General features: G+C 51.9%; 44 protein-coding genes and 6 pseudogenes. 21 read left to right on the top strand and 29 right to left on the bottom strand.

From position 1 onward, the window contains the following. Nucleotides 1-72: hypothetical protein (locus BGK49_RS31770; RefSeq protein WP_252966805.1), on the top strand; the 72-nt coding region annotated here is incomplete at its 5' end. A 37-nt stretch (nucleotides 73-109) separates the two neighbouring features. Here BGK49_RS31770 and fadM read toward each other — a convergent pair. From fadM to bolA, 9 genes and pseudogenes are all read right to left on the bottom strand, one after another. Next, a pseudogene (gene fadM / locus BGK49_RS20070) lies at nucleotides 110-286 on the bottom strand (long-chain acyl-CoA thioesterase FadM); the annotation flags it as partial. A gap of 93 nt (nucleotides 287-379) precedes the next feature. Next, complete coding sequence (locus tag BGK49_RS20065) at nucleotides 380-751, bottom strand: helix-hairpin-helix domain-containing protein (RefSeq protein WP_000680312.1); 372 nt, start codon at nucleotides 749-751, stop codon at nucleotides 380-382. Nucleotides 752-902: 151 nt separating this feature from the next. Further along, entirely contained in the window at nucleotides 903-2,774 is a 1,872-nt protein-coding gene (gene ppiD, locus BGK49_RS20060) for a peptidylprolyl isomerase (protein WP_000969381.1), read from the bottom strand. A 191-nt stretch (nucleotides 2,775-2,965) separates the two neighbouring features. After that, the gene (hupB, locus tag BGK49_RS20055; protein WP_254892905.1) at nucleotides 2,966-3,256 is read right to left on the bottom strand and encodes a nucleoid-associated protein HU-beta; all 291 of its coding nucleotides are present in this window, start codon (nucleotides 3,254-3,256) and stop codon (nucleotides 2,966-2,968) included. Between the two features lie 190 nt (nucleotides 3,257-3,446). After that, nucleotides 3,447-5,800: pseudogene (gene lon / locus BGK49_RS20050) on the bottom strand (endopeptidase La). A gap of 187 nt (nucleotides 5,801-5,987) precedes the next feature. Then, nucleotides 5,988-7,262 carry an ATP-dependent protease ATP-binding subunit ClpX gene (gene clpX / locus BGK49_RS20045; RefSeq protein ID WP_000130306.1) on the bottom strand — a complete coding sequence of 425 codons (1,275 nt, stop codon included), beginning with the start codon at nucleotides 7,260-7,262 and terminating at the stop codon, nucleotides 5,988-5,990. Between the two features lie 125 nt (nucleotides 7,263-7,387). Next, complete coding sequence (clpP, locus tag BGK49_RS20040) at nucleotides 7,388-8,011, bottom strand: ATP-dependent Clp endopeptidase proteolytic subunit ClpP (RefSeq protein WP_000122253.1); 624 nt, start codon at nucleotides 8,009-8,011, stop codon at nucleotides 7,388-7,390. 245 nt (nucleotides 8,012-8,256) lie between these two features. Continuing rightward, nucleotides 8,257-9,555, bottom strand: coding sequence for a trigger factor (gene tig, locus BGK49_RS20035; RefSeq protein ID WP_001198392.1), 1,299 nt, complete (start codon nucleotides 9,553-9,555; stop codon nucleotides 8,257-8,259). Between the two features lie 343 nt (nucleotides 9,556-9,898). Then, nucleotides 9,899-10,216 carry a transcriptional regulator BolA gene (gene bolA / locus BGK49_RS20025; RefSeq protein WP_000973449.1) on the bottom strand — a complete coding sequence of 106 codons (318 nt, stop codon included), beginning with the start codon at nucleotides 10,214-10,216 and terminating at the stop codon, nucleotides 9,899-9,901. Between the two features lie 304 nt (nucleotides 10,217-10,520). Here bolA and BGK49_RS20020 point away from each other — a divergent pair, with 304 nt between their 5' ends. The 8 genes and pseudogenes from BGK49_RS20020 to BGK49_RS19985 all read left to right on the top strand — a co-directional run bounded on the left by BGK49_RS20020 (nucleotide 10,521) and on the right by BGK49_RS19985 (nucleotide 19,380). Beyond that, nucleotides 10,521-11,099, top strand: a complete 579-nt coding sequence (locus BGK49_RS20020; RefSeq protein ID WP_005030624.1) for a lipoprotein — start codon at nucleotides 10,521-10,523, stop codon at nucleotides 11,097-11,099. 43 nt (nucleotides 11,100-11,142) lie between these two features. Next, complete coding sequence (gene ampG, locus BGK49_RS20015) at nucleotides 11,143-12,618, top strand: muropeptide MFS transporter AmpG (protein ID WP_000098438.1); 1,476 nt, start codon at nucleotides 11,143-11,145, stop codon at nucleotides 12,616-12,618. A 460-nt stretch (nucleotides 12,619-13,078) separates the two neighbouring features. Beyond that, a pseudogene (gene cyoA / locus BGK49_RS20010) lies at nucleotides 13,079-14,026 on the top strand (cytochrome o ubiquinol oxidase subunit II). A gap of 21 nt (nucleotides 14,027-14,047) precedes the next feature. Then, on the top strand, nucleotides 14,048-16,039 hold the full coding sequence (gene cyoB, locus BGK49_RS20005) for a cytochrome o ubiquinol oxidase subunit I (protein ID WP_000467180.1): 1,992 nt from the start codon (nucleotides 14,048-14,050) through the stop codon (nucleotides 16,037-16,039). Beyond that, nucleotides 16,029-16,643, top strand: coding sequence for a cytochrome o ubiquinol oxidase subunit III (locus BGK49_RS20000; RefSeq protein ID WP_000179812.1), 615 nt, complete (start codon nucleotides 16,029-16,031; stop codon nucleotides 16,641-16,643). Before cyoB ends, BGK49_RS20000 begins: the two co-directional genes overlap by 11 nt. Further along, nucleotides 16,643-16,971: pseudogene (locus BGK49_RS19995) on the top strand (cytochrome o ubiquinol oxidase subunit IV). The gene BGK49_RS20000 and the pseudogene BGK49_RS19995 overlap by 1 nt, the downstream one beginning before the upstream one ends. A gap of 11 nt (nucleotides 16,972-16,982) precedes the next feature. Next, nucleotides 16,983-17,873, top strand: coding sequence for a heme o synthase (gene cyoE / locus BGK49_RS19990; protein ID WP_000971338.1), 891 nt, complete (start codon nucleotides 16,983-16,985; stop codon nucleotides 17,871-17,873). Between the two features lie 148 nt (nucleotides 17,874-18,021). Further along, nucleotides 18,022-19,380, top strand: coding sequence for an MFS transporter (locus BGK49_RS19985; protein WP_001000997.1), 1,359 nt, complete (start codon nucleotides 18,022-18,024; stop codon nucleotides 19,378-19,380). A 133-nt stretch (nucleotides 19,381-19,513) separates the two neighbouring features. Here BGK49_RS19985 and yajQ read toward each other — a convergent pair whose 3' ends face one another. Beyond that, nucleotides 19,514-20,005, bottom strand: coding sequence for a nucleotide binding protein YajQ (gene yajQ, locus BGK49_RS19980; RefSeq protein WP_001138904.1), 492 nt, complete (start codon nucleotides 20,003-20,005; stop codon nucleotides 19,514-19,516). A 167-nt stretch (nucleotides 20,006-20,172) separates the two neighbouring features. Between yajQ and panE the strand changes: the two genes are divergently transcribed. Next, nucleotides 20,173-21,084 (top strand): 2-dehydropantoate 2-reductase, encoded by a 912-nt coding sequence (panE, locus tag BGK49_RS19975; protein WP_000705861.1) that lies wholly within the window; start codon nucleotides 20,173-20,175, stop codon nucleotides 21,082-21,084. Beyond that, on the top strand, nucleotides 21,047-21,637 hold the full coding sequence (yajL, locus tag BGK49_RS19970) for a protein deglycase YajL (RefSeq protein ID WP_001276309.1): 591 nt from the start codon (nucleotides 21,047-21,049) through the stop codon (nucleotides 21,635-21,637). The genes panE and yajL overlap by 38 nt, the downstream gene beginning before the upstream one ends. A 53-nt stretch (nucleotides 21,638-21,690) precedes the next feature. Here the strand turns inward: yajL and thiI are convergent, their stop codons facing one another. Beyond that, nucleotides 21,691-23,139 carry a tRNA uracil 4-sulfurtransferase ThiI gene (gene thiI, locus BGK49_RS19965; RefSeq protein WP_000668685.1) on the bottom strand — a complete coding sequence of 483 codons (1,449 nt, stop codon included), beginning with the start codon at nucleotides 23,137-23,139 and terminating at the stop codon, nucleotides 21,691-21,693. Nucleotides 23,140-23,344: 205 nt separating this feature from the next. On the opposite strand from thiI, the gene xseB reads away from it, so the two are divergent. The 4 genes from xseB to yajO are packed head-to-tail and all read left to right on the top strand — an operon-like array spanning nucleotide 23,345 to nucleotide 27,390. After that, nucleotides 23,345-23,587 carry an exodeoxyribonuclease VII small subunit gene (gene xseB, locus BGK49_RS19960; protein WP_001124935.1) on the top strand — a complete coding sequence of 81 codons (243 nt, stop codon included), beginning with the start codon at nucleotides 23,345-23,347 and terminating at the stop codon, nucleotides 23,585-23,587. Next, nucleotides 23,587-24,486 (top strand): (2E,6E)-farnesyl diphosphate synthase, encoded by a 900-nt coding sequence (gene ispA / locus BGK49_RS19955; RefSeq protein WP_000347225.1) that lies wholly within the window; start codon nucleotides 23,587-23,589, stop codon nucleotides 24,484-24,486. The genes xseB and ispA overlap by 1 nt, the downstream gene beginning before the upstream one ends. Before the next feature lie 24 nt (nucleotides 24,487-24,510). Next, nucleotides 24,511-26,373, top strand: a complete 1,863-nt coding sequence (gene dxs / locus BGK49_RS19950) for a 1-deoxy-D-xylulose-5-phosphate synthase (RefSeq protein WP_000006809.1) — start codon at nucleotides 24,511-24,513, stop codon at nucleotides 26,371-26,373. A gap of 54 nt (nucleotides 26,374-26,427) precedes the next feature. Beyond that, on the top strand, nucleotides 26,428-27,390 hold the full coding sequence (gene yajO, locus BGK49_RS19945) for a 1-deoxyxylulose-5-phosphate synthase YajO (RefSeq protein WP_046891687.1): 963 nt from the start codon (nucleotides 26,428-26,430) through the stop codon (nucleotides 27,388-27,390). 53 nt (nucleotides 27,391-27,443) lie between these two features. On the opposite strand, the gene pgpA is transcribed toward yajO, so the two are convergent. The 6 genes from pgpA to nrdR form a co-directional block, all read right to left on the bottom strand. Further along, nucleotides 27,444-27,962, bottom strand: coding sequence for a phosphatidylglycerophosphatase A (gene pgpA / locus BGK49_RS19940; RefSeq protein ID WP_000154044.1), 519 nt, complete (start codon nucleotides 27,960-27,962; stop codon nucleotides 27,444-27,446). Further along, nucleotides 27,940-28,917, bottom strand: a complete 978-nt coding sequence (gene thiL, locus BGK49_RS19935) for a thiamine-phosphate kinase (RefSeq protein WP_000742101.1) — start codon at nucleotides 28,915-28,917, stop codon at nucleotides 27,940-27,942. Before thiL ends, pgpA begins: the two co-directional genes overlap by 23 nt. A gap of 77 nt (nucleotides 28,918-28,994) precedes the next feature. After that, nucleotides 28,995-29,414, bottom strand: coding sequence for a transcription antitermination factor NusB (gene nusB / locus BGK49_RS19930; RefSeq protein ID WP_000801125.1), 420 nt, complete (start codon nucleotides 29,412-29,414; stop codon nucleotides 28,995-28,997). 19 nt (nucleotides 29,415-29,433) lie between these two features. Beyond that, complete coding sequence (gene ribH / locus BGK49_RS19925; RefSeq protein ID WP_001021161.1) at nucleotides 29,434-29,904, bottom strand: 6,7-dimethyl-8-ribityllumazine synthase; 471 nt, start codon at nucleotides 29,902-29,904, stop codon at nucleotides 29,434-29,436. 88 nt (nucleotides 29,905-29,992) lie between these two features. Next, entirely contained in the window at nucleotides 29,993-31,096 is a 1,104-nt protein-coding gene (gene ribD, locus BGK49_RS19920) for a bifunctional diaminohydroxyphosphoribosylaminopyrimidine deaminase/5-amino-6-(5-phosphoribosylamino)uracil reductase RibD (RefSeq protein WP_001150462.1), read from the bottom strand. A 3-nt stretch (nucleotides 31,097-31,099) separates the two neighbouring features. Continuing rightward, nucleotides 31,100-31,549, bottom strand: coding sequence for a transcriptional regulator NrdR (gene nrdR / locus BGK49_RS19915; protein WP_000543535.1), 450 nt, complete (start codon nucleotides 31,547-31,549; stop codon nucleotides 31,100-31,102). A gap of 150 nt (nucleotides 31,550-31,699) precedes the next feature. On the opposite strand from nrdR, the gene BGK49_RS19910 reads away from it, so the two are divergent. Next, nucleotides 31,700-32,239 (top strand): SadB/YajI family lipoprotein, encoded by a 540-nt coding sequence (locus BGK49_RS19910; RefSeq protein ID WP_005004736.1) that lies wholly within the window; start codon nucleotides 31,700-31,702, stop codon nucleotides 32,237-32,239. A gap of 298 nt (nucleotides 32,240-32,537) precedes the next feature. Continuing rightward, entirely contained in the window at nucleotides 32,538-33,422 is an 885-nt protein-coding gene (gene tsx / locus BGK49_RS19905) for a nucleoside-specific channel-forming protein Tsx (RefSeq protein ID WP_005030662.1), read from the top strand. A gap of 176 nt (nucleotides 33,423-33,598) precedes the next feature. Here the strand turns inward: tsx and yajD are convergent, their stop codons facing one another. The 6 genes from yajD to queA form a co-directional block, all read right to left on the bottom strand. Beyond that, the gene (gene yajD / locus BGK49_RS19895; RefSeq protein WP_000974813.1) at nucleotides 33,599-33,946 is read right to left on the bottom strand and encodes an HNH nuclease YajD; all 348 of its coding nucleotides are present in this window, start codon (nucleotides 33,944-33,946) and stop codon (nucleotides 33,599-33,601) included. Between the two features lie 128 nt (nucleotides 33,947-34,074). After that, on the bottom strand, nucleotides 34,075-35,046 hold the full coding sequence (gene secF, locus BGK49_RS19890) for a protein translocase subunit SecF (RefSeq protein ID WP_000046637.1): 972 nt from the start codon (nucleotides 35,044-35,046) through the stop codon (nucleotides 34,075-34,077). A gap of 10 nt (nucleotides 35,047-35,056) precedes the next feature. Next, nucleotides 35,057-36,904 carry a protein translocase subunit SecD gene (gene secD, locus BGK49_RS19885; protein ID WP_000934825.1) on the bottom strand — a complete coding sequence of 616 codons (1,848 nt, stop codon included), beginning with the start codon at nucleotides 36,902-36,904 and terminating at the stop codon, nucleotides 35,057-35,059. 27 nt (nucleotides 36,905-36,931) lie between these two features. After that, nucleotides 36,932-37,264: a preprotein translocase subunit YajC gene (gene yajC, locus BGK49_RS19880; protein ID WP_000007629.1), complete on the bottom strand. Its 333-nt coding sequence runs from the start codon at nucleotides 37,262-37,264 to the stop codon at nucleotides 36,932-36,934. A gap of 22 nt (nucleotides 37,265-37,286) precedes the next feature. Next, complete coding sequence (gene tgt, locus BGK49_RS19875) at nucleotides 37,287-38,414, bottom strand: tRNA guanosine(34) transglycosylase Tgt (protein ID WP_000667313.1); 1,128 nt, start codon at nucleotides 38,412-38,414, stop codon at nucleotides 37,287-37,289. A 55-nt stretch (nucleotides 38,415-38,469) separates the two neighbouring features. Further along, on the bottom strand, nucleotides 38,470-39,540 hold the full coding sequence (gene queA, locus BGK49_RS19870; protein ID WP_001266492.1) for a tRNA preQ1(34) S-adenosylmethionine ribosyltransferase-isomerase QueA: 1,071 nt from the start codon (nucleotides 39,538-39,540) through the stop codon (nucleotides 38,470-38,472). A 92-nt stretch (nucleotides 39,541-39,632) separates the two neighbouring features. Here queA and acpH point away from each other — a divergent pair, with 92 nt between their 5' ends. Next, nucleotides 39,633-40,214: an ACP phosphodiesterase gene (gene acpH / locus BGK49_RS19865; protein ID WP_001009875.1), complete on the top strand. Its 582-nt coding sequence runs from the start codon at nucleotides 39,633-39,635 to the stop codon at nucleotides 40,212-40,214. A gap of 4 nt (nucleotides 40,215-40,218) precedes the next feature. On the opposite strand, the pseudogene malZ reads toward acpH, so the two are convergent. The 5 genes and pseudogenes from malZ to phoB all read right to left on the bottom strand — a co-directional run bounded on the left by malZ (nucleotide 40,219) and on the right by phoB (nucleotide 47,314). Further along, a pseudogene (gene malZ, locus BGK49_RS19860) lies at nucleotides 40,219-41,941 on the bottom strand (maltodextrin glucosidase). Between the two features lie 155 nt (nucleotides 41,942-42,096). After that, a complete protein-coding gene (proY, locus tag BGK49_RS19855) occupies nucleotides 42,097-43,470 on the bottom strand; it encodes a proline-specific permease ProY (protein WP_001295329.1) in 1,374 nt (457 codons plus the stop codon). Between the two features lie 75 nt (nucleotides 43,471-43,545). Further along, nucleotides 43,546-44,865: a branched-chain amino acid transporter carrier protein BrnQ gene (brnQ, locus tag BGK49_RS19850; RefSeq protein WP_000149651.1), complete on the bottom strand. Its 1,320-nt coding sequence runs from the start codon at nucleotides 44,863-44,865 to the stop codon at nucleotides 43,546-43,548. A 406-nt stretch (nucleotides 44,866-45,271) separates the two neighbouring features. Then, nucleotides 45,272-46,567, bottom strand: a complete 1,296-nt coding sequence (phoR, locus tag BGK49_RS19845; protein WP_024259572.1) for a phosphate regulon sensor histidine kinase PhoR — start codon at nucleotides 46,565-46,567, stop codon at nucleotides 45,272-45,274. Between the two features lie 57 nt (nucleotides 46,568-46,624). Further along, the gene (phoB, locus tag BGK49_RS19840; protein ID WP_000113933.1) at nucleotides 46,625-47,314 is read right to left on the bottom strand and encodes a phosphate response regulator transcription factor PhoB; all 690 of its coding nucleotides are present in this window, start codon (nucleotides 47,312-47,314) and stop codon (nucleotides 46,625-46,627) included. Nucleotides 47,315-47,503: 189 nt separating this feature from the next. Between phoB and sbcD the strand changes: the two genes are divergently transcribed. The 3 genes from sbcD (at nucleotide 47,504) to araJ (ending at nucleotide 53,156) form a co-directional block, all read left to right on the top strand. Continuing rightward, nucleotides 47,504-48,706, top strand: coding sequence for an exonuclease subunit SbcD (sbcD, locus tag BGK49_RS19835; RefSeq protein WP_001221304.1), 1,203 nt, complete (start codon nucleotides 47,504-47,506; stop codon nucleotides 48,704-48,706). Next, nucleotides 48,703-51,846, top strand: a complete 3,144-nt coding sequence (sbcC, locus tag BGK49_RS19830) for an exonuclease subunit SbcC (RefSeq protein WP_000698910.1) — start codon at nucleotides 48,703-48,705, stop codon at nucleotides 51,844-51,846. Before sbcD ends, sbcC begins: the two co-directional genes overlap by 4 nt. A gap of 125 nt (nucleotides 51,847-51,971) precedes the next feature. Further along, nucleotides 51,972-53,156: an MFS transporter AraJ gene (gene araJ, locus BGK49_RS19825; protein ID WP_001345723.1), complete on the top strand. Its 1,185-nt coding sequence runs from the start codon at nucleotides 51,972-51,974 to the stop codon at nucleotides 53,154-53,156. A 142-nt stretch (nucleotides 53,157-53,298) separates the two neighbouring features. Here araJ and BGK49_RS28285 read toward each other — a convergent pair. Then, nucleotides 53,299-53,454: pseudogene (locus BGK49_RS28285) on the bottom strand (ROK family protein); the annotation flags it as partial. Nucleotides 53,455-53,641 lie beyond the last annotated feature (187 nt).

Here is a 53,641-nt window from a genome sequence, read left to right as displayed (position 1 = left end):
GTCATAGCCGACTGGCCGATAAACCGGGTCGGCGAACTGCTCCCCTGGCGCGTAGCACTGCCGACTGAATAACACATCCCCGTCAATACGGTTCTTGCTGCACGCTTACGTTAATATTGATATTGACCACGACGAAGGCGATGTTATGGGCCGTCATCCACTGAAAACTGTCGCTATTTTCCAACCCATCCCAGCGGGCTTCTTCGAGAAATTCAAGGTAGCGGGCGTTGTTGACGTGCTGGTAAACGTCGAGATGATATCCACGAACTTTGATTTGTGTTTGCATAGCGCAATAACCTTACGTTGTTGTTATAAGTACAGAGGTCATAACTGGTATGACCTCTTCAGTCTGGCAAAAAATTGCCACTATGCAAATTAATTACAGGGTTAATACCGCCAGATTACGTTCCACCAGCGAATTGCCCATCCCCGGCACCTGCTTTAGATCCTCCACTGTTTTAAACGGACCGTACTCTTCGCGATAACTGACAATCGCCTGCGCTTTCTTCAGGCCAACGCCATTCATCGCGCGGGCTAGCTCTTCCGCGCTGGCATTATTAATGCTGACCCGGGTGCCTTCTTCGTCACTGGCTTTCGCCGGTACTGCTGCTTTACTTTGTGCTGCAGGAGCTTCCGCTTTGGTTTCTACCGCCGTCGGTTTCGCCACAGAAGCTGCCGCCAGCGCGCTATGAGACATTCCGGCACAGGCCAGGGACAGGGTAATGAGCAGTGCTTTAATTCCGTGTTTCATACTGTTTTCTCCTTGTTTGTTAACAGTGGAATCACCTTAACGGCAGTGAAAACAGTAAACAAATGGCAATGTTCAGAAATGGAAAAGGCCGCGAAAGCGACCTTTTTCTTGTTACAGCTGCAACGCATTTTTTTGCGAGGCGTCTTCAGGATTATTGCTGTTCCAGCGCATCGCCAATTTTGATTTTCGCCTCTTTACGCAGGTTACTCATCAGAGCTTCAAAGACGATTTGTGCGTTGTTCTGGGTGATACCCTGCACCATCGCTTTTTTCTGATCTTCCGGCATTGAACCTTGTTTCACTTCATCCAGCGCCAGCAGAACCACATTACCTTGCATATCGGTCGCCATACCGTAGCTCGGTTTGTCTTTCGCTGGCAGTGGCAGTGCAAACGCCGCCTGGCTAATCAGGTCACGACCGGAACGGCTTAAGGTTTTCGGCTCGCCAAATTTCAGACCGGCAGCCTGCATAGCTTCCGCACCTTTGCCGGCTTTCAAATCAACCAGCAGTTTCTCAGCATCCACTTTCGCCTGTTGTTCAGCTTTGTTGTGCTGAACCAGTGCCTTAACTTGTTCCTGAACATCTGCCAACGGTTTCACCGCTTCCGGTTTGTGCTCGCTGATGCGCAGCACGAATGCACGGTCGCCGTCTACGGTGATGATGTCAGAGTTGATGCCCGGCGCGCCGTTTTCACCTACCAGACCGCCGTTAAAGATAGCGTCGGCAACCGGCTTGAAGTTCAACTCTTCCGGCAGGTTATCTTTGCTGAACCAACCCGTCTGAGTGGCTTTAACGCCGGCAACTTGCTCTGCACCGGCCAGAGACTCGGTGTCGTTGCTTGCCGCATCGCTCACTTTCTGCTGCAGCGCATAGTACGCATCGAGGGCTTTTTCGTGTTTCACTTTCGCCGCAATGTCGTCACGTACTTCGTCTAACGATTTCACTTTCGCTGGCTGAATGTCGTCCAGACGTACAATCAGGAAACCGACCGAAGATTTGATGACACCAGACAGTTGGCCTTTTTCTTTCAGACCAGCATTTTTCAGTTCGTCGGGGATAGTGGCATCTTCTAACCAACCCATATCGCCGCCGTTACGGGCAGAGATAATATCGGCAGATTTTTCTTTGGCTAATGCAGCAAAATCACCGCCTTTATTCAGCTCATCAAGTACCGCTTTCGCTTCATCTTCAGTTTTGGTCTGGATGATGCTGTAGCGGGTACGCTGCGGCTGGGTGAATTGATCCTGATGCTGATCGTAGTAGCTCTGGATATCCGCATCGCTAACCGGTTGCTGCATCGTTGCGGCATCCAGCTTGATGTAACTCACGCGGAATTGTTCCGGCGTCATGAAATTGTTTTTGTTTTGTTCGTAGTAGCTGGCAATCTCCTGTTCGGTCACAGGCTGCTTCGCCGCCAGCGCGTTAACATCGATAGTCGCCTCACGCACCACGCGTTGTTGCGCGACCAGTGCCGCCAGCTCGTCGGTTTCACCTTTCAGCATAAAATCGGTACCGGCAACACCGTTAATCAGCTGTTGGGTAGTGAGCTGGTTACGCAGCGCCTGGGCGTACTGATCGGCGGTCATCCCCATCTGGTTGAGGATACCGTTATAGCGGCTGTTATCAAATTTGCCGTCAACCTGGAAGGCTGGGGTCGCGAAAATCGCCTGTTTAACCTGCTCATCACTGATACCCAGTTTCAGCTCACGAGCGTACTGATCCAACAGCGCCTCGTCGATCAGACGATTCAGCACCTGTTGACGCAGGGTTTTCATATAGCCTTCATTCGCTGCCAGCTCGGAGTATTGATCGCCCAGCTGTTGCTGCATGCGATTACGCTCGCTGTTAAAGGCGTTCTCGAACTGCCCACGGCTGATTTCCTGGTCATTCACTTTTGCGGCGTAGTTATTGCCTCCGCCAATCAGGTAACCACTCACGCCGGTCAATATGAACGACACGATAATGATACCGAAAATAATCTTGAGCACGAGACTGTTTGCAGCCGTGCGTAAGCTGTCCATCATGGTGTAACAACACTCCGCTGTAGATGACTGTGTACCTCACGCAACGTATCGATGCGCGCAAAGGCCTATTGTGACAAGAAACGGGGGCAATTGTCAGCCCACAAGACGCAGAAAGTCACCGAATACAAATAAAAAAGGCACATCAGTAGATGCGCCCTTGAACTTCGTCACATCCCCACCGGGGACAACGCTTAGTTTACCGCGTCTTTCAGTGCTTTACCTGCACGGAAGCTCGGTACTTTAGCAGCAGCGATGGTGATCTCTTTACCGGTCTGCGGGTTGCGGCCAGTACGGGCAGCACGCTCTTTAACGGCAAAAGTACCAAAACCTACCAGTGCTACATCATCCCCTTCTTTCAGAGATTCAGTTACGGAAGCAATAATAGCATCTAACGCACGGCCAGCCGCAGCTTTAGAGATATCAGCCCCTGCAGCAATCTTGTCGATCAATTGAGATTTATTCACTCTTCTCTTCCTCTTTATAATTTATATCGCACTTGAATCCTTCAAGGTACGAACGCGCAGCAGTTATATCAGGCCAGCCATCCCCTTACAACACCCCTTAATAAGGGCAAGCCCGATCCGCCATCTAACTTAGCGAGACAAAAAAAGGCTGGCAAGCCCGAATTAGCCTGCCAGCCCTGTTTTTATTAGTGCATTTTGCGCGAGGTCACTATTTTGCAGTCACAACCTGCATGCCAGACGGTTCATTTTGCAGCGCCAGAGTCAGAACTTCCTCAATGCGCTTCACAGGATGAATGTCCAGATCGGCAATTACGTTGTCAGGAATCTCTTCCAGATCGCGTTTATTTTCGAACGGAATTAGCACTGTTTTAATCCCGCCGCGATGCGCTGCCAGGAGTTTTTCTTTCAAACCACCGATCGGCAGTACCTGACCACGCAGAGTGATCTCACCGGTCATTGCCACATCGGCACGAACCGGGTTACCGGTCAGGCAAGAAACCAGCGCGGTGCACATAGCAATACCGGCACTCGGACCATCTTTCGGCGTCGCACCTTCCGGTACGTGGACGTGGATGTCACGTTTTTCGTAAAAATCAGGGTTGATCCCCAGTTTTTCCGCACGCGCACGAACCACCGTTAACGCCGCCTGAATAGACTCCTGCATCACTTCGCCGAGCGAACCGGTATAGGTCAGTTTGCCTTTACCCGGAACACATGCGGTTTCAATGGTCAGCAAGTCACCGCCCACTTCCGTCCACGCCAGACCGGTTACCTGACCGACACAGTTTTCGTTATCAGCGCGACCATAGTCGAAACGCTGAACACCGAGGTAGTCATGCAGGTTATCGCCGTTAATTTCGATATGTTTTAATGACTTATCGAGCAGTAACTGCTTAACCGCTTTGCGGCACAGTTTGGAGATTTCACGCTCCAGACCACGCACGCCCGCCTCACGGGTGTAGTAACGAATAATGCCGATAATGGCGCTATCGTCGACGGTCAGCTCACCTTTTTTCAGTGCATTACGTTCAATCTGCTTCGGCAGCAGGTGACGTTTGGCGATGTTCAGTTTTTCATCTTCGGTATAACCGGAGAGGCGAATCACTTCCATACGATCCAGCAGCGGTGCCGGAATGTTCATGGAGTTCGACGTCGCGACAAACATCACGTCGCTGAGATCGTAATCCACTTCCAGGTAGTGGTCGCTGAACGCTACGTTCTGCTCTGGATCCAGCACTTCAAGCAGTGCAGAGGCCGGATCGCCTCGCATGTCAGAAGACATTTTGTCGATCTCATCGAGCAGGAACAGCGGGTTTTTCACGCCCACTTTCGCCATTTTCTGGATCAGTTTACCCGGCATAGAACCGATGTAAGTACGGCGGTGACCACGGATTTCCGCTTCATCACGCACGCCGCCCAGCGCCATACGGACATATTTACGCCCGGTGGCTTTGGCAATGGACTGACCAAGAGAGGTTTTACCTACCCCCGGCGGCCCTACCAGGCAGAGGATCGGTCCCTTGATTTTGTTGACACGGCTTTGAACCGCAAGGTACTCAAGGATGCGATCTTTCACGCGCTCCAGACCATAATGGTCGGTATCAAGGATTTCCTGCGCCTGACGCAGTCTTTTTTGACCTTGCTGCGCGCATTCCACGGTACCTGTACCATCCAGTCGATATAACCACGCACTACGGTCGCTTCTGCCGACATCGGAGACATCATTTTCAGCTTCTGCAACTCTGCTTCCGCTTTCTCTTTTGCCTCTTTCGGCATCTTCGCCGCGTCGATTTTGCGCTTCAGGGCTTCGTTTTCGTCCGGCGCGTCGTCCATTTCACCGAGTTCTTTCTGAATAGCTTTCATTTGCTCGTTCAGATAGTACTCACGCTGGGATTTCTCCATCTGCTTTTTAACGCGGTTGCGAATGCGTTTCTCAACCTGCAGCAGATCGATTTCCGATTCCATCATTGCCATCAGATATTCCAGACGTTCGTTAACGTCGGACATCTCCAGAACGGACTGTTTGTCAGCCAGTTTCAGTGGCATATGTGCAGCAATGGTATCCGCCAGACGCGCCGGATCGTCGATGCTATTCAGCGACGTCAGCACTTCTGGTGGGATTTTTTTGTTCAGCTTGATGTAGCCTTCGAACTGGCTGATTGCAGTACGCACCAGCACTTCCTGTTCCCGCTCATCAATGGTCGGCGACTCCAGATACTCCGCCTTCGCAGAAAAGTGTTCGCCATTGTCAGAGAGCGCAGAAATACGCGCGCGCTGTAACCCCTCGACCAGCACTTTGACGGTGCCGTCAGGCAGTTTCAGCATCTGCAATATAGAGGCCACGGTCCCGACGGTGAAAAGATCGTTTACACCCGGCTCATCCGTTGAAGCTTCTTTCTGCGCGACCAGCATAATTTTTTTATCATGGTCCATCGCCGCTTCCAGACAACGGATAGATTTTTCCCGCCCGACAAATAAGGGGATGACCATGTGCGGATAAACCACCACATCGCGCAGCGGCAATACGGGGATTTCAATGCGTTCAGAACGCTCAGGATTCATAGAGCTCTCTCTTAGTTTAATTTCCGCCAGGTAATCAGATGACACGACTGTGCTTCACGCCATCTATTAACATGTACGTCAGTATATGGGGATGTTTCCCCCACATTCAACGCCGAGAATAGAGGAAAAATTAAAGGGGAGATAAAATCCCCCCTTTTTGGTTAACTAATTGTATGGGAATGGTTAATTATTCACCAGATGCCTGTTGCGCTTCCGGCTTACCATAAATCAGCAACGGTTTGCTTTGACCATTAATTACCGACTCGTCGATAACCACTTTTTCGACATCTTCCATGGACGGCAGATCGTACATGGTATCGAGCAGTGCGGCTTCTACGATGGAACGCAGGCCACGGGCACCGGTTTTACGCGCCATCGCTTTCTTAGCGATAGCATCCAGCGCCTCGTCACGGAATTCCAGATCCACGCCTTCCAGATTAAACAGCGCCTGATACTGCTTGGTCAGGGCGTTTTTCGGCTCTTTGAGGATCTGAATCAGAGCTTCTTCGCTCAGTTCATTCAACGTTGCGACAACCGGCAGACGACCAATAAACTCAGGGATAAGACCAAACTTGATCAGATCTTCCGGTTCAACCTGCGCCAGCAGCTCGCCTTCGCTTGCTTTGTCGGACTTCGCTTTTACCGTCGCGCCAAAACCAATGCCGGAACCGGTTTCTACACGGTGGGAAATCACTTTATCCAGACCGGCAAACGCACCGCCACAAATAAACAGGATCTTGGAGGTATCAACCTGCAAAAATTCCTGCTGCGGATGCTTACGCCCGCCCTGCGGTGGAACGGCAGCAACAGTACCTTCGATCAGTTTCAACAGTGCCTGCTGTACGCCTTCACCGGAAACGTCACGGGTAATAGACGGGTTGTCCGACTTACGAGAAATCTTGTCGATTTCATCGATGTAGACAATACCACGCTGTGCTTTCTGGACATCGTAGTCGCATTTCTGCAACAGCTTCTGAATGATGTTTTCAACGTCTTCACCCACATAACCGGCTTCGGTCAGTGTAGTCGCGTCGGCCATGGTGAACGGAACATCCAGCAGGCGCGCCAGCGTTTCAGCCAGCAGCGTTTTACCGGAACCGGTCGGACCGATCAGCAGAATGTTACTTTTGCCCAACTCGACACCATTGCTGGTATCGCCGTTGCGCAGACGTTTGTAATGGTTGTATACCGCGACCGCCAGCACTTTTTTCGCCTGTTCCTGGCCGATAACGTAATCGTCCAGGTGGTTGCGAATTTCATGCGGCGTCGGTAGCGCACTGCGTTCACGATGCGGTGCAACTTCTTTAATCTCTTCGCGAATGATGTCGTTACATAAATCAACACATTCGTCGCAGATATACACGGATGGACCGGCAATCAGCTTGCGCACTTCATGCTGGCTTTTGCCGCAAAAAGAGCAATACAGCAATTTGCCTGAGCCATCTTTGCGTTTATCTGTCATGGGTCAAAACCTCTTCTTTGTTCTTTGTGCCGCACACGACGACGCAAATGCCATTCTCAGGCGCAAGCCGCTTACAGCGTTGTGCCGCCCTGGATAAGTATAGCGGCACAGTTGCGCCTCTGGCATCAATTACGATGGGTCAGAATCGAATCGACCAGACCGTATTCCACCGCTTCAGGGGCGGAAAGGAAGCGATCGCGCTCGGTATCACGTTCAATCTGTTCTAATGATTGACCCGTATGAAGCGCCATAAGTTCATTCATGCGCCCTTTAACTTTCAGAATTTCACGGGCATGAATTTCGATATCGGTCGCCTGGCCCTGGTAGCCGCCCAACGGTTGGTGAATCATCACGCGCGAATTCGGCAGGCAAAAACGTTTACCTTTTGCCCCTGCGGTCAGCAAGAAAGCGCCCATCGAGGCCGCCTGGCCCATACAGATGGTGCTGACATCAGGCTTGATAAACTGCATGGTGTCATAGATAGACATCCCGGCAGTGATCACCCCGCCTGGGGAGTTAATGTACAGATAGATATCTTTTTCTGGGTTTTCCGCTTCCAGGAACAGCATCTGCGCCACAATCAGGTTAGCCATGTGGTCTTCAACCTGGCCAGTCAGAAAAATGACGCGTTCCTTAAGTAGACGAGAATAGATATCAAAAGAGCGCTCACCGCGTGAGGTCTGTTCAATGACCATCGGCACCAGCGCCATATGGGGTGCAAAGTTATCTCGTTCGCCGCTGTATGACATTTCCGTCTCCTGGATAAAATTGAAAAAACCTGCTGTACCGATTGTAACCTTATGGACGGATTATCAGCTAGTCCCTGTGTTATGGGTACGGCATCACCATATTTCAAGCATAACAATCTTTTGTTGTTACGCTAACACCGAAAGAGGCTTTTCGCACGGTTCCATGCAAAATTCATGACAAAAAAAAGCCCACCACCTGGCGGTGACGGGCCTTTGTGCGAATTTAGCGCGTTATGCTGCGTAAATTACGCCTGCTGGTTCATCAGCTCGTTGAAAGTGGTTTCTTTTTCAGTCACTTTCGCTTTCGCCAGTACAGCTTCAACAGCCTGTTCTTCCAGAGCAACATTGCGCATGTTGTCCATCAGTTCTTTGTTTTTGCTGTAGAACTCGATAACTTCTTTCGGATCTTCGTACGCAGAAGCCATCTCTTCGATCAGGCCTTTCACGCGCTCTTCGTCAGCTTTCAGCTCGTTGGTGCGGATAACTTCGCCCAGCAGCAGGCCAACAACTACGCGGCGTTTAGCCTGTTCTTCGAACAGTTCGCGCGGCAGTTCCAGAGCTTGTTTTTCGTTGCCACCGAAACGCTGTGCAGCCTGGCGACGCAGAACGTCGATTTCGCTGTCGATCAGCGCAGCCGGTACGTCGATGTCGTTAGCTTTTACCAGACCTTCGATCGCCTGAGACTTAACGCGGTTACGGATGGCGCTCTTCAGCTCGCGCTCCATGTTTTTACGCACTTCAGCGCGCAGACCTTCTACGGAACCATCTTCAACGCCGAAACGTTTGATGAATTCTGCAGTCAGTTCCGGCAGTTCACGCTCTTCAACTTTCTTCAGGTTGATAGCGAATTTCGCTGCTTTACCTTTCAGGTTTTCTGCGTGGTATTCTTCCGGGAAGGTCACGTCGATGGTGAACTCTTCGCCAGCTTTGTGGCCTTTGATACCGTCTTCAAAGCCCGGGATCATACGACCCTGGCCCATCGCCAGTACGAAATCAGACGCTTTACCGCCTTCGAACTCTTCGCTGTCTACAGAACCGGTGAAGTCGATGGTTACGCGGTCTTCTGCTTCAACAGCGCCGTCTTTTTCTTTCCAGGTCGCCTGCTGTTTACGCAGAGTATCCAGCATGCCGTCAACGTCAGCGTCGGTCACTTCAACGATCGGTTTTTCAACTTCGATCGCTTCCAGACCCTGCAGTTCAACTTCCGGATAAACTTCAAACTCTACAGAGTAAGTGAAGTCTTCACCCAGCTTGTATTCGCCCGGAACATAAGTCGGTGCGCCAGCCGGATTGATTTTTTCTTTAATGATGGCGTCAATGAAGTTACGGCTCATCAGGTCACCCAGAACGTCCTGGCGTACAGACGCGCCATAACGCTGAGCAACGATATTCATTGGCACTTTGCCTTTGCGGAAGCCGTCAATACGTACTTTTTTCGCAACGTTGACCAGCTCGCTTTTAACAGCGGTCTCGATGCTATCAGCAGCGATAGTAATCGTTACACGGCGGCCAAGGCCTTGAGTGGTTTCAACTGAAACTTGCATCTTGTTACCTCAAAAAATCACAGTGCTCGGTCAACTCTTACCCCGCAAGCACAGGTTGTTGGCTTCGCGGAACCGGGATGTTCTTATAATCAATCACATTCCCTGTTACCAGAATCATCCCGAAAGCATTCAAATAGGACACGGCATTATAGCGGCATCACTTTTATGAGTCGAGAACGGTTATTGCGCGCTGTCGCGTATTTTTTCACAATTCCCGGGCAATTTTCGTCTGAATGCTGGGCAAAAAGCGCAAAATCCAGACAAAACAAAACGGCCCGCAGGCCGTTTTTCATAAAATCTTTAGCAACATACTGAAAAAGCGCCGACAGTTGCAAATGCGTTTTTACACGATGCTTCCTGCTCCACGACAGGGAGGAGAGGCAAAGACGGTGTCCTGCAACCCTTCCCACTCCTTAATAGTGTAAGTATGCAGAGCCAGCGCATGAACGGTAGTAGAGAGTTCCTCCGCTAAAGTACTGTAAATCATTCGATGACGATTCAGAAAACGTTCACCCGTAAAACGATCGCTGACCAGCACAACTTTAAAATGGCTTTCAGAGCCGGCTGGGACATTGTGACGATAGCTTTCATCCACTACTTCGAGGAATACGGGTTGGAACGCCGCCCTTAATTTTTCTTCTATCCGCTCACGTATCATCATGAAATATCTCCTCCGACAACGCTGAGATGTCATCCATCCCTTTAAATACTAGCCGCTTTTACCGTTTCCATTGCAGCTTAACAACAAATATTTAGGTTTCGTCCTGGTTTTTCCGTCAAGCGTATGAAGTTTACTGATTTAAAGATTGAAACACAGGCCTCGCATCAGCGTTTCTTTTACCAGGGGTGATTATTTCGTCAACATGATGAATTTACATGCCTTACCCACTTCCCCTCGCCGTTGGCAATGTTATGATGGCGGGAATTTTTACCAAACACGCTTAAGAGTCTCTGAGAGCCCGAACATGTTCAAAAAAATCCTCTTCCCGTTAGTTGCTCTGTTTATGCTTGCAGGATGCGCAAAACCGCCAACAACTATTGAAGTTTCCCCGACGATTACACTGCCACAGCAGGATCCAAGCCTGATGGGCGTCACCGTAAGCATTAATGGTGCCGATCAGCGTACCGATCAGGCGCTGGCAAAAGTCACCCGCGATAATCAAATCGTTACCCTGACCGCCTCCCGCGATCTGCGTTTCCTGCTGCAAGAAGTGCTGGAAAAACAGATGACCGCGCGTGGTTACATGGTTGGTCCGAATGGCCCGGTTAATCTGCAAATCATCGTTAGCCAACTGTATGCTGACGTGTCCCAGGGCAACGTGCGCTACAACATCGCTACCAAAGCGGATATCGCCATCATCGCTACCGCGCAGAATGGCAACAAAATAACCAAAAACTATCGTGCCAGCTACAACGTTGAAGGTGCGTTCCAGGCCTCCAACAAAAATATCGCCGATGCGGTTAACAGTGTGCTGACCGATACCATCGCTGATATGTCTCAGGACACCAGCATTCACGAATTCATCAAGCAGAACGCGCGTTAATTTCTGCCCTCTGGCCCGGTGCAAACCGGGCCTGTAGACGCCCATGTCCAGTCAATATTTACGTATTTTTCAACAGCCGCGTTCAGCCATATTGCTGATCCTGGGTTTTGCTTCCGGGCTACCGCTCGCCCTGACATCCGGTACCTTACAGGCCTGGATGACGGTCGAGAATATTGATCTCAAAACCATTGGTTTCTTCTCTCTGGTAGGCCAGGCTTACGTTTTTAAATTCCTCTGGTCACCGCTGATGGACCGCTACACGCCCCCATTTTTTGGGCGGCGGCGCGGTTGGCTGCTCGCCACGCAAATCCTGTTATTAGTCGCCATTGCGGCGATGGGTTTTCTCGAACCTGGCACCCAACTCCGCTGGATGGCGGCACTGGCGGTGGTGATCGCTTTTTGCTCGGCCTCCCAGGATATTGTCTTCGATGCGTGGAAAACCGATGTGCTCCCGGCAGAAGAACGTGGTGCGGGCGCGGCAATCAGCGTGCTGGGTTACCGTTTAGGGATGCTGGTTTCCGGCGGCTTAGCCCTGTGGCTGGCAGATAAATGGCTGGGCTGGCAGGGCATGTACTGGTTGATGGCGGCGCTGTTGATCCCTTGTATTATCGCGACGTTGCTTGCACCAGAACCGACCGACACAATTCCTGTGCCAAAAACGCTGGAACAAGCGGTTGTTGCACCTCTGCGAGATTTCTTTGGTCGCAATAATGCCTGGCTTATTTTGCTTCTTATCGTGCTGTATAAGCTGGGCGACGCATTCGCCATGAGCCTGACAACCACGTTTTTGATTCGCGGCGTCGGGTTTGATGCGGGTGAAGTAGGCGTGGTTAACAAAACGCTTGGCTTACTGGCGACCATTGTGGGCGCATTGTACGGTGGGATTTTGATGCAGCGCCTGTCGCTGTTCCGGGCGCTGCTGATTTTCGGCATTTTACAAGGTGCGTCTAACGCTGGTTACTGGCTGCTGTCGATTACTGATAAGCATCTCTACAGCATGGGCGCAGCCGTCTTTTTCGAAAACCTCTGTGGCGGGATGGGCACATCAGCCTTTGTCGCGCTGTTAATGACGCTGTGTAATAAGTCATTTTCCGCTACTCAATTTGCCCTGCTCTCAGCGCTTTCCGCTGTAGGACGAGTTTATGTCGGCCCCGTGGCGGGTTGGTTTGTTGAAGCACACGGCTGGTCGACATTCTATCTATTCTCCGTCGCCGCTGCCGTACCGGGGCTTATTTTGCTGCTGGTTTGCCGCCAGACGCTTGAATATACACGAGTAAATGACAACTTTATCTCCCGTACCGAATATCCGGCAGGTTATGCCTTTGCCATGTGGACACTGGCGGCGGGCGTCAGCCTGTTGGCCGTGTGGTTACTGCTGTTGACGATGGACGCGCTGGATTTGACGCACTTCTCTTTCCTGCCTGCTCTGCTGGAAGTCGGGGTTTTAGTCGCCCTTTCTGGCGTCGTGCTTGGTGGTTTGCTGGATTATCTGGCTCTACGAAAAACGCATCTAACGTAATCTGTAAATATTATTTAGCTGTAGTAATCACTCGCCGTAATTATTACGGATAAATAAACATCAGTATCGCTTAATAATATTTGTTCTTTTGTGCGGCTTAGCGTTTGGAAATTATTGACGCAATTTATGAATTCTATTTTTTCTTACACGATTCAGCTAACGAGTCTTTATTTTCCCCCCACCCAATTGTCACCATAATGATAATTATTTGTTAAACAATTATTTTATTCCAGATTGGTTATACCAATTGCCCATCCAAACTCCTTCTGCACTCCCCTTTCGTTATAACGCCCTTTTGCAACAGCTTCTTAAAATCAACTTGATATGTTTTGCAACATATGTGACCTGACAGCCAAATCCAAGTAACAGTAATTTAATCATGTTTACAGTAATGTAACCTTCCCGTAAAATGCCCACACACTTTAAACGCCACCAGATCCCGTGGAATTGAGGTCGTTAAATGAGACTCAGGAAATACAATAAAAGTTTGGGATGGTTGTCATTATTTGCAGGCACTGTATTGCTCAGTGGCTGTAATTCTGCGCTGTTAGATCCCAAAGGACAGATTGGTCTGGAGCAACGTTCACTGATACTGACGGCATTTGGCCTGATGTTGATTGTCGTTATTCCCGCAATCTTGATGGCTGTTGGTTTCGCCTGGAAGTATCGTGCGAGCAATAAAGATGCTAAGTACAGCCCGAACTGGTCACACTCCAATAAAGTGGAAGCTGTGGTCTGGACGGTACCTATCTTAATCATCATCTTCCTTGCGGTACTGACCTAGAAAACCACTCACGCTCTTGAGCCTAGCAAGCCGCTGGCACACGACGAGAAGCCCATTACCATCGAAGTGGTTTCCATGGACTGGAAATGGTTCTTCATCTACCCGGAACAGGGCATTGCTACCGTGAATGAAATCGCTTTCCCGGCGAACACTCCGGTGTACTTCAAAGTGACCTCCAACTCCGTGATGAACTCCTTCTTCATTCCGCGTCTGGGTAGCCAGATTTATGCCATGGCTGGTATGCAGACTCGCCTGCATCTGATCGCCAACGAACCCGGTACTTATGACGGTATCTCCGCCAGCTACAGCGGCCCGGGCTTCTCAGGCATGAAGTTCAAAGCTATTGCAACACCGGATCGCGCCGAATTCGACCAGTGGGTCGCAAAAGCGAAGCAGTCGCCGAACACCATGTCTGACATGGCTGCGTTCGAAAAACTGGCCGCGCCTAGCGAATACAACCAGGTGGAATATTTCTCCAACGTGAAACCAGACTTGTTTGCTGATGTGATTAACAAGTTTATGGCTCACGGTAAGAGCATGGACATGACCCAGCCAGAAGGTGAGCACAGCGCACACGAAGGTATGGAAGGCATGGACATGAGCCACGCGGAATCCGCCCATTAAAGGGGTTGAGGAAGAATAAAGATGTTCGGAAAATTATCACTTGATGCAGTCCCGTTCCATGAACCTATCGTCATGGTTACGATCGCTGGCATTATTTTGGGAGGTCTGGCGCTCGTTGGCCTGATCACTTACTTCGGTAAGTGGACCTACCTGTGGAAAGAGTGGCTGACCTCCGTCGACCATAAACGCCTCGGTATCATGTATATCATCGTGGCGATTGTGATGTTGCTGCGTGGTTTTGCTGACGCCATTATGATGCGTAGCCAGCAGGCTCTTGCCTCGGCGGGCGAAGCGGGCTTCCTGCCACCTCACCACTACGATCAGATCTTCACCGCGCACGGCGTGATTATGATCTTCTTCGTGGCGATGCCTTTCGTTATCGGTCTGATGAACCTGGTGGTTCCGCTGCAGATCGGCGCGCGTGACGTTGCGTTCCCGTTCCTCAACAACTTAAGCTTCTGGTTTACTGTTGTTGGTGTGATTCTGGTTAACGTTTCTCTCGGCGTGGGCGAATTTGCGCAGACCGGCTGGCTGGCCTATCCACCGCTATCGGGAATAGAGTACAGTCCGGGAGTCGGTGTTGATTACTGGATATGGAGTCTCCAGCTATCCGGTATAGGTACGACGCTTACCGGTATCAACTTCTTCGTTACCATTCTGAAGATGCGCGCACCGGGCATGACCATGTTCAAGATGCCAGTATTTACCTGGGCATCACTGTGCGCGAACGTACTGATTATTGCTTCCTTCCCAATTCTGACGGTTACCGTCGCGTTGTTGACCCTGGATCGCTATCTGGGCACCCATTTCTTTACCAACGATATGGGTGGCAACATGATGATGTACATCAACCTGATTTGGGCCTGGGGCCACCCGGAAGTTTACATCCTGATCCTGCCTGTTTTCGGTGTGTTCTCCGAAATTGCGGCAACCTTCTCGCGTAAACGTCTGTTTGGTTATACCTCGCTGGTATGGGCAACCGTCTGTATCACCGTGCTGTCGTTCATCGTTTGGCTGCACCACTTCTTTACGATGGGTGCGGGCGCGAACGTAAACGCCTTCTTTGGTATCACCACAATGATTATCGCCATCCCGACCGGGGTGAAGATCTTCAACTGGCTGTTCACCATGTATCAGGGCCGTATCGTGTTCCATTCTGCGATGCTGTGGACCATCGGTTTTATCGTCACTTTCTCGGTGGGCGGGATGACTGGCGTGCTGCTGGCAGTACCGGGCGCGGACTTCGTTCTGCATAACAGCCTGTTCCTGATTGCGCACTTCCATAACGTTATCATCGGCGGCGTGGTCTTCGGCTGCTTCGCAGGGATGACCTACTGGTGGCCTAAAGCGTTCGGTTTCAAACTGAATGAAACCTGGGGTAAACGCGCGTTCTGGTTCTGGATCATCGGCTTCTTCGTTGCCTTTATGCCGCTGTATGCGCTGGGCTTCATGGGCATGACCCGTCGTTTGAGCCAGCAGATTGACCCGCAGTTCCACACCATGCTTATGATTGCAGCTAGCGGTGCAGTACTGATTGCGCTGGGTATTCTCTGCCTCGTTATTCAGATGTACGTTTCTATTCGCGACCGCGACCAGAACCGTGACCTGACTGGCGACCCGTGGGGTGGCCGTACGCTGGAGTGGGCAACCTCTTCCCCGCCTCCGTTCTATAACTTTGCCGTTGTGCCGCACGTTCACGAGCGTGATGCATTCTGGGAAATGAAAGAGAAAGGCGAAGCGTATAAAAAGCCTGACCACTATGAAGAAATTCATATGCCGAAAAACAGCGGTGCAGGTATCGTCATTGCAGCTTTCTCCACCATCTTCGGTTTCGCCATGATCTGGCATATCTGGTGGCTGGCGATTGTTGGCTTCGCAGGCATGATCATCACCTGGATCGTGAAAAGCTTCGACGAGGACGTGGATTACTACGTGCCGGTGGCAGAAATCGAAAAACTGGAAAACCAGCATTTCGATGAGATTACTAAGGCAGGGCTGAAAAATGGCAACTGATACTTTGACGCACGCGACTGCCCACGCGCACGAACACGGGCACCACGATGCAGGCGGAACCAAAATCTTCGGATTTTGGATCTACCTGATGAGCGACTGCATTCTGTTCTCAATCTTGTTTGCTACCTATGCCGTTCTGGTGAACGGCACCGCAGGCGGCCCGACAGGTAAGGACATTTTCGAACTGCCGTTCGTTCTGGTTGAAACTTTCTTGCTGTTGTTCAGCTCCATCACCTACGGCATGGCGGCTATCGCCATGTACAAAAACAACAAAAGCCAGGTTATCTCCTGGCTGGCGTTGACCTGTTTGTTTGGTGCCGGATTTATCGGGATGGAAATCTACGAATTCCATCACCTGATTGTTAACGGCATGGGTCCGGATCGCAGCGACTTCCTGTCAGCGTTCTTTGCGCTGGTCGGCACGCACGGTCTGCACGTCACTTCCGGTCTTATCTGGATGGCGGTGCTGATGGTACAAATCGCTCGTCGCGGCCTGACCAGCACTAACCGTACCCGCATCATGTGCCTGAGCCTGTTCTGGCACTTCCTGGATGTGGTTTGGATCTGTGTGTTCACTGTTGTTTATCTGATGGGGGCGATGTAATGAGTCATTCTACCGATCACAGCGGCGCGTCCCATGGCAGCGTAAAAACCTACATGACAGGCTTTATCCTGTCGATCATTCTGACGGTGATTCCGTTCTGGATGGTGATGACAGGGGCTGCCTCTCCGGCCGTAATTCTGGGAACAATCCTGGCAATGGCAGTGGTACAGGTTCTGGTGCATCTGGTGTGCTTCCTGCACATGAATACCAAATCAGATGAAGCTGGAACATGACGGCGTTTGTCTTCACCGTGCTAATCATCGCTATCCTGGTTGTAGGCTCCATCTGGATTATGTGGAACCTCAACTACAACATGATGATGCACTAAGAGCGGCGGTTATGATGTTTAAGCAATACCTGCAAGTAACGAAACCAGGCATCATCTTTGGCAACCTGATCTCGGTGATTGGGGGATTCCTGCTGGCCTCAAAGGGCAGCATTGATTATCCCCTGTTTATCTACACGCTGGTTGGGGTGTCACTGGTTGTGGCGTCGGGTTGTGTGTTTAACAACTACATCGACAGGGATATCGACAGAAAGATGGAAAGGACGAAGAATCGGGTGCTGGTTAAAGGCCTGATCTCTCCTGCTGTCTCGCTGGTGTACGCCACCTTGCTGGGTATTGCTGGCTTTATGCTGCTGTGGTTTGGCGCGAATCCGCTGGCCTGCTGGCTGGGGGTGATGGGCTTTGTGGTTTATGTCGGCGTCTATAGCCTGTACATGAAACGCCACTCAGTCTACGGCACATTGATTGGTTCGCTCTCCGGCGCTGCGCCGCCGGTGATTGGCTACTGTGCAGTAACCGGCGAGTTCGATAGCGGCGCAGCGATCCTGCTGGCTATCTTCAGCCTGTGGCAGATGCCTCACTCCTATGCCATCGCCATTTTCCGCTTTAAGGATTACCAGGCGGCAAACATTCCGGTATTGCCAGTGGTAAAAGGCATTTCGGTGGCGAAGAATCACATCACGCTGTATATCATCGCCTTTGCCGTTGCCACGCTGATGCTCTCTCTTGGCGGTTACGCTGGATATAAATATCTGGTGGTCGCCGCGGCGGTTAGCGTCTGGTGGTTAGGTATGGCTCTGCGCGGTTATAAAGTTGCTGATGACAGAATCTGGGCGCGCAAGCTGTTCGGCTTCTCTGTCATCGCCATCACTGCCCTCTCGGTGATGATGTCCGTTGATTTTATGGTACCGGACTCGCATACGCTGCTGGCTGCTGTGTGGTAACAAAACCTCTCTATTAAAAAGGTGCTACGGCACCTTTTTTCTTAGCATTAGAAACATATCCCTCTCGAAATATTTACTAAAAAATCCGCATGTTTACCCCATTCGTTTGCCGCTTTACACTAGTCGCGAATTTAAAACAGAGGTGGTAATGAACGATTATAAAATGACGCCAGGTGAGAGGCGCGCGACCTGGGGTTTAGGGACCGTATTCTCGTTGCGCATGCTGGGCATGTTTATGGTTCTGCCGGTTCTGACCACGTATGGCATGGCTCTGCAAGGTGCCAGCGAAGCATTAATCGGTATTGCCATTGGTATTTATGGTCTGACTCAGGCCGTTTTTCAGCTTCCGTTTGGCCTGCTTTCCGACCGTATTGGTCGCAAACCATTAATTGTCGGTGGGCTGGCGGTGTTTGCCGCCGGTAGCGTTATCGCTGCGCTCTCTGACTCCATCTGGGGAATTATTCTGGGCCGGGCGCTACAAGGCTCCGGTGCGATTGCCGCTGCCGTTATGGCGCTGCTTTCCGATCTCACGCGCGAACAAAACCGCACCAAAGCAATGGCGTTTATCGGCGTGAGCTTTGGCATTACCTTTGCCATTGCGATGGTGCTTGGCCCGATCATCACTCACAAACTTGGGCTGCACGCGCTGTTCTGGATGATCGCTATTCTGGCAACGACCGGCATTGCGTTGACCATTTGGGTTGTGCCCAACAGTAGCACTCACGTACTTAATCGTGAGTCCGGAATGGTGAAAGGCAGTTTCAGTAAAGTGCTGGCGGAACCGCGGCTGCTGAAACTCAACTTTGGCATTATGTGTCTGCATATTTTGCTGATGTCGACGTTTGTTGCCCTGCCCGGACAACTGGCTGATGCAGGGTTCCCGGCGGCTGAACACTGGAAGGTCTATCTGGCGACAATGCTAATCGCCTTTGGCTCGGTCGTGCCTTTCATTATCTACGCTGAAGTTAAGCGCAAAATGAAGCAAGTCTTTGTCTTCTGCGTCGGGTTGATCGTGGTTGCGGAAATTGTGTTGTGGAACGCGCAAACGCAGTTCTGGCAACTGGTGGTCGGCGTGCAGCTTTTCTTTGTAGCGTTTAATTTGATGGAAGCCCTTCTGCCTTCACTTATCAGTAAAGAGTCGCCAGCAGGTTACAAAGGTACAGCGATGGGTGTTTACTCCACCAGCCAGTTTCTTGGCGTGGCGATTGGCGGTTCACTGGGCGGCTGGATTGACGGCATGTTTGACGGTCAGGGCGTATTTCTCGCTGGCGCAATGCTGGCCGCAGTGTGGCTGGCAGTCGCCAGTACCATGAAAGAACCGGCGTATGTCAGCAGTTTGCGCATTGAAATCCCGGCGAACATTGCCGCAAACGAGGCGTTAAAAGTGCGTTTGCTAGAAACTGAAGGCATCAAAGAAGTGTTGATTGCAGAAGAAGAACATTCAGCTTATGTGAAAATCGACAGCAAAGTGACGAATCGCTTTGATGTTGAACAGGCAATTCGCTAGGCATAAAAGCGAGGCGAAATTGCCTGCTGCGCTACGCTCATCAGGCCTACTAAGCTCCTGATTTACAAGCCTTTGTAGGCCGAACCAGGCGTTCATGCCGCATCTGACATGAACAAAGCGCAGGTTGTCGCGATTAATCGCGGAAGTTTTTGAACTGGAACGGCTGACCCAGATCGCCACCGCGCACCATCGCCATGACAGCCTGCAAATCATCACGAGATTTGCCAGTCACGCGGATCTCATCGCCCTGAATTTGCGCCTGCACTTTCAGTTTGCTGTCTTTGATCATCTTGACGATTTTTTTCTGGGTCGCGCTCTCAATGCCCTGCTTCAGTTTCGCTTCCACAAACCAGGTTTTACCGCTATGAACGATATTTTCCGGTACATCCAGTGAACTGCCTTCAATGCCGCGCTTCAGCAGCTTGGCACGCAGAATATCCAGCAACTGATTGACCTGGAAATCGGACTCGCTCAACACTTTGATGGTTTTGCTGGCGTCGTTCAGCTCAAATGAGGCTTCAACGTTACGGAAGTCAAAACGGGACTCCACTTCGCGGCTCGCGTTATCGACCGCGTTACGTGCTTCCTGAAGATCAACTTCAGAGACAATATCGAAAGATGGCATCTTTTCCTCTCCCTTCATTTTTGATGCGAAGCATAATACCCGCAAAGTTAAATAACCGACAGTCCTGCACCAGGACGTATCCCTTAATTGTGCATAGTCGCAACAGCATGCACAATTAAGGGATAGCCTTATTGAACACCCGGTGTGGTTGCGGGTGAGGAGGAACAATGAAAATTACCGTATTGGGATGCGGTGCCTTAGGGCAATTATGGCTTACAGCACTTTGCAAACAGGGTCATGAAGTTCAGGGCTGGCTGCGCGTACCGCAACCTTATTGTAGTGTGAATCTGGTTGAGACAGATGGTTCGATATTTAACGAATCGCTGACCGCCAACGATCCCGATTTTCTCGCCACCAGCGATCTGCTCCTGGTGACGCTGAAAGCATGGCAGGTTTCCGATGCCGTCAAAAGCCTCGCGTCCACACTGCCTGTAACCACGCCAATACTGTTAATTCACAACGGCATGGGCACCATCGAAGAGTTGCAAAATATTCAGCAGCCATTACTGATGGGCACCACCACCCATGCCGCCCGCCGCGACGGCAATGTCATTATTCATGTGGCAAACGGTATCACGCATATTGGTCCGGCACGGCAACAGGATGGCGATTACAGTTATCTGGCGGATATTTTACAAACCGTGTTGCCTGACGTTGCCTGGCATAACAATATTCGCGCCGAGCTGTGGCGCAAGCTGGCAATCAACTGCGTGATTAATCCACTGACCGCCATCTGGAATTGCCCGAACGGTGAATTACGTCATCATCCGCAAGAAATTATGCAAGTATGCGAAGAAGTCGCGGCAGTGATAGAACGCGAAGGGCATCATACTTCAGCGGAAGATTTGCGTCATTACGTGATGCAGGTGATTGATGCCACAGCGGAAAATATCTCGTCGATGTTGCAGGATATCCGCGCGCTGCGCCACACCGAAATCGACTATATCAATGGTTTTCTCTTACGCCGCGCCCGCGCGCATGGGATTGCCGTACCGGAAAACACCCGCCTGTTTGAAATGGTAAAAAGAAAGGAGAGTGAATATGAGCGCATCGGCACTGGTTTGCCTCGCCCCTGGTAGTGAAGAGACTGAAGCCGTCACCACGATCGACCTCTTGGTTCGCGGCGGTATCAAAGTCACCACTGCCAGCGTAGCCAGCGATGGCAACCTGGCAATTACCTGCTCGCGCGGCGTGAAGCTGCTGGCGGATGCGCCGCTGGTCGAGGTGGCTGATGGCGAATATGACGTGATCGTACTGCCTGGTGGCATTAAAGGCGCAGAGTGTTTTCGCGATAGCACTCTGCTGGTTGAAACCGTTAAACAGTTCCACCGTTCCGGGCGTATCGTCGCGGCTATTTGCGCCGCGCCAGCCACCGTGCTGGTGCCGCACGATATCTTCCCGATTGGTAATATGACCGGCTTCCCGACGCTGAAAGACAAAATTCCCGCTGAACAATGGCAGGACAAGCGCGTCGTCTGGGATGCACGGGTAAAATTGCTGACCAGCCAGGGGCCGGGGACAGCTATCGACTTTGGTCTGAAAATTATCGACCTGCTGGTTGGGCGCGAGAAAGCCCATGAAGTGGCATCACAACTGGTGATGGCGGCAGGGATTTATAATTATTACGAGTAGTGTCGGATGCGGTAAGCGTCGCATCTGACCAGATGCGACGTTACAACCACAAATTACGGGCGATATACCTTCACATTGTTAAAGCCCTGCTCGCGCAGATAGAGCGCCTGCAGACGGCTCATCACCCCGCGCTCACACCACAGTAGCCAGGTTCTGTTCTGGTCGAGATCGCCAAACTTGGTGCTCAGTTTATAGAACGGCAGAGAAACTACATCAATCCCTTCGACTTTCAGTGGCTTATCTTCCTGTTCATCGATAGAACGGATATCGAGGATCACGTCGTTCGGGCCGAAGCCATTGACGGTTTCCACTTCCACCACTTCCTGCTCGGTCTGCTGGGCGATTTCGCGGATATCAACGTTATTCGCTTCTTCAACCACTTTATCGAGAATGCTGAAGTCGAATTTCTCTTCTTCCGCTTCAATCTTCGACTTAACCGCTTTCACCGTCGGGCTTTTGGAGATAACACCGCAATATTCCGGCATCGTGCGAGCAAAGTCTTCGGTGCCAATCTGGCGAGCCAGGTTGATGATGTGCTCTTTGTCGTAAGAAATCAGCGGACGCAGGATCAGCGTATCGGAGACGTTATCAATCAGGCGCAGGTTGGTCAGCGTCTGACTGGACACCTGGCCGAGCGCTTCGCCGGTGACCAGCGCCTGTACGCCGTAACGTTCAGCCACTTTAGACGCGGCACGCACCATCATACGTTTGAGGATAACGCCCATCTGACCGTCGTCGATTTTCTCGAGAATTTCCCCGACGACCGGTTCGAAATTAATAGCGACAAAACGCACGCGGTGGGAGCTGCCAAAACGGTTCCACAGATAATGCGCCACCTGACGCACGCCAATTTCATGCGCCGCGCCGCCAAGGTTAAAGAAACAGTAATGCACGCGGCAGCCGCGACGCATCAACATATAACTGGAAACACCGGAGTCGAAACCACCGGAAATGAGCGACAGCACATCTTCCTGGGTGCCGATCGGGAAACCGCCAATACCTTCGTAGCGGCCTTTAATCAGCAGGAGACGATCGTCTTCCACTTCCAGATGGACAGTCACTTCCGGATTGGTCAGCTTCACGCGCGCGGACTCAATATGCTGATTTAAACCGCCGCCGACGTAACGTTCCACATCAATCGAGCTAAAATCATGTTTGCCACGGCGCTTCACGCGTACGCAGAAGGTTTTGCCTTCCAGCTGATCGCGATACTGAACCAACGCTTTCTCAAAAATATCGTGCATGTCGGTAAATGGCACGTCTTCGACTTCGAGAATATGGTGGATACCCGGAATACGGGTCAGGGCGTCGCGAATAGCCAGACGCTGGTTTTCATCTTTTGCGCGAACTTCGATGTTATCCCAGTGGCGGACGACAGCGAGCGTCTCATCATAGTGCTTTAAAACGTTACGAATGTTCCCGGTAAGGATTTTTATAAAGCGCAAGCGCACAGATTGGCTTTTGATGGTGATTTCCGGGAACAATTTAATGATAAACTTCATGGCGGCAATGGTTCGTTGGCAAGCCTTAAGCGACTTGTATAGGGAAAAATACAGCAGCCCACACCTGCGGCTGCATCCAGGCGCGGAAGTATACCACTAACATCGCTTTGCTGCGCACATCACCTTACCATTGCGCGTTATTTGCTATTTGCCCTGAGTCCGTTACCATGACGGGGCGAAAAATATTGAGAGTCAGACATTCATTATGCCGAAGAAAAATGAGGCTCCCGCCAGCTTTGAAAAGGCGCTGAGCGAGCTGGAACAGATTGTAACCCGTCTGGAAAGTGGCGACCTGCCGCTGGAAGAGGCGCTGAACGAGTTCGAACGCGGCGTGCAGCTGGCACGTCAGGGGCAGGCCAAATTACAACAAGCCGAACAGCGCGTACAAATTCTGCTGTCTGACAATGAAGACGCCTCTCTAACCCCTTTTACACCGGACAATGAGTAATGGACTTTCCGCAGCAACTCGAAGCCTGCGTTAAGCAGGCCAACCAGGCGCTGAGCCGTTTTATCGCCCCACTGCCCTTTCAGAACACTCCCGTGGTCGAAACCATGCAGTATGGCGCATTATTAGGTGGTAAGCGTCTGCGACCCTTCCTGGTTTATGCCACCGGTCATATGTTTGGCGTTAGCACAAACACGCTGGACGCACCCGCTGCCGCCGTAGAGTGTATCCACGCTTACTCATTAATTCATGATGATTTACCGGCGATGGATGATGACGATCTGCGTCGCGGTTTGCCGACCTGCCATGTGAAGTTTGGCGAAGCAAACGCGATTCTCGCTGGCGACGCTTTACAAACGCTGGCGTTCTCGATTTTAAGCGATGCTGATATGCCGGAAGTGTCGGATCGCGACAGAATTTCGATGATTTCTGAACTGGCGAGCGCCAGCGGTATTGCCGGAATGTGCGGTGGTCAGGCATTAGATTTAGACGCGGAAGGCAAACACGTACCTCTGAACGCGCTTGAGCGTATTCATCGTCATAAAACCGGCGCATTGATTCGCGCCGCCGTTCGCCTTGGTGCATTAAGCGCCGGAGATAAAGGGCGTCGTGCTCTGCCAGTACTCGACAAGTACGCAGAGAGCATCGGCCTTGCCTTCCAGGTTCAGGATGACATCCTGGATGTGGTAGGAGATACTGCAACGTTGGGAAAACGCCAGGGTGCCGACCAGCAACTTGGTAAAAGTACCTACCCTGCACTTCTGGGTCTTGAGCAAGCCCGGAAGAAAGCCCGGGATCTGATCGACGATGCCCGTCAGTCGCTGAAACAACTGGCTGAACAGTCACTCGATACCTCGGCACTGGAAGCGCTAGCGGACTACATCATCCAGCGTAATAAATAAACAATAAGTATTAATAGGCCCCTGATGAGTTTTGATATTGCCAAATACCCGACCCTGGCACTGGTCGACTCCACCCAGGAGTTACGACTGTTGCCGAAAGAGAGTTTACCGAAACTCTGCGACGAACTGCGCCGCTATTTACTCGACAGCGTGAGCCGTTCCAGCGGGCACTTCGCCTCCGGGCTGGGCACGGTCGAACTGACCGTGGCGCTGCACTATGTCTACAACACCCCGTTTGACCAATTGATTTGGGATGTGGGGCATCAGGCTTATCCGCATAAAATTTTGACCGGACGCCGCGACAAAATCGGCACCATCCGTCAGAAAGGCGGCCTGCACCCGTTCCCGTGGCGCGGCGAAAGCGAATATGACGTATTAAGCGTCGGGCATTCATCAACCTCCATCAGTGCCGGAATTGGTATTGCGGTTGCTGCCGAGAAAGAAGGCAAAAATCGCCGTACCGTCTGTGTAATCGGCGATGGCGCGATTACCGCAGGCATGGCGTTTGAAGCGATGAATCACGCGGGCGATATCCGTCCTGATATGCTGGTGGTCCTCAACGACAACGAAATGTCGATTTCCGAAAATGTCGGCGCGCTCAACAACCATCTGGCGCAGCTGCTTTCCGGTAAGCTTTACTCTTCACTGCGCGAAGGCGGGAAAAAAGTTTTCTCTGGCGTGCCACCCATTAAAGAGCTGCTCAAACGTACCGAAGAACATATTAAAGGCATGGTAGTCCCTGGCACGTTGTTTGAAGAGCTGGGCTTTAACTACATCGGCCCGGTTGACGGTCACGATGTGCTGGGGCTTATCACCACGCTGAAGAACATGCGTGACCTGAAAGGCCCGCAGTTCCTGCATATCATGACCAAAAAAGGTCGTGGTTATGAACCGGCAGAAAAAGACCCAATCACTTTCCACGCCGTGCCTAAATTTGATCCCTCCAGCGGTTGTTTGCCGAAAAGTAGCGGCGGTTTACCGAGCTATTCAAAAATCTTTGGCGACTGGTTGTGCGAAACGGCGGCGAAAGATAACAAGCTGATGGCGATTACTCCGGCGATGCGTGAAGGTTCCGGCATGGTCGAGTTTTCTCGTAAATTCCCGGATCGCTACTTCGACGTGGCAATTGCCGAGCAACACGCAGTGACCTTTGCCGCCGGTCTGGCGATTGGTGGGTACAAACCCATTGTCGCGATCTACTCCACTTTCCTGCAACGCGCCTATGATCAGGTGCTGCATGACGTGGCAATTCAAAAGCTTCCGGTCCTGTTCGCCATCGACCGCGCGGGCATTGTTGGTGCTGACGGTCAAACCCATCAGGGTGCTTTTGATCTCTCTTACCTGCGCTGCATACCGGAAATGGTCATTATGACCCCGAGCGATGAAAACGAATGTCGCCAGATGCTCTATACCGGCTATCACTATAACGATGGCCCGTCAGCGGTGCGCTACCCGCGTGGCAACGCGGTCGGCGTGGAACTGACGCCGCTGGAAAAACTACCAATTGGCAAAGGCATTGTGAAGCGTCGTGGCGAGAAACTGGCGATCCTTAACTTTGGTACGCTGATGCCAGAAGCGGCGAAAGTCGCCGAATCGCTGAACGCCACGCTGGTCGATATGCGTTTTGTGAAACCGCTTGATGATGCGTTAATTCTGGAAATGGCCGCCAGTCATGAAGCACTGGTTACCGTAGAAGAAAACGCCATTATGGGCGGTGCAGGCAGCGGAGTGAACGAAGTGCTAATGGCCCATCGTAAACCAGTCCCCGTGCTGAACATTGGCCTGCCTGACTTCTTTATTCCGCAAGGAACGCAGGAAGAAATGCGCGCCGAACTCGGCCTCGATGCCGCCGGTATGGAAGCCAAAATCAAGGCCTGGCTGGCATAATCCCTACTCCACTCCTGCTATGCTTAAGAAATTATTCATGGCAGGAGTGGCAGCATGCAATACAACCCCTTAGGAAAAACCGACCTTCGCGTTTCCCGACTTTGCCTCGGCTGTATGACCTTTGGCGAGCCAGATCGTGGTAATCACGCATGGACACTGCCGGAAGAGAGCAGCCGTCCCATAATTAAACGCGCACTGGAAGGCGGCATAAATTTCTTTGATACCGCCAATAGCTATTCCGATGGTAGCAGCGAAGAGATCGTTGGTCGCGCACTGCGGGATTTCGCCCGTCGTGAAGACGTGGTCGTTGCCACCAAAGTGTTCCATCGCGTTGGTGATTTACCGGAAGGATTATCCCGTGCACAAATTTTGCGCTCTATCGACGACAGCCTGCGACGTCTCGGCATGGATTATGTCGATATCCTGCAAATTCATCGCTGGGATTACAACACGCCGATCGAAGAGACGCTGGAAGCCCTGAACGACGTGGTAAAAGCCGGGAAAGCGCGTTATATCGGCGCGTCATCAATGCACGCTTCGCAGTTTGCTCAGGCACTGGAACTCCAAAAACAGCACGGCTGGGCGCAGTTTGTCAGTATGCAGGATCACTACAATCTGATTTATCGCGAAGAAGAGCGCGAGATGCTGCCACTGTGTTATCAGGAGGGCGTGGCGGTGATTCCGGCGCGGGGGCGACTGACGCGTCCGTGGGGAGAAACTACCGCACGACTGGTGTCTGATGAGGTGGGGAAAAATCTCTATAAAGAAAGCGATGAAAATGACGCGCAGATCGCAGAGCGGTTAACGGGCGTCAGTGAAGAACTCGGTGCAACACGAGCACAAGTTGCGCTGGCTTGGTTGTTGAGTAAACCGGGCATTGCCGCACCGATTATCGGTACATCGCGGGAAGAACAGCTTGATGAGCTATTGAACGCGGTGGATATCACTTTGAAGCCGGAACAGATTGCCGAACTGGAAACGCCGTATAAACCGCATCCGGTAGTAGGATTTAAATAAGAGTCCAGGCCTGATGAGACGCAACAAGCGTCACATCAGGCATCGGTGCACAACTACGACAGAATGCCCAGCGGCCAGTGATGACCAATAAAGTACAGGATGCCAGCGGAGATCACCCCGGCGACAATATCATCTATCATGATCCCCATGCCGCCATGCACATTGCGATCAAACCAGCGGATCGGCCACGGTTTCCACATATCCAGAATACGGAAAATCACAAACCCGGCGGCAACCCACTGCCAGTCATTGGTCGGCAGCGCCATGAGCGTGATCCACATACCAATAAATTCGTCCCAGACAATGCTGCCGTGATCGTGCACGCCCATATCTTTTGCGGTCTGATGACAAAGATAGACGCCGATACAGATCCCCAGCATCACCACCAGCGAGTAGAGCTGCCAGGGCAAAAAGGTCATCAGATACCAGAACGGAATCGCTGCCAGCGAGCCCATCGTCCCAGGAACGATCGGGCTTAATCCACTTCCGAATCCGACAGCAAGTAGATGCCACGGATTACTCATCTTCAGGCGACTTTTCGCGACATCTTTATGGCGTGGCAAAATGGTCATATCCTTTCCAGTCTAACGTAACAGGTTCACCGTCACGAATAAAACAAAGCCCTTCGATATCGGCGGTCATTTGCCCGATACAGGTAAACGGTACGCCCAGGTGTCCGAGAGCCACATCCAGCGCTCCACGGTTCAGTTCCGGCACCGTGAAACACAACTCGTAATCTTCACCGCCAGAGAGCGCCCAGCGCAGCGCCTGTTCCGGTTCAACATGGCGAGAAAGCGCATCAGAAAACGGCAGCAATGCCAGGTCAATACGTGCGCCGCAGTCGCTGGCTTTCACGATATGCCCGAGATCGGAAATCAGACCGTCAGAGAGATCGATAGCTGAATTTGCCAGATCGCGCAGTGCCTGCCCCTGTAAAATACGCGGCGATGGACGGAGATGACGTTTGATCAAGTAGTCCGCATCTTTAGCATCGGCAACCTGCAAACGGTTTTGCAAAATCGCCAGCCCGGCGGCGCTATCGCCCGGTGTACCGGTCACATAGATCCAGTCACCCGGTTTCGCCCCAAAGCGCGTTAAGGCTCGTCCCATCGGAACAAAGCCGTGGATACCCAACGTCATTGATAATGGCCCACGCGTGGTATCGCCGCCAATGAGTTGCATATCGTAATAATTGAGAAGATCAAACAAACTGTCGCTGAAGGACTCAAGCCACGCTTCGTCTACGTCCGGCAAGGTTAATGCCAGCGTCAGCCAGGCCGGATCGGCCCCCATCGCTGCCAGATCGCTTAGGTTCACCGCCAGTGCTTTATACGCCAGATCAGCAGGATCGATATCAGGGAGGAAGTGGTTGCCCGCCACCAGCGTATCAGTGCTGATCGCCAGGGTCTGTTTCTCGGGGATATTGAGAAGTGCGCAATCGTCGCCGATGCCCAGTTCGACATCAAGACGAGAACTTCTTACACGGTCAAAATAACGGGCAATCAGGGAGAACTCGCCACATGCCATACGTTATGCCTCAGCAGGTAAAAAAGAAAAGGCCGGCGATCATGGAACGGTCTTCCGTGAATCTACCGGCCTGGATATTACTTTTTGTTAGGGCGAATCACAGGTGCTGCTTTATCGAGTACACCGTTGACGAACTTATGGCTGTCTTCTGCGCCGAACGATTTCGCCAGTTCGATCGCTTCGTTAATGGCCACTTTGTATGGCACATCGCTACGTTTAGACAGTTCGTACAGCGCAATGCGCAGTACTGCTTTTTCTACCTGTCCCAGTTCTTCCAGCAGACGGGACAGGTATGGCTTCATCAGTCCGTCGAGGTATGCGGTATTAGTCGCCACCCCGGCCAGCAGCTCACGGAAGTACAGGACGTCAACGTCTTTTACATCCTGTTCAGCCAGGAACTGGTATTCAACATCAGCGATGTCGTTCTGGGACAACTGCCAGGAGTAGAGCGCCTGGACGGCACACTCACGAGCGCGGCGACGAGCAGCAGGTTTCACGGATTTCCCCTTACTAATTTCAGGCCTTGATGGCTTTCAATACATTAATCATTTCAAGCGCGGTCAGTGCAGCTTCTGCACCTTTGTTGCCAGCTTTGGTGCCAGCACGTTCGATCGCTTGTTCAATGCTTTCAGTGGTCAGAACCCCAAAAGCAACCGGAATTTCGCTGTCCTGGGCAACATGCGCCAGGCCGTTGCTTGCACCACCAGCGACATATTCAAAATGGGCAGTGCCACCACGAATAACCGTACCCAGCGCAATCACCGCGTCGTATTTACCGGTTTTAGCCAGTGCACCCGCCGCCAGCGGCAGCTCATAGGCACCAGGCACCCAAACAACGGTAATGTTTTCATCTTTTACCTGACCGATACGTTTCAGTGCGTCAATTGCACCTTCCAGCAGGCTGTCATTGATAAAGTTGTTGAAACGCGCGATGGTGATGGCGACGCGAGCGTCCGGGGTAGCAACGTTAGCTTCAATAATGTTCATTTTCTTCCTTCGGGTTCGAGTATGGCCCCGCAGGGGGGCGGATTTTAGCATAATATTTCGTGCGCTGCTTCCCTTTCGAGCCGGGAGATCATGCACCCACTAAATGCAGGCAAACATCCGGGCCTACATGACGTATCTCTTTGAATTTAAATTGGGGGGCGTCGGCTAATTTCTCAAGCCCTGGCAGGGTGCATAATCCACGGGCGTCGCTGCCTAATAGTTTAGGTGCGATATAGACAATCAGCTCATCGACTAAACCCGCCTGCAGCAATGCGCCAGCGAGCGTTGGCCCCGCATCCACCCAGATGCTGTTAATCTGCTGTTTACCCAGTTGCATCATCAGTACAACCAGATCCAGATGACCTTTATGCTCTGGAATCAGCAAGGTACGCACCGTTTCCGGCCACTCACGAGAATCTTCCTGCGTACGCGCGAACCAGGTTTCGCCGGGCTGCTGCACAATGTGATGTTCCGGCGTCACGCGATTTTGGCTATCAATCACAATACGTACCGGCTGGCGGAGATTTTGTTGCGGGTAGAGCGCCTGAGTTTGTTCATCCAGTTCGGACCAACGCACCGTTAAGGCAGGATCATCCGCCAGCACCGTGGCGCTGCTGGTTAAAATGGCATGACTTTGCGCGCGCAGTCGTTGTACATCACGCCGCGCCTGGGGCGAAGTGATCCACTGGCTTTCGCCGCTCGCCATCGCCGTGCGACCATCAAGCGATGCGCCAAGTTTTAACTGAATATAAGGAAAGCCGGTGCGCATCCGCTTGAGAAAGCCTTTATTCAATTGCTCGGCTTCACTCATCATCAGGCCGTGGCTGACGTCAATGCCAGCCTGTTGCAGACGGTAAAGTCCACGCCCAGCGACCTGCGGGTTAGGATCTTGCATCGAGGCAACCACGCGCGCCACACCTGCGGCAATTAAAGCATCACAGCAAGGCGGCGTACGGCCGTGATGGCTGCAAGGTTCGAGTGTCACATACGCCGTTGCACCTTTGGCTTTTTCACCCGCCATACGCAACGCGTGTACTTCGGCATGTGGTTCACCCGCTCGTTGATGGTAACCTTCACCGACAATTTCGCCATCTTTGACAATGACGCACCCGACATTTGGGTTGGGGTGGGTGGTAAAACGTCCTCGTTGCGCCAGCTTTAGCGCCCGCGCCATGTAATACTCGTCCTGCACGGCTTAGTCCTCCAGGCGCGCGATCTCTTCGCCAAATTCTTTGATATCTTCGAAACTGCGGTAGACAGAGGCAAAACGGATATAGGCGACTTTATCGAGCTTTTTCAATTGCTCCATCACCAGATTGCCAATCATCTTGCTCGGTACTTCGCGCTCACCGGTGGCGCGCAGCTGCGATTTAATATGATTGATTGCCATTTCAACGTCATCGGAACTCACCGGACGTTTTTCCAGCGCCCGCAGCATTCCGCTACGCAATTTCTCTTCATTAAACGGTTCACGCACGTCGTTGCTTTTTACAACACGCGGCATAACCAGCTCCGCCACTTCAAAGGTGGTGAAACGTTCATTACACACCAGACACTGCCGACGGCGGCGTACGGATGAACCCTCGCCCACGAGACGAGAGTCAATTACCTTAGTGTCCACGGCGAAACAGAATGGGCAATGCATACGGCGTCCTGACCAGGTGGTTAACGGAAATCTATTTTACCCTGAACTGACGATACAACAAAGGCGCAACGCTTTTGAGATAAAGGATCGATGCTTTCGCTGCTTTTACCCTCTACCATTAGGCTAATTGCGACGAGAAAGGGACGACCTATGAATACTAACGTTTTTCGACTGCTCCTGCTGGGAAGCCTGTTCAGCCTTAGCGCCTGTGTGCAGCAAAGTGAAGTGCGACAGATGAAACACAGCGTCAGCACGCTGAACCAGGAGATGACGCAACTCAATCAAGAAACAGTCAAAATCACTCAGCAAAACAGGCTGAATGCAAAATCCAGCAGTGGGGGTTACCTTCTGCCTGGAGCGAAAACACCGGCAAGACTGGAAAGCCAGATCGGTACTTTACGTATGTCGCTGGTGAATATTACGCCTGATACAGATGGCACCACCCTTACACTACGTATTCAGGGTGAGTCGAATGATCCCTTGCCCGCATTCAGCGGAACTGTTGAATATGGGCAAATTCAGGGAACAATAGACAACTTTCAGGAAATCAATGTGCAGAATCAATTGATTAATGCCCCTGCCAGCGTCCTCGCCCCCAGCGATGTTGATATTCCGTTACAATTAAAGGGGATTTCTGTGGATCAGTTAGGCTTTGTACGTATCCACGACATTCAACCTGTTATGCAGTAAACGTATTTCGGGACGATTTTGTGCGTCCCGCAACATCTTTCCCCGTCATTTTGTTACTCTGCTTACATCACCTAGATTGATAGTAAAAGTTTGCAACAAGGGCGAAAGTCAGTACAATCCCCGCCCTAATGTGTGTAAACGTGAACGCAATCGATTACGTAAATGATAGAACTGTGAAACGAAACATATTTTTGTGAGCAATGATTTTTATAATAGGCTCCTCTGTATACGAAATATTTAGAAACGCAATTTGCGCCTTTTTCACTCCCGCAAGGGATTTTCAAACAGTGGCATACATATGAAAAAAACATTACTGGCAGCCGGTGTGGTACTGGCGCTCTCTTCGTCTTTTACTGTCAACGCAGCTGAAAACGACAAACCGCAGTATCTTTCCGACTGGTGGCACCAGAGCGTTAACGTTGTCGGAAGCTATCACACCCGTTTCGGACCGCAGATCCGCAACGATACCTACCTTGAGTACGAAGCATTCGCTAAAAAAGACTGGTTCGACTTCTATGGTTATGCGGATGCGCCGGTATTCTTCGGCGGTAACTCCGATGCTAAAGGTATCTGGAACCACGGTTCTCCGCTGTTTATGGAAATCGAACCACGTTTCTCCATCGACAAGCTGACCAATACTGATCTTAACTTCGGTCCGTTCAAAGAGTGGTACTTCGCGAACAACTACATTTACGACATGGGTCGTAATAAAAATGGTCGCCAGAGCACCTGGTACATGGGTCTGGGTACCGACATCGATACTGGTCTGCCGATGAGCCTGTCCATGAACGTCTATGCGAAATACCAGTGGCAGAACTATGGCGCAGCGAACGAAAACGAGTGGGACGGTTACCGTTTCAAAATTAAATACTTTGTGCCGATTACCGATCTGTGGGGCGGTCAGCTGAGCTACATCGGCTTCACCAACTTCGACTGGGGTTCCGATTTAGGGGATGACAGCGGTAACGCAATCAACGGTATTAAGACCCGTACTAATAACTCTATCGCTTCCAGCCATATTCTGGCTCTGAACTACGATCACTGGCACTACTCTGTCGTAGCTCGTTACTGGCACGACGGTGGTCAGTGGAACGACGATGCAGAACTGAACTTCGGCAACGGCAACTTCAACGTTCGCTCTACCGGCTGGGGTGGTTACCTGGTCGTAGGTTACAACTTCTGATTATGAAAATGCCGGGATTTATTCCCGGCATTTCTGATTGTTAACAACGTGAGCTTTGTTCATGCCGGATGCGGCGTAAACGCTTTGTCCGGCCCACAAAAGCACGTAAATTCAATATATTGCTGAAATAACGTAGGCCTGATAAGCGTAGCGCATCAGGCAATTTTACGTTTTAATCACTTCTTCTTGTTCATCATCGCTTTCAGGTCAGCGAATGGGTTGTACTTCGCTTCACCGACATCTTTCTGCGCATCTTCCCCTGCGATAACGGTCGTACCATACTGATCCGCTTCGGTATATTTCGAATGCTCATGATCGTGGCAATAGAGACAAAGCAATTCCCAGTTACTGCCATCTTCCGGGTTATTGGTATGGTCGTGATCAATGTGGTGAACGGTAAGTTCACGCAGGTTGGAATAAACAAACTCGCGGGAACAGCGACCGCAGACCCACGGATATATTTTTAATGCTTTTTCGCGATAGCCGCTTTCTAACCGCGCATAGTTTTTTGGGATGATAGCCATGAAGAGTTACCTGGATGAAATGTAGGGTTACGCGCAGTTTCCCAAGATGCGGGGATTTTCGCAATCTCCATACATCAAAAAAAATCCCGATCTTCTGACCGGGATTTTCAACATCAACGGGAACTTGATTACGGCAGAATTGACGGCTGATCCGCCCCTTCTTTTTCCACTTTCTGCTGCAACATGTGTTCGCGCTTCATACCCAGTTTCAGAGCCAACGCAGATGCCACATAGATGGAAGATGCAGTACCGATGGAAACACCGATAAGCATGGTCAGCGAGAAGCCTTCCAGTACCGGACCACCGAAGAGGTACAGCATCAGGATAACCATCAAGGTAGTACCGGATGTGATCAAGGTACGGTGCAGCGTCTGGGTCAAGGACACGTTAAAGATTTCGTAAGGCGTACCGCGACGGATCTTGCGGAAGTTTTCACGAATACGGTCCGATACCACGATACTGTCGTTAAGCGAGTAACCGATAACCGACATCAACGATGCCACAATGGTCAGGTCAATCTCGATATGGAATAACGACAAAATACCCAGCGTAATGATAACGTCGTGCGCCAGCGCAATAACAACCCCTGCCGCCAGTCGCCACTCAAAGCGAAAACCTACGTACACAAGGATAGACAGCAGCGCCGCCATCAACGCCATCGCACCGGTTTGCGCAAGGTCTGCCCCCACGCTCGGACCGACGAACTCAATACGCTTCACTGCTGCATTCTGATTGGTGGATTCGTTAATCACCTTCAGAACCTGGCTGCCCAGCACCTGACCGCCGGTTTCGCCTTCAGCAGGCGGCATACGGACCATGATGTCGTGGCTGCTACCAAAGTTTTGCAGCATTGGCTCTTCAAAACCGGCTTTTTGCAATGCATCACGCATTACGTCAATTTCAGCCGGTTTTTCGAGCGTAATTTCGATAACCGTACCACCGGTGAAATCCAGCCCCCAGTTAAAGCCGCGCACGCCCATAATAACGATAGCGGCGATTAACAGCAGACCAGAGATGCCGAAAGCCCAGTAGTCCCAGCGCATAAAGTCATAGACTTTACGGCCGTGGTTTAGTTGTTCAACAGTATATTCCTGTGCCACATCGCACTCCTCAGATTGACAGCTTCTTGACGCGCTTGCCGCCATATAGCAGGTTTACGATGGCACGCGTACCGACAATCGCGGTAAACATCGACGTCGCCACACCGATACCGGTAGTAATCGCGAACCCTTTAATTGCCCCGGTACCCACTGCGTACAGGATGATGACTTTAATCAGCGTGGTGATGTTCGCATCGAAGATAGAACTGAATGCGCCACGATAACCTTCATCAATTGCCTGTTGAACAGTACGTCCGTTGCTCAACTCTTCTTTAATACGTTCGTTGATCAGTACGTTCGCATCGACCGCCACCGCAAGGGTTAAGACGATACCCGCGATACCTGGCATACTCAGCGTTGCGCCTGGCAACAGCGACATAATGCCGACGATTAAGATCAAGTTGGCAATCAGAGCACTGGTCGCAATCAGACCAAACTTCTTATAGAAGATGATCATGAACAGAATAGAAACCAGCAGACCGGCAAGGCAAGCCTCCAGCCCCTGTTCAATGTTCTGCATACCCAGGGTTGGGCCAATGGTACGTTCTTCAACAATCTGAATCGGCGCGATCAACGCACCGGCACGCAGCAGCAGTGACAGCTGACGGGCTTCGTTCGGGTTGTTGATGCCGGTGATACGGAAGCTGTTACCCAGACGAGACTGGATGTTGGCGATGTTAATCACCTCTTCCTGTTTCACCAGAACCGCACGACCATTTGCATCTTTCTTACCGCTGTCTTTGTACTCCACAAACAGGGTTGCCATCGGTTTGCCGATGTTGTCCTTAGTGAAGTTAGACATGATGTTACCACCAGCGCTATCGAGCGAGATGTTAACCTGCGGTTGGTTGTATTCGTCCTGGCTGGAAGTGGAGTCGGTGATATGGTCACCGGTCAGAATTACGCGTTTGTACAGCACAACTGACTGACCTTCGCGGGTCTGTTTCACTTCAGAGTCGCCCGGTACGCGACCGGATGCCGCAGCGGCCTGGTCAACGTTGGTGTTTACCAGACGGAATTCCAGCGTTGCCGTCGCACCCAGAATCTCTTTCGCACGCGCAGTGTCCTGAATACCTGGCAGTTCAACAACGATACGGTCAGCACCCTGACGCTGAACCACCGGCTCCGCTACGCCAAGTTGGTTTACACGGTTACGCAGGATATTGATGTTCTGCTGCACCGCATATTCACGCGCTTCACTCAGACGAGCATCGCTCATTACCGCACGCAGCTGGTTGCTGCCCTGGCTACTAATCACTAGGTCCGGATGGCGCTTGCTCAGATACGCAATGGCTTCATCACGAGCTTTAGCATCGCGGAAAGTAATGCTCAGGCCGTAGTTGTTTTCTTTACGAACGGTGGTATACGGGATGCCCTTTTCACGCAGATCGCTGCGCAGGCTATCGATATTTTGTTCCTGGAGTTTGCCAAGCGCGGTGTCCATATCCACTTCCATCAGGAAGTGAACGCCGCCACGCAGGTCAAGGCCGAGCTTCATCGGCTCAGCGTGAATAGCTGCCAGCCAGCGCGGCGTTGCCGGGGCAAGGTTAAGCGCCACGACGTATTTGTCACCCATAACGCCCATTAATGCTTCACGAGCGCGCAGCTGGGTGTCAGTGGAGTCGAAGCGCGCAAGAATAGCGCCCTCTTCCAGTGCCACAGACTTAGCAGTTATTTTTTCTTCTTGTAACGTTTTCTGGACCTGGATCAGCGTTTGCTCACTGGCGGCGACTCCGCGCGCACCAGTGATCTGAACAGCCGGATCCTCACCAAACAGGTTGGGAAGCGCATACAGCAGACCGATGACAATCACCACGATCAGCATGACGTACTTCCACAAAGGATAACGGTTTAACACGGCAATTCCCTTAGGGAAAAATTTTAATTACAGCGCCTTCATGGTGCCTTTCGGCAGGACGGCAGCTACGAAGTCACGTTTAATAACTACTTCAGTGGTGTCATTCAGCGCGATAGCAATGTAGCCGTTTTCCGCTACTTTGGTTACGCGACCAACCAGGCCACCGTTCGTCAGAACTTCATCACCTTTGGCAATGGAGTCCATCAGCTTTTTGTGTTCTTTGGTGCGCTTCTGCTGTGGACGCAGGATCATGAAATAGAAAATCAGACCGAATACCACCAGCATCAAAATCAAAGACATCGGGCTACCTTGCGCCGGTGCACCCGTTGCCGCTACCGCATCAGAAATAAAAAAGCTCATTAAATTTCCCTCATTATTAATATTAATCAACGTTCAAAGGTGGTACTTCTCGCCCCTGACGCTGGTAAAAATCAGTTACGAAGCTCTCTAATTTACCCTCTTCAATGGCCTTGCGTAAACCCGCCATCAAACGCTGGTAGTAACGAAGGTTATGAATGGTGTTGAGTCGCGCGCCTAATATTTCGTTGCAACGGTCAAGATGATGCAAGTAAGCGCGTGAATAATTGCGACAGGTGTAGCAATCACACTCAGGATCGAGTGGGCCAGTATCGCTCTTATACTTCGCATTGCGGATTTTCACCACGCCATCGGTCACGAACAAATGACCATTTCGGGCGTTGCGGGTTGGCATTACGCAGTCAAACATATCGATACCACGACGTACGCCTTCAACCAGGTCTTCTGGTTTACCAACGCCCATCAGGTAACGCGGTTTGTCTGCCGGAATTTGCGGGCATACATGCTCCAGAATGCGGTGCATATCTGCTTTCGGCTCACCCACAGCCAGACCGCCGACAGCGTAGCCATCAAAACCGATATCTACCAGACCTTTAACAGAAATATCACGTAAATCTTCGTAAACGCTGCCCTGAATGATACCAAACAGCGCATTTTTGTTTCCGAGACTGTCAAAACGCTCACGGCTACGCTTCGCCCAACGCAGAGACATATCCATGGAGCGTTTTGCGTAATCCCAGTCAGCAGGATACGGCGTACACTCATCAAAGATCATGACGATATCCGAACCAAGATCGTACTGAATCTCCATTGATTTTTCAGGATCGAGGAAAATCGGATCGCCGTTGATCGGGTTACGGAAGTGCACGCCCTGTTCGGTGATTTTACGAATATCGCCAAGGCTGAAGACCTGGAAGCCGCCGGAGTCGGTGAGGATCGGCCCCTTCCACTGCATAAAATCGTGCAGATCGCCGTGCAGTTTCATGATTTCCTGGCCCGGGCGCAGCCACAGGTGGAAGGTGTTGCCGAGGATAATTTGCGCGCCAGTGGCTTCAACTTCTTCCGGCGTCATCCCTTTTACGGTGCCGTAGGTGCCAACAGGCATAAAACAAGGCGTTTCCACTACGCCACGATCAAAGACCAGGCGGCCACGGCGTGCGCGACCGTCGGTGGTGTCCAGTTCAAATTTCATTTTTTCTCCACTACGTCAGAAAAACAGTCCAACGTTTTAAACCAGCGCCGCGGAATTACTCCCCGACGCGCTCATTAATTGCCTGCGGATTGTACGTAATAAACATCGCATCACCGTAACTAAAAAAGCGATATTTCTCTTCTACCGCTGCTTTATAGGCGTTCATGGTGTGTTGATAACCGGCAAAGGCCGAAACCAGCATAATCAGCGTCGACTCTGGCAAGTGGAAGTTCGTCACCAGCGCATCGACCACTTTGTACTGGAAGCCCGGATAGATAAAGATTTGGGTATCGTCGAAGAACGGTTCAATGAGATCGTTTTTCGCTGCCTGAGCCGCGCTTTCCAGCGAACGTACTGAAGTGGTGCCAACCGCAATCACCCGGTTACCGCGCGCTTTCGCCGCCAGTACCGCGTCTACCACATCCTGCGGTACTTCAGCGTATTCCGAGTGCATGATGTGATCTTCAATGGTGTCGACGCGCACCGGCTGGAAGGTGCCCGCACCAACGTGCAACGTCACAAACGCCATCTCCACGCCTTTGGCGCGCAATTTTTCCAGCAAAGGCTCGTCAAAATGCAGACCAGCGGTCGGGGCTGCAACCGCGCCCGGTTTTTCGCTATAAACGGTTTGATAAAGTTCGCGGTCAGCGTCTTCGTCCGGACGGTCGATATACGGCGGCAGCGGCATATGGCCGATACTGTTGAGGATATCCAGTACCGAACGATCATCATTGAATTCGACTTCAAACAGTGCGCCGTGGCGCGCGGTCATTGTTGCGTTAATACTTTCGTCATCGCCCAGCAGCAGTTCTGCGCCAGGTTTTGGCGCTTTCGAGGCGCGAATATGCGCAAGAATGCGTTTGTCGTCGAGCATCCGCTCAACCAGCACTTCAATCTTGCCGCCGCTGGCTTTACGCCCAAACAGGCGCGCCGGGATCACGCGAGTATTATTAAAAACCAGAAGATCGCCGGGGTTGAGCTTATCGAGTAAATCGGTGAAAGTACCGTGCGTCAGCGCGCCCGTAGGCCCGTCCAGCGACAGTAAACGACAGCTACTGCGTTCAGGCATGGGGTAGTGGGCAATCAGGGATTCGGGCAATTCAAAGGAGAAATCGGTAACGCGCATGACACTGACTCAGACTAAAATAAGAGGCGGGTAGTCTAGTGCCGGGGCGCTCTCCCTGCAACCTTTACCCCCCTTTGGATAGAATATAATCGATGAATTTTTTAGCTCACCTGCATTTAGCCCATCTCGCGGAAAGCTCGCTTTCCGGCAATTTACTGGCTGATTTCGTACGCGGAAATCCTGAAGAAAGTTTTCCGCCCGACGTCGTGGCTGGCATTCATATGCATCGACGTATCGACGTATTGACTGACAATCTGCCGGAAGTCCGCGAAGCACGGGAGTGGTTTCGTCGTGAAACGCGCCGCGTTGCGCCTATTACGCTGGATGTCATGTGGGATCACTTTCTTTCCCGCCACTGGTCGCAGCTGTCGCCGGACTTTCCGCTACAGGAATTTATCTGTTATGCCCGCAAGCAAGTGATGACGATTTTGCCGGACTCACCGCCACGTTTTATCAATCTAAACAATTACTTGTGGTCAGAGCAGTGGCTGGTGCGCTATCGCGATATGGATTTCATCCAGAACGTGTTAAACGGCATGGCAAGCCGTCGCCCACGTCTGGATGCCCTGCGTGACTCCTGGTACGATTTAAACGCCCATTATACCGCCCTCGAAACCCGCTTCTGGCAGTTTTATCCGCGGATGATGGCGCAGGCGTCACACAAGGCGTTATAAAACGTTAGTTCATCCATACCGTAGCCGAAATGGCAGGCAAAGCCAGAATCCCGTCAGTCAGTTGCCCATGCCCTTCTTTGCATTGCCATTGCACGGCATTGAGAAACGGTGACGCGGGTAGCACCACTTCACAGGCCTCGCCACGGTTGATTGCCACCAGTACACGTTGCTGATTCAGCACGCGGACAAATACCACTACGTTATCTTCCGCATACAGCACCTGACAGCCGCCACGACGCAGCGCCTGACTTTTCTTACGCAGCACAATCATTCGCCGGTACAGCGCGAATAACGCCGTATCCTGCTTTTCCACCTGCCAGGGGAACGGTTTACGGCAAAACGGATCGTTTTTACCATCCAGTCCCACTTCATCACCGTAATAAATGCACGGTACACCAGGCCAGGTGAACAGCCAGACCACCGCCAGCGGCAGGCGCGCAATATCCCGACCGAGCAGCGTTTTAAATCGCGCAGTATCGTGGCTGTCGAGCTGATTAAACATACGTAATTGTTGTTGATGAGAAAGCCCTGCGCGGTAATTATCCATCCAGGCCATACAGGTTTGGGCATCAATTTGCTGCGGATCGTAAGAGATATCGGTATTGGCAAGAAATCCCCACAACGGGAATGTGAAGCCACGATAGTTCATGGCGGCATCTTCCACATCGGCCTGTAACCATTGCCGTGCATCGCCAAAATGTTCGCCGACAATATACGCTTCCGGCTGGGTTTCTTTCGCCGCTTCGGTGATCCCAGCAACGTGCTGCATATTATTGCGCGCCCCACCCGCCTCCCCCAGCATATGCACCACATCCAGCCGCCAGCCGTCCATACTCCACGGCGCTTTCAGCCAATGGCGGACAATACTGTCTTCCCCGCGATAAATTTCATTCACCAGACTTTCCGACTGATAATCCAGCTTCGGCAAGCTGGCATAGCCAAGCCAGTCGAGCGCCGTGCCATCATCACTAAACGAGTACCAGTCGCGCCAGGGCGATTCAGGGTTGTGACAAGCTCCCCCCGTGCCACGATTGTGCCTGTCAAACCAGGCATGGGAATCGCCACTGTGGTTAAACACGCCGTCCAGCACCAGCCGCATTCCCAGCTGCTGCGTATTGTGTCGCAAAAGCAGCAACGCCCCATCACCGCCAAACTGCGGATCGACATGGCGATAATCCTCGGTATCGTATTGATGTACGCTGGGAGCTTTAAACACCGGATTGAGATACAGCGCTGTCACGCCAAGCTTTTTCAGATACGGCAGTTTTTCGCTTATCCCGTCCAGATCGCCGCCATAGAACGTTGATCCGCCCGCCTGCGCCGTGACCGGTTCATCCCAGTCACGCAAGATGATCTCTTGTCCGGCTGCATGATGGTAATAGACATGATCCTGTTCAGCTTCACGAGGAAGACTACGCGCAAAACGATCAGGGAAGATCTGATAAAAAATCTGATCCGCAGCCCATTGTGGGCCGATATCCGGTACATCGACGGCAAACTGCTCCAGTCGTGCCGGCGGCATTCGGCTGAAGCCCTGCGGTGACGCCTGGCTGCGGCTGACTGCGCTGCTTATGCATTGGTACTGACATTTCTTCGTTATCGTGTTCTGTACGCAGCATAATGCGCTGCGGTGGGTCTTCGCCCGTCAGCCACAGTGTAATGAGCAGTTGATCTTTGCTTTGTTTAACAAATGGGGGCACCGGCAGGTGCCATGCATTTAACATCATAATTCCCCTGTGATGAAAATCTGATCACCTTGCCATAGCCTAATGCAGGATCACTCATCATCTGAAGGATATTTGGGGGAGGAGGACGGGGGCGGATAACTTTCGGAATAGCCGGATCAGGATTTCCTCCTGAACCGGCTTACAGAACGCAAGGATTACTGGTTTTCAGCCAGCTGACGATCGTGGCGACGCTTAAACATCCAGCCAATCAACAGCACAACAATCCACGCGAAACCGACATACAGCGAGATACGCGTATCCGGGTGATAACCAATCAACCCGATAATAAAGAGCAGGAAAATCAGCCCGCCGATGGTCGTTGCTACCCCACCCGGCACTTTAAATTTCAGCGCCTTAACTTCTTCTGGCGGCAAACGGCGACGGAAGGCGATTTGCGACAGCAGGATCATAATCCACACCCATACCGTGGCGAAGGTTGCCAGCGAAGCGATCACCAGGAAGACGTTTTCCGGCATGATGTAGTTCAGATACACCGCAAACAGCAGCGCGGTAGTCATCACCAGCACCGTAACCCACGGAATACCGCGACGCGACGTTTTGCTGAAAATTTTCGGTGCGCTGCCCTGCTCTGCCATACCGTGGAGCATACGGCCTACGCCAAATACGTCACTGTTAATTGCCGACAGCGAAGCGGTCAGCACAACAAAGTTAAGAATGCTGGCGGCAAAGGTAATGCCCATATGCTGGAACGTCAGCACGAACGGGCTACCGGCAGTGCCAACCTGATTCCACGGGTAGATAGACATAATGACGAACAGCGTACCGACGTAGAACACCAGAATACGCATCGGCACGGAGTTAATCGCACGCGGAATCGATTTCTCAGGATCTTTCGCTTCACCGGCGGTAATCCCGATAATTTCGATCCCACCGTAAGCAAACATCACCATTTGCAACGACATTACCATGCCAAGCCAGCCGTTACTGAAGAAGCCGCCGTTGCTCCACAGGTTATGAATACCGGTCGGTTGCCCGCCGTTGCCAATCCCCCAGATGATGATGCCGAAACCGGCGACAATCATGATGATGATGGTGGCGACTTTAAAGAACGAGAACCAGAATTCCAGCTCACCGAATACCTTCACGCTCATCAGGTTTACGGCGCAAATGATCAGCACCACGCTCAGTACCCAAATCCAGTGCGGCACCGTCGGGAACCAGACACCCATATAGATACCAAAAGCGGTCACATCGGCGATGGCGACAATTAGGATTTCAAAGCAGTAGGTCCAGCCGGTAATGTAACCTGCCAGCGGGCCGAGGTTTTCCTGCGCATAACGCGAGAAAGAGCTGGCGGCCGGGTTATGTACCGACATTTCCCCCAGCGCACGCATAATGATATACGCCGCGATACCACCGATAATATAGGCCAACAACACGCTCGGACCGGCCATTTTGATGGCGTCTGCCGAACCGTAAAACAGCCCGGTGCCAATTGCTGAACCCAGTGCCATAAAGCGTATGTGGCGGGTACTTAGCCCACGCTTTAGCTTGTTCTTACTTTCCATCAATTCCTAACCCATCAACACAATAAAAAACCACGGGGCATCGCAGCCCCGTGGTTAAAACAAATGTTCAGTGATTTAGTGAGCGCTGGAGGTCACCTGACGACCTGCCGCGCGATCCCAGATAATGGCCAGAACCACCATCACCACTGTTGGCATTAACCACGCCAGGCCTTGTTCGGCCAGCGGTAAACGCTGCGCCCAGGACGGTAAGATATCGCTGAATGCAGATGCTTTGATCCCGTCGAGAATACCAAAAAGCAGGCTGATAAACATCGGCGGGGCAATCACGCGGGACGAATTATGCCACCATGAGCGTGTAAAACTTAATACAACCAGTGCGATACACGGCGGATAAATAGCGGTCAGCACCGGTACGGAGATCTGGATCAGCTGGCTTAAGCCGAGGTTAGACACCACCATCGAGAAGCCGCCGAGGATAAACACCAGCGTACGATAAGAGAGCGGTACGTACTGGGCAAAGAATTCTGCACAAGCACAGGTCAGGCCAACTGCCGTTACCAGGCAGGCGATGAAGATTAACGCCGCCAGCAGGAAGCTACCGCCGCCGCCAAATGTGTGCTGAACGTAAGCATGCAGAATAGCAGCGCCGTTTGCAGACTGATCGACCAGCGACGCGCTGTCTGAACCCAGACGGAACAGCGCCAGGTACAGCAGAGTCAGACCAACACCCGCCATCAGGCCAGCCCAGACGGTATAACGGGTCAGCAGACGCGCTTCGGTAACGCCACGAGAACGCGCCGCGTTAACAATAACGATACCAAACACCATTGCGCCCAGCGTATCCATGGTCAGATAGCCGTTAACGAAGCCGTTAGAAAACGCAGCGTTTTGATAAGCCTCAGTCGCCGTGCTGATAGAACCCGCCGGCCAGACAATAGCGGCAACAGACAGGATGACCAGCGCGATAATTTTCAGCGGCGCAAGGAAGTTGCCCACGGTATCCAGCAGCTTGCCCGGATAGAGCGAAACCAGAATAACGATAGCGAAATAGACCAGGCTGTAGATAAACAGCGGCAGCGCGGAATCACCCGTCAGCGGCGTAATCCCCACTTCAAAGGAAACGGTAGCTGTACGCGGCGTAGCGAAAAGCGGCCCCACCGCCAAGTAACAAACCGTTGCCAGCAGCACGCCAGCGACTTTACCGATTGGCGTGCTGAGGCTGTCAACACCGCCGCCAACTTTTGCCAGCGCCACTACCGTTAATACCGGCAGGCCAACGGCAGTAATGAGGAAGCCGAATGCCGCAGTCCAGACGTGTTCGCCTGCCTGCAAGCCGACCATTGGAGGGAAAATAATGTTACCTGCGCCGACGAACAACGCAAATGTCATAAAGCCCAGAGCGATGATATCGCGCGATCTTAATTGATGGGTCATAAATCATACTGCCTGTGGATGTGGTGTTGTAACGTTAAATTTTTGTGCCAATCCCTGGGGATGATACAGCGGTATATTTAAACAATTTTAGCGGGAAATACTCCCAACCAGGCGCGGCGAAGAATAGTTTTTCGATTTACCGCGTTAATGCAGTCAGTATGACAGCACCTGAAGCGCAATTTAAACGCTTATAACGTTTTAAAGCAAGGAGGGATCTAAAAACCAGAGGTATATAGCGATAAGAAATCACCAACCAGTATAAAACACTATTTCCGTGAAAAAGACATGGCTAATCACGCGAACAAAAAATCACCAACCGTTGTAAAATCTAACGCCCGTATTTTGACTGCAAAGAAAATAAGCCAGCATCGACTGGCTTATGGCAATAAAAGATGACAAAGGCGGATTAATCGCTGTTTTTGGCAATTAAACGTTCCGGGATAACAAAACTGAAACGTGTTCCTTTTCCTACTGTACTCTCAATATTCAGGCGACTTTCGTGATGATTCACAGCATGTTTCACGATCGCTAACCCTAATCCGCTACCGCCGGTTTGCCGGGAACGCGCTTTATCAACGCGATAAAAACGCTCGGTCAGGCGCGGAATATGCTCCGGTGCAATGCCCGGTCCGTTATCTTCAACGCTAAATTCGGCACCGTGCGGCACTCGCTGCCAGCGTACGGTGATATGCGTGCCTTCTGGAGTATGATTCACGGCGTTATAGACCAGGTTCGAAATCGCACTGCGTAGCTGATCTTCGTTGCCAGACACTTTGAGGCCGTTATCTATCTCAAAGGTAAATGTCTGTTTTTTCTGACTCAGAGTCTGAGCCTCGCGCTCAACAACGCGCAGCATCATCGGCACATCAACCTTTTCATTGAGCAATTGCGTCGGCGCGGCTTCAATTTTCGACAGCGTTAGCAACTGCTTCACCAGCCCTTCCATCCGCTGGGTCTGCTCGCGCATGGTGTGCAACGCTTTTTCGCGTACCGCGCCTTCCAGCGGCTGCTCATCCATCATCTCCAGGTAACCCTGTAACACGGTCAATGGCGTACGTAACTCATGGCTCACGTTGGCAAAAAAGTTACGCCGCGCCCCTTCCAGTTGATGCATTTGCGTGACATCACGCGCCACCATTAGCAACTGTTTGTGGGTATAAGGCATGACGCGAATTTCCAGATGCCGCCCGGTGTTGAGCACCAGATTGAGCGGGCGAGAAAAATCACGCGTTTTCAGATATTGCGTAAACTCCGGGTAACGCAGTAGGTTAAGGATGTTCTGCCCGTTATCTTCCGGCCAGCGCAAACCAAGAATTTGTTGCGCTAGACCGTTACACCAGAAAATACCGCCCTCTTCCGTGGTCAGCACCACCGCGTCGGGCAGCGACTCCGCGCCGCTACGAAAGCGTTTAATCAGATTGCCCAGTTCACGGCGGCGTTTTTTATTTCGCAGCTGCATCTGGTGTAAGCCGTATAGTAGCGGTTCCCAGCTACCACGCCCCGGTGGCGGGGTCATAATGCGATCCACCCACAACCACCATGAAAGGCGCAATAAATTCCAGAAATGCCAGATAAGCAGTCCTGTTACCGATGCCAGCAAAAACCAGGGCAGGTAACCAAAAAATGCACCCAGGATGAAAGCCGGGAGGCAGCAAAGTAGCAGCTCCAGCACCAGCCTTTTCCACGACAGCCGTTCCAGCAGGTAAGATACTCCAGTTAAGAAATCATAAGCCCTGCTCTGCGTCCGATGAGCAAGGCGTTAAAAGCGGGTTGAAAAACGATATCCTGTACCGCGCACGGTCTGCACCATGCGGTCATGCCCGCCGGGCTCCAGTGCTTTACGCAGGCGACGAATGTGGACATCGACCGTGCGGTCTTCCACATACACGTTAGTTCCCCAGACGTGGTTTAACAGCTGCTCGCGGCTGTACACGCGCTCAGGATGCGTCATAAAAAAGTGCAGCAGTTTAAATTCTGTCGGCCCCATCTCCAGCGGCTCTTCGCCCGCCATCACTCGGTGAGATGTCGGGTCGAGACTTAATCCCTGCATCTCAATCACCTCTTCCACCGCCATTGGCGAAATACGGCGCATTACCGCTTTGATTCGCGCCACCAGCTCCTTCGGCGAAAACGGCTTGGTGATATAGTCATCCGCGCCGGTTTCAAGGCCGCGCACGCGATCTTCTTCTTCCCCTCTGGCGGTCAACATCACCACTGGAATATCCCGGGTCATCGACTCGCGCTTGAGGTGTTTGATGAACTGGATACCGGAGCCGCCAGGTAACATCCAGTCAAGGAGAATTAAATCCGGCCAGGGTTCATTCAGTTGATTCACAGCACTGTCATAATCTTCCGCTTCGACCGGCTGAAAGCCATTTTGTTCGAGCACGAAGCAGACCATTTCGCGAATTGGAGCTTCATCTTCTACGACCAGAATACGTCTCGCCATGATTTGCCCTGTTGTAATAAATAGGTTGCGATCATTAATGCGACGTCATTATGCGTCAGATTTATGACAGATTTATGAAAAGCTCGTCGCACATATCTTCAGGTTATTGATTTCCGTGGCGCAGAAAAAAGCAAATGGCACATCTGTTTGGGTATAATCGCGACCATGCTTTTTCGCCAGGGAACCGTTATGCGCATCCTTCACACCTCAGACTGGCATCTCGGCCAGAACTTCTACAGTAAAAGCCGCGAAGCTGAACATCAGGCTTTTCTTGACTGGCTGCTGGAGACAGCACAAACCCATCAGGTGGATGCGATTATTGTTGCTGGTGATGTTTTCGATACCGGCTCGCCGCCCAGTTACGCCCGCACGTTATACAACCGTTTTGTTGTCAATTTACAGCAAACTGGCTGTCATCTGGTGGTACTGGCAGGAAACCATGACTCGGTCGCCACGCTGAATGAATCGCGCGATATCATGGCGTTCCTCAATACAACCGTGGTCGCCAGCGCCGGACATGCGCCGCAAATCTTGCCTCGTCGCGACGGGACGCCAGGCGCAGTGCTGTGCCCCATTCCGTTTTTACGCCCGCGTGACATTATTTCCAGCCAGGCGGGGCTTAACGGTATTGAAAAACAGCAGCATTTACTGGCAGCGATTACCGATTATTACCAACAACACTATGCCGATGCCTGCAAACTGCGCGGCGATCAGCCTCTGCCCATCATCGCCACGGGACATTTAACGACCGTGGGTGCCAGTAAAAGTGACGCCGTGCGTGACATTTATATTGGCACGCTGGACGCGTTTCCGGCACAAAACTTTCCACCAGCCGACTACATCGCGCTCGGGCATATTCACCGCGCACAGATTATTGGCGGCATGGAACATGTTCGCTATTGCGGTTCCCCCATTCCACTGAGTTTTGATGAATGCGGTAAGAGTAAATATGTCCATCTGGTGACATTTTCAAACGGCAAATTAGAGAGCGTGGAAAACCTGAACGTACCGGTAACTCAACCCATGGCGGTGCTGAAAGGCGATCTGGCGTCGATTACCGCACAGCTGGAACAGTGGCGCGATGTATCGCAGGAGCCACCTGTCTGGCTGGATATCGAAATCACTACTGATGAGTATCTGCATGATATTCAGCGCAAAATCCAGGCATTAACCGAATCATTGCCTGTCGAAGTATTGCTGGTACGTCGGAGTCGTGAACAGCGCGAGCGTGTGTTAGCCAGCCAACAGCGTGAAACCCTCAGCGAACTCAGCGTCGAAGAGGTGTTCAATCGCCGTCTGGCACTGGAAGAACTGGATGAATCGCAGCAGCAACGTCTGCAGCATCTTTTCACCACGACGTTGCATACCCTCGCCGGAGAACACGAAGCATGAAAATTCTCAGCCTGCGCCTGAAAAACCTGAACTCATTAAAAGGCGAATGGAAGATTGATTTCACCCGCGAGCCGTTCGCCAGCAACGGGCTGTTTGCCATTACCGGCCCAACCGGTGCGGGGAAAACCACCCTGCTGGACGCCATTTGTCTGGCGCTGTATCACGAAACTCCGCGTCTCTCTAACGTTTCACAATCGCAAAATGATCTCATGACCCGCGATACCGCCGAATGTCTGGCGGAGGTGGAGTTTGAAGTGAAAGGTGAAGCGTACCGTGCATTCTGGAGCCAGAATCGGGCGCGTAATCAACCCGACGGTAATTTGCAGGTGCCACGCGTAGAGCTGGCGCGCTGCGCCGACGGCAAAATTCTCGCCGACAAAGTGAAAGATAAGCTGGAACTGACAGCGACGTTAACCGGGCTGGATTACGGGCGCTTCACCCGTTCGATGCTGCTTTCGCAGGGGCAATTTGCTGCCTTCCTGAATGCCAAACCCAAAGAACGCGCGGAATTGCTCGAGGAGTTAACCGGCACTGAAATCTACGGGCAAATCTCGGCGATGGTTTTTGAGCAGCACAAATCGGCCCGCACAGAGCTGGAGAAGCTGCAAGCGCAGGCCAGCGGCGTCGCGTTGCTCACGCCGGAACAAGTGCAATCGCTGACAGCGAGTTTGCAGGTACTTACTGACGAAGAAAAACAGTTACTTACCGCGCAGCAGCAAGAACAACAATCACTAAACTGGTTAACGCGTCTGGACGAATTGCAGCAAGAAGCCAGCCGCCGTCAGCAGGCCTTGCAACAGGCGTTAGCCGAAGAAGAAAAAGCGCAACCTCAACTGGCGGCGCTCAGTCTGGCACAACCGGCACGAAATCTTCGTCCGCACTGGGAACGCATCGCAGAACACAGCGCGGCGCTGGCGCATACTCGCCAGCAGATTGAAGAAGTAAATACTCGCTTACAGAGCACAATGGCGCTTCGCGCGAGCATTCGCCACCACGCGGCGAAGCAGTCAGCAGAATTACAGCAGCAGCAACAAAGCCTGAATACCTGGTTACAGGAACACGACCGCTTCCGTCAGTGGAACAACGAACTGGCGGGTTGGCGTGCGCAGTTCTCCCAACAAACCAGCGATCGCGAGCATCTGCGGCAATGGCAGCAACAGTTAACCCATGCTGAGCAAAAACTTAATGCGCTTGCGGCGATCACGTTGACGTTAACCGCCGATGAAGTTGCTACCGCCCTGGCGCAACATGCTGAGCAACGCCCACTGCGTCAGCGCCTGGTCGCGCTGCATGGGCAGATTGTTCCCCAACAAAAACGTCTGGCGCAGTTAATGGTCACTATCCAGAATGGATCTCTGGAACAGACGCAACGTAATGTCGCACTTAACGAAATGCGCCAGCGTTATAAAGAAAAGACGCAGCAACTTGCCGATGTGAAAACCATTTGCGAGCAGGAAGCGCGCATCAAAACGCTGGAAGCCCAGCGTGCACAGTTACAGGCGGGTCAGCCTTGTCCACTTTGTGGTTCCACCAGCCACCCGGCGGTCGAGGCGTATCAGGCGCTGGAGCCTGGTGTTAATCAGTCTCGATTACTGGCGCTGGAAAACGAAGTTAAAAAGCTCGGCGAAGAAGGTGCGGCGCTGCGCGGGCAACTGGATGCATTAACGAAGCAGCTTCAGCGCGATGAAAACGAAGCGCAAAGCCTCCGACAAGATGAGCAAGCACTTACTCAACAATGGCAAGCCGTCACGGCCAGCCTCAATATCACCTTGCAGCCACAGGACGATATTCAACCGTGGCTGGATGCACAAGATGAGCACGAACGCCAGCTGCGGTTACTCAGCCAACGACATGAATTACAAGGGCAGATTGCCGCGCATAATCAGCAAATTATCCAGTATCAACAGCAAATTGAACAACGCCAGCAGCAGCTCTTAACGGCATTGGCGGGTTATGCACTGACATTGCCACAGGAAGATGAAGAAGAGAGCTGGTTGGCGACACGTCAGCAAGAAGCGCAGAGCTGGCAGCAACGCCAGAACGAATTAACCGCGCTGCAAAACCGTATTCAGCAGCTGACGCCGATTCTGGAAACGTTGCCGCAAAGTGATGATCTCCCGCACAGCGAAGAAACTGTGGCGCTGGATAACTGGCGGCAGGTTCATGAACAATGTCTCGCATTACACAGCCAGCAGCAGACGTTACAGCAACAGGATGTTCTGGCGGCGCAAAGTCTGCAAAAAGCCCAGGCGCAGTTTGACACCGCGCTACAGGCCAGCGTCTTTGACGATCAGCAGGCGTTCCTTGCGGCGCTAATGGATGAACAAACACTAACGCAGCTGGAACAGCTCAAGCAGAATCTGGAAAACCAGCGCCGTCAGGCGCAAACGCTGGTCACTCAGACAGCAGAAACGCTGGCACAGCATCAACAACACCGACCTGACGGGTTGGCTCTCACTGTGACGGTGGAGCAGATTCAGCAAGAGTTAGCGCAAACTCACCAAAAGTTGCGTGAAAACACCACGAGTCAAGGCGAGATTCGCCAGCAGCTGAAGCAGGATGCAGATAACCGTCAGCAACAACAAACCTTAATGCAGCAAATTGCTCAAATGACGCAGCAGGTTGAGGACTGGGGATATCTGAATTCGCTAATAGGTTCCAAAGAGGGCGATAAATTCCGCAAGTTTGCCCAGGGGCTGACGCTGGATAATTTAGTCCATCTCGCTAATCAGCAACTTACCCGGCTGCACGGGCGCTATCTGTTACAGCGCAAAGCCAGCGAGGCGCTGGAAGTCGAGGTTGTTGATACCTGGCAGGCAGATGCGGTACGCGATACCCGTACCCTTTCCGGCGGCGAAAGTTTCCTCGTTAGTCTGGCGCTGGCGCTGGCGCTTTCGGATCTGGTCAGCCATAAAACACGTATTGACTCGCTGTTCCTTGATGAAGGTTTTGGCACGCTGGATAGCGAAACGCTGGATACCGCCCTTGATGCGCTGGATGCCCTGAACGCCAGTGGCAAAACCATCGGTGTGATTAGCCACGTAGAAGCGATGAAAGAGCGTATTCCGGTGCAGATCAAAGTGAAAAAGATCAACGGCCTGGGCTACAGCAAACTGGAAAGTACGTTTGCAGTGAAATAACTATTCAGCAGGATAATGAATACAGAGGGGCGAATTATCTCTTGGCCTTGCTGGTCGTTATCCTGCAAGCTATCACTTTATTGGCTACGGTGATTGGTAGCCGTTCTGGTGGTTGTGATGGTGGTATGAAAAAAGTCATTTTATCTTTGGCTCTGGGCACGTTTGGTTTGGGGATGGCCGAATTTGGCATTATGGGCGTGCTCACGGAGCTGGCGCATAACGTAGGAATTTCGATTCCTGCTGCCGGGCATATGATCTCGTATTATGCACTGGGGGTGGTGGTCGGTGCGCCAATCATCGCACTCTTTTCCAGCCGCTACTCACTCAAACATATCTTGTTGTTTCTGGTGGCGTTGTGCGTCATTGGCAACGCCATGTTCACGCTCTCTTCGTCTTACCTCATGCTCGCCATTGGTCGGCTGGTATCCGGCTTTCCGCATGGCGCATTTTTTGGCGTCGGCGCGATCGTGTTATCAAAAATTATCAAACCCGGAAAAGTCACCGCCGCCGTGGCGGGGATGGTTTCCGGGATGACAGTCGCCAATTTGCTGGGCATTCCGCTGGGAACGTATTTAAGTCAGGAATTTAGCTGGCGTTACACCTTTTTATTGATCGCTGTTTTTAATATTGCGGTGATGGCATCGGTCTATTTTTGGGTGCCGGATATTCGCGACGAGGCGAAAGGAAAGCTGCGCGAACAATTTCACTTTTTGCGCAGCCCGGCCCCGTGGTTAATTTTCGCCGCCACCATGTTTGGCAACGCAGGTGTGTTTGCCTGGTTCAGCTACGTAAAGCCATACATGATGTTTATTTCCGGTTTTTCGGAAACGGCGATGACCTTTATTATGATGTTAGTTGGGCTAGGGATGGTGCTGGGAAATATGCTAAGTGGCAGGATTTCAGGACGTTATTCACCACTGCGTATTGCAGCAGTGACTGACTTTATAATTGTACTGGCACTGCTGATGCTCTTTTTCTGCGGCGGCATGAAAACAACGTCGCTTATTTTTGCTTTTATTTGTTGCGCGGGATTATTTGCCCTTTCAGCACCGCTACAAATATTGTTACTACAAAACGCCAAAGGCGGAGAGTTATTAGGTGCCGCAGGTGGGCAAATAGCGTTTAACCTCGGTAGCGCCGTCGGCGCATATTGCGGTGGTATGATGCTGACGCTGGGGCTGGCATATAATTACGTGGCGCTGCCTGCCGCCCTGCTTTCGTTTGCTGCGATGTCGTCGTTGCTACTGTATGGTCGCTATAAGCGCCAGCAAGCGGCGGATACTCCGGTGCTGGCGAAACCACTGGGGTAGGTTATAGTCTCGGTGTTCATTACTTATTGCCGGATGCGGCGTGAACGCCTTATCCGCCCTACGCGGTTCTGGCACATTTTGCAGGCCTGATAAGACGCGGCAAGCGTCGCATCAGGCATGATGCGCCAATTGCCTACGTTTTTTACTCTTGTGGCCATAACCACGCAGCGCCGCGTACGCCGCTGGAATCACCGTGCTTCGCCTTACGCACCGGCGTTTCACATTCGCCGCCGAAGACAAATTGTTTAATCAACTGCGGAACCGTTTGATATAAACGGTCTACATTGCTCATCCCCCCGTTACTTTATTCGTACCCCTTATAATGGGGTGTTAGCCAGCCAGACCCGGCATGATTACTGCCCCCAGTCGTCCATGATCCGGGGGGGGATGTCACCGGGTCTGGTGGGGCGCTGGTAACCGCTAATAGGGGTCAGGTCAGGCACTTTTGCCGGGACCGTCTGTAACGTGGATGCCGGTACCTGCTC

Source organism: Shigella sp. FC1544, assembly GCF_001722145.1.
Taxonomy (GTDB): Bacteria; Pseudomonadota; Gammaproteobacteria; order Enterobacterales; family Enterobacteriaceae; genus Escherichia; species Escherichia coli.
Note: the sequence above shows the minus strand (reverse complement) of the source record. Positions and strands in the feature narration are given on the sequence as shown.

Excerpts from the sequence above, each read along its gene's own strand:
- BGK49_RS20000 (WP_000179812.1), top strand. The coding sequence starts at position 16,029 with ATGGCAACTGATACTTTGACGCACGCGACTGCCCACGCGCACGAACAC.
- phoB (WP_000113933.1), bottom strand. The coding sequence starts at position 47,314 with ATGGCGAGACGTATTCTGGTCGTAGAAGATGAAGCTCCAATTCGCGAA.
- yajQ (WP_001138904.1), bottom strand. The coding sequence starts at position 20,005 with ATGCCATCTTTCGATATTGTCTCTGAAGTTGATCTTCAGGAAGCACGT.
- tig (WP_001198392.1), bottom strand. The coding sequence starts at position 9,555 with ATGCAAGTTTCAGTTGAAACCACTCAAGGCCTTGGCCGCCGTGTAACG.
- cyoB (WP_000467180.1), top strand. The coding sequence starts at position 14,048 with ATGTTCGGAAAATTATCACTTGATGCAGTCCCGTTCCATGAACCTATC.
- yajC (WP_000007629.1), bottom strand. The coding sequence starts at position 37,264 with ATGAGCTTTTTTATTTCTGATGCGGTAGCGGCAACGGGTGCACCGGCG.
- yajL (WP_001276309.1), top strand. The coding sequence starts at position 21,047 with ATGAGCGCATCGGCACTGGTTTGCCTCGCCCCTGGTAGTGAAGAGACT.
- panE (WP_000705861.1), top strand. The coding sequence starts at position 20,173 with ATGAAAATTACCGTATTGGGATGCGGTGCCTTAGGGCAATTATGGCTT.
- yajD (WP_000974813.1), bottom strand. The coding sequence starts at position 33,946 with ATGGCTATCATCCCAAAAAACTATGCGCGGTTAGAAAGCGGCTATCGC.
- tsx (WP_005030662.1), top strand. The coding sequence starts at position 32,538 with ATGAAAAAAACATTACTGGCAGCCGGTGTGGTACTGGCGCTCTCTTCG.
- ispA (WP_000347225.1), top strand. The coding sequence starts at position 23,587 with ATGGACTTTCCGCAGCAACTCGAAGCCTGCGTTAAGCAGGCCAACCAG.
- sbcD (WP_001221304.1), top strand. The coding sequence starts at position 47,504 with ATGCGCATCCTTCACACCTCAGACTGGCATCTCGGCCAGAACTTCTAC.
- nrdR (WP_000543535.1), bottom strand. The coding sequence starts at position 31,549 with ATGCATTGCCCATTCTGTTTCGCCGTGGACACTAAGGTAATTGACTCT.
- queA (WP_001266492.1), bottom strand. The coding sequence starts at position 39,540 with ATGCGCGTTACCGATTTCTCCTTTGAATTGCCCGAATCCCTGATTGCC.
- BGK49_RS20065 (WP_000680312.1), bottom strand. The coding sequence starts at position 751 with ATGAAACACGGAATTAAAGCACTGCTCATTACCCTGTCCCTGGCCTGT.
- proY (WP_001295329.1), bottom strand. The coding sequence starts at position 43,470 with ATGGAAAGTAAGAACAAGCTAAAGCGTGGGCTAAGTACCCGCCACATA.
- brnQ (WP_000149651.1), bottom strand. The coding sequence starts at position 44,865 with ATGACCCATCAATTAAGATCGCGCGATATCATCGCTCTGGGCTTTATG.
- acpH (WP_001009875.1), top strand. The coding sequence starts at position 39,633 with ATGAATTTTTTAGCTCACCTGCATTTAGCCCATCTCGCGGAAAGCTCG.
- clpP (WP_000122253.1), bottom strand. The coding sequence starts at position 8,011 with ATGTCATACAGCGGCGAACGAGATAACTTTGCACCCCATATGGCGCTG.
- BGK49_RS20020 (WP_005030624.1), top strand. The coding sequence starts at position 10,521 with ATGTTCAAAAAAATCCTCTTCCCGTTAGTTGCTCTGTTTATGCTTGCA.
- pgpA (WP_000154044.1), bottom strand. The coding sequence starts at position 27,962 with ATGACCATTTTGCCACGCCATAAAGATGTCGCGAAAAGTCGCCTGAAG.
- tgt (WP_000667313.1), bottom strand. The coding sequence starts at position 38,414 with ATGAAATTTGAACTGGACACCACCGACGGTCGCGCACGCCGTGGCCGC.
- thiI (WP_000668685.1), bottom strand. The coding sequence starts at position 23,139 with ATGAAGTTTATCATTAAATTGTTCCCGGAAATCACCATCAAAAGCCAA.
- ppiD (WP_000969381.1), bottom strand. The coding sequence starts at position 2,774 with ATGATGGACAGCTTACGCACGGCTGCAAACAGTCTCGTGCTCAAGATT.
- ampG (WP_000098438.1), top strand. The coding sequence starts at position 11,143 with ATGTCCAGTCAATATTTACGTATTTTTCAACAGCCGCGTTCAGCCATA.
- BGK49_RS19985 (WP_001000997.1), top strand. The coding sequence starts at position 18,022 with ATGAACGATTATAAAATGACGCCAGGTGAGAGGCGCGCGACCTGGGGT.
- ribH (WP_001021161.1), bottom strand. The coding sequence starts at position 29,904 with ATGAACATTATTGAAGCTAACGTTGCTACCCCGGACGCTCGCGTCGCC.
- yajO (WP_046891687.1), top strand. The coding sequence starts at position 26,428 with ATGCAATACAACCCCTTAGGAAAAACCGACCTTCGCGTTTCCCGACTT.
- clpX (WP_000130306.1), bottom strand. The coding sequence starts at position 7,262 with ATGACAGATAAACGCAAAGATGGCTCAGGCAAATTGCTGTATTGCTCT.
- araJ (WP_001345723.1), top strand. The coding sequence starts at position 51,972 with ATGAAAAAAGTCATTTTATCTTTGGCTCTGGGCACGTTTGGTTTGGGG.
- BGK49_RS19910 (WP_005004736.1), top strand. The coding sequence starts at position 31,700 with ATGAATACTAACGTTTTTCGACTGCTCCTGCTGGGAAGCCTGTTCAGC.
- sbcC (WP_000698910.1), top strand. The coding sequence starts at position 48,703 with ATGAAAATTCTCAGCCTGCGCCTGAAAAACCTGAACTCATTAAAAGGC.
- dxs (WP_000006809.1), top strand. The coding sequence starts at position 24,511 with ATGAGTTTTGATATTGCCAAATACCCGACCCTGGCACTGGTCGACTCC.
- bolA (WP_000973449.1), bottom strand. The coding sequence starts at position 10,216 with ATGATGATACGTGAGCGGATAGAAGAAAAATTAAGGGCGGCGTTCCAA.
- xseB (WP_001124935.1), top strand. The coding sequence starts at position 23,345 with ATGCCGAAGAAAAATGAGGCTCCCGCCAGCTTTGAAAAGGCGCTGAGC.
- thiL (WP_000742101.1), bottom strand. The coding sequence starts at position 28,917 with ATGGCATGTGGCGAGTTCTCCCTGATTGCCCGTTATTTTGACCGTGTA.
- cyoE (WP_000971338.1), top strand. The coding sequence starts at position 16,983 with ATGATGTTTAAGCAATACCTGCAAGTAACGAAACCAGGCATCATCTTT.